This window comes from Aurantivibrio plasticivorans (assembly GCF_055392955.1).
The window spans coordinates 3,856,426-3,912,777 of record NZ_AP036020.1 but is presented as its reverse complement, the minus strand read 5'-3'; the positions used below and the strand labels follow the sequence as shown (position 1 = coordinate 3,912,777).

Here is a 56,352-nt window from a genome sequence, read left to right as displayed (position 1 = left end):
CCCTTTTATCTAAATCTGTGTCTGCTTAGTGAAGCTTTGGCTGATAATTTAAAAACAGAATCAAATTCTCAACCGTCGTGACCTTACCGTAATATGGGCTACGTTTAGGGCGAGAAAGTGATCGACCTGTTGCTTGAGCAGCTTCCTCGATCAAATCAACGTCATCATCAAGGTGCAAGTCTTTATGTAACTTGTCAGACAGTTGTAGCGGTACTTCGTGCTCGCAGGGAATATGTTGTTGGAGTAAGTCATAGACCTTACGGACGATGTCTTCTTCAACGCCTTTTGCCGCAAGCGCTCGTTGGAGATCGTCTACACCTAAATCATGTCGGATATCACGCAAGGCTTTAAGATCACCTTCAACATCTGGCGCACGAAGGCGACGCCAAAAGAAAACGCATGTTCCGGAGACAAGCAGTACGCTGGTTAGTAGCGGTTGAAAAACAACCAACAACAAAATCGCTGCGACGATGCTCCACGTAACTACATCAAAGGAAAATCCAGCTACAAACGCCTCTGGTGCTCTTGTTGCTTTCTTCATAAATCACCCTATTTTATTGCGCCCAGCTAATCAGTTTGAGGACATTTAGCTACGGAGGCACTTCCTTATGCAGGGCTTATTTTTGGATTCACAGTATTAATGATAGTCATAATTCAGGAAAAAGTGTAAGAAAAGCGTGACAAAAGTCTCACTTTTCATTGCTTTACAGAGATTTTAGGGTGGTTTGCGGGGGAGTTAGCACTTTTGTCGGCTCAGTCATCAGACGATACGAAGGGGTAATACCTGAGTAAATTACTTTGGTTATTAAAAGGGCTTTTCTATATCACTAATAGCAATTTAAATTCGATTTGTAGGCGCTGTCCAGTAGCCTTATTCTGGCACGCGATTCGTTATTGGTGAATTAAAAGAGTAATTCTTAGACCTAATGGTATGCGGTCTCGGTGGACTGAATGGTTTACCTAGAAAAGCTGTCTGTCGTTATACGACTTTTCAAGCTAACCGAGAGAGGTGTAGCTTGTTTCAAATCGTAGTGGATCTGCTTTGATTTTCCCATGAATGAAGTGCCGCTCAACCTGGGAGGTACGGTCGATATCATCCTTCAACGTAAAACTACCGGTCAGCAACGGCCTACCACAATCGATCCTGCTTTGGTTAATGAGACACGCTATCTCCTCCTATCTATTCAATAAGATCTTTTGCATTGGCATATTGACGTGGGAATTGCCAGCCTGTCATCAGCCTCTTTTTCGATAAAAATATTTAACGGTTTAGTGATTAAGGCACAGGATTTGATTACCGCTAAACAAGAGAAGATTAAATTGAGTGTGTGAAAATAATTTAACACATTGGTTTTTTGACCTTGAAGGAAAAGTGGTACGAAGATGACTTCCGATGAAATTCTTCCAGGAGTAATTGGTCGCAGTGAGGCAGTGCAATCGCTGGCAAAAAAGCTTGAAAAAATTGCGACCGCAGATAGACCCATATTTTTAAATGGGCCGACGGGTTCAGGTAAAGAGCTTTTCGCGCGCGCGATACATGAGCTTAGTGGTCGAAAAGGGCCTTTTGTGGCCGTTAATTGTGGTGCAATTCCTGAAACGCTTTTCGAGTCATTGCTGTTTGGTCATGAGCGCGGCGCATTTACAGGCGCCGATAAAGCGCAAGATGGTTTTTTAGCTGAGGCCGCCGGTGGAACCTTGTTTTTGGATGAAATTGCCGAACTGCCGCTACTTCAACAAACGAAACTACTGCGCGTGCTAGAAACCGGCTGCTATCAGCGGATTGGTGCACAAAAGGAGCAAAAATACACCGGTAGAACATTGGTCGCAACGCATGCAGACTTGCGGCAAAGAATTGAGGAAAAAGCGTTTCGTGAAGACCTATTTTATAGAATCAATACATTTGAAGTATCAATTCCTCCTCTTGAGGCGAGGCGCGAAGATATACCACTTTTGGCGAGCGCATTCGCTCAATCAGTTCCGGGGATAACGTTGAGCGAATGCGCTTTGCGTTATCTTCAGCGGGCCAGTTGGCCGGGTAACGTGAGACAACTGAAAAGCACGGTCGATCGAATATGTATATTGGCAGATGACTCATATATTACGGCAAGCGCTATAGAAGCGATGCAAGAATGCCAGTTCGACGAAAAGCCATTAGAAAACGTGGCTAAAACAGCAATAGCTTTAGCGACTGGAGATAAGATTCGTGCGATGGTTGATGCGCTTGTGAATGAGGCGTTGGCGACCTCAAAAGGGAATAAAACTAAGGCGGCAGAAATGTTAGGTGTTCATAGAAAAGTTATAGAGCGGCGTTGCCAGCGTCAGTCAGAAGTTAGCCCATCGTTAGAGTTGTCTTAAGGGGGCCACATGTTTAGCCGCTGGAAATCTATCAAAAATACTGAGTCGCAAACGAATCCCGACGATGAGCCAGCGGAGGAAAATCAAGAAAGCCGTGCAGTGGCTGAGCTGCAACGACAGCAGGATGTGCGAATGAAGGCGCTTGTGGATGACCTGATTGATAGACAAAACAAAGTGTTGGATCAGCTTCAGCGACGAGCATCAATGCAACAAACGACTTCGTCAGTGGGGGGAGTTGGATTGAAAGACCAAGCTACAGTTTTTGCTGGGGTAGACGCCCAAAATCTAATACTAGAGCGAATGCAATTGGCTGAGAAAAATATAAGAGCCGTGCAAAATGAATGCACTTCGAGCGGAGATAGCGAAGATGGTTAAGGGGTGCAACGTATTTGAAGCAACTATCGATGAGGAGGGAGAGTATGTATGCTTAGGTGATCCCGTGAAGGTCCAGCAGGATGATATTGATGTACCTCAGCATGCTGAACAACTCCGCGATGATCGAGAGAGTGATAGATTGATGACTAATAGCCTTTTTATGGAAAACTATTTGAGGAATGTGCGTGGAGAACAGCATGAACTACTTCGGCAATCACAAAAGGGCTTGTTAGATCTTCAAAAGGAAATACTAAGAAACATTCGCAGAACCTAGTACGTTTTGTCTAACATATCTGCTCTTTGCCGCACTGCACTGGAAAAATGAACCTCAACGATCTAATTGAAAAAACAACGAAGCAACAAAAGCAAGACCTAGCTATATTTCAAACATACTTCAATTCCTCTGGGCAGCTAAAGCAGGCGGCAAAACCTGGTGGAAATGAAGCTTTCGAGTTTATAAAGCAGGTTTTAGATGCTTTTGAGAGTGGACAGAAAAGTCACCTTTCGCCGCCGGAAAATAAACAACTCAAAGCAATGTGGCAGATTCTTATTAACAATGAAAAATATACAGCCGCGCTTGCGAAGGTGATACTGCCCAAAGAGGGAGATCTAGATCAGAAGATAGCTGCGATTATGCATTTTATTGAAACGGAAGAAAGCAAGAGTTAGAAAGTTATATGTCTGAGCAGACTGCGGTTGAAATAATGCAGGCAAGTATCGCGCAGTCTATGGAGCAGGCTGTTCAGGATGCTGTGGATACATTGCGAAACATTAGTACGGTAGAAACGACTGTCATTGGTGTCGCCTCTGCAAAGTGGGTAGCCGAGCCAGAGAATGTGGCCTACGCTGCGATCATAGAAAATGCGCAGGCGAATATTAGTTTCGCTGTTGCTAACTTAACAGCGGTTGGTACGGCTGCGGCATCGGTGATTACTGCGCTAGAAGTCAAGTAGGTCAATAACGTTAGGAGAAAGTAATGAGCGGTGCAAGTAGTAGTGATGGTGCAAAGTCTAAGAATGATCCGGAAACACAGCGGATGTCAGAAGAAGCTCAAGCATTTGTTGAATTGTCCAATAAGCTTCTTAATGAAGCACTTGCAACGTGTCAATTGGAGCCGTTCAAGCCCGTTCCACTTGAGGTTCCGTCTTTAATTAGCCCTGACAAGGAGCCGCCGCCATCAATATCGCAAGAGGCCCTTTGGCAACAGATAAATCAGCTTTACGCAAGCCAGAACACATTATTTTCCTCGGCTGAACACACCACCGAGCGAGATCAATGCGATGAAAGTGACCAGCTTGATGATGTGACTAAGATGTTAGGTATGTGAAGCAGTTCCGCATACTGCCTACGGCAGAACTCGAATGGCTATTCAGTACATCTTTAGAATACCGTAAAAGCTCCAATATAGATGATCTAAAAAGTCTCTTGCCCGCTGTTTACTGGGAGCTTAAGAAATCCCCTGAAAATACTGCCGGCCCTAGGGCTAGTCGAGAGCCGGTTTGTCGAAATGAAAGTGTCATTATTCATGAAACGTTAAGTTATCAATCAACTGTTTTTTCTGAGTTAGTCGCGAAACAACATAATTCTAAGTTACAGCTAATCTATATTCAGCTTGTCCCATCGAAAGCAGTTCTTCCGAATACCATACACCTGCCTGAAGAAAAATTATTTAGCGTAATCTATCCCGTCATGTTAGAGCTGACGATAATTCGACTTTGCCGTTATGCTGAATGTAACGGAGCGCATACGGTTTTTAGTGTTCTGATCAATAAAGACCTCGTGTCTCTATTTGAGAATATGGGCTTTGAAAAAATGAAGTTGAACAAAGGCGATGACCTAAACAGCGTTATTGAATCGGGGGTAAAGCGGTTTCCAATGGATAAAAAATTGGGATTATAAAAACTGGATGATAATTTCCAAAATCCAGCGCAATATGGCCGAATTGTACCTCGATAAATAGCGCATTTGTGGAAGAGATAAATGAATCACTCAAAATACGCGCTGTGCAAGGTGATATTCAGGTTTTGAAATAATTTTAAATTGGCATGCTTGATGCTCAGTAATATGCAGGTGTTTAATCTAGTCGAAGTGTTTTGCTGCGAATAGTATTCAGCACCCATCTAAATACTGAACCTATCTGCAAAGCAGAATAAATTAAATTTGGAGAAAATTATGTCACAAACTGATACTGATAGCGTAAATGGAAAAGTGGTTGATGCGGTTACTATTACCAATACTAAAGTGTTGGCCGAAGCGCCTGCCATGGCTATGGGTAGCCTGTATCAAACTATTGGAAACTCTGTAGCAATGGCTGCTGCGAATGCAGTTTATGCACAGCAACAGGCCAACGTCTCTTATCAAGCAGCTAGCACCCTGGGTGTCACAAAAATGTTTGAGGATAACAAATAATTAGGTGGCCAGTAGCGCTACTAGTTTTTAATTCGAGGAGTAATTTATGAGTCAAACAGATGATGGTGTTAATGGAAAAGTAGTCGATGCAGTGACGATCGCTAACACGAAAGTGTTGGCTGAAGCTCCGTCAATGGCTATGGGTAGTTTATACCAAACTGTTGGTAACTCAGTGGCTATGGCAGCGGCAAATGCCGTCTATGCTCAGCAGCAAGCCAACGTGACTTATCAGGCGGCTAGTACATTGGGTATTACTAAGATGTTTGAATCTAACAAATAGATAAAGCGTAAGTAGTTGTACCTTTTTCTACGAGGAGTAATTCATGAGTCAAACGGATAGTGGTGTTAATGGGAAAATTGTCGACGCTGTGACGATTGCAAACACGAAAGTGTTAGCAGAAGCCCCAGCGATGGCAATGGGAAGTTTGTATCAAACTATTGGTAATTCCGTAGCAATGGCAGCGGCTAATGCTGTGTATGCTCAACAGCAGGCGAATGTGACATATCAGGCTGCGACGACACTCGGTATTACAAAAATGTTCGAGTCAAACAAGTAGTGAAGTAATACGCCGGCATTTTGTGTCGGCGTACTAAAATTACATTGAGGTAAAATTTATGGCGGATTCCGAAAAAGTCATCACAGATTCTAAATCAATAAATAGCGAAGTAGAAGAGAAAAGCATTAACACGCTTCATACGTTATCGCTTGGCGGGCTGGTAAACGCTCAGTCGCTGACTTTGCTAAATAATACGCAGAACCAATACGCCTCTCAGGCGTTATCAAATGCCGCGATGGTTTCGACGTGCCAAAAAATACTACAAAGCTAATTAATCCATATTGTCAAACATTGAGTGTCATACGGAGATAAATGATGGGAACCCCAAATACCAATTCTAGTAAAAATGCAGGTGTGTCCAGCGCAATTGTTGGAAGTTTTGATCCGATTGAGGGGATGCCGGATGATGCAAAAAACACCTGGGCTTTTGAATACAATAAAACGCAAAATACGATTACTTTCCAGATACAAGTAGGTATTACACCTATGATGATCGATAATTCAAGTCAGAATCTACATTCTGAGATACAAGTGGAAGATATCGATCAGCTAATCAATTGGCTGGCAATTGTGAAGATAAATAGCAGTGCAGCGAAGAGTAATAATGGCAACTAGAGGATTCTATTGTGGTTGATTCAAATAATCAGAAACCTAGCGAGCCTCAAGATGGTGTGACATATTTTAATGCGGCCTCAGCCGGTGTTGCGCAGTCTGTGTCCTTAGGTGCTCAAAACTATATCGATGAGATGCGGCATCAAGGTATCGTAAAAATGACGGCGATGGGATCAACGTATGCGAAGTGGCTAGCGAATCCCGAAATAGGCGAGAATATGTATAAACCACTAATAGATTCGTTGAATGAAAATGACCAAAGCAAAATTGATTCAGTGAATACGTTTCTAAAGGAATGTATTGACCTCACTTTGTCACCGAAGGTTGCTGGTGAAGATAGCAAGTAAGAATCGCTGGCTACATTTTTAGAAACGCTTTTAGGCTCCCATGTATGACATCGGAGCCTTTTTTGCAAAGTTGGTTAATCTAGCGAATTTTGAAAACTCTCTATCCCTATGGCCCTAAGGATGGAATCGGTTGCACGTCATAGGGTATCGGTAATCCTTGGTTTTTTTGGGTTGCTTGGCTGTAGAAATCCATAATGACATTGTAAATAAAGTAAAGACGACTTCGCTGCCTGTCTGCTGTTAATTTCTTCTCCGATTGTAGCCACGTAAACTCCAACAAGCTTTCTGCTGGACCAAGCATATACAGCTGCGCGAACTCATCAATCACTTTTTCAAAGCGGCTAGCTAGGAAGATAAGCAAGTTTAGGTGCTCTTCGCTGCTCTCTGGCGTTAGAGTGAAGACGCTGCTGCCCAATAATACTTCTTGCAATGTGTCGGTGGATATTGTGCTGTCAGTCGGCGCATCGTTTATGAACTCGTTGAGGTACTCGAGTGCAATTCTTTGATTGGTCAGCGAAAACTTTGGGGTATCTAAAGTTGTTACATTTTCTGTCTCAGGGTTACTTTGCATCGCCTAATGTACCTACACTTATTGGGTTCACTTGGTTTTTTAGAACTTATATCGACGGTGCGGTCTAACACGCTGGTGTATCGTTATAGGTCCACGGGATGTCGTTATCGTTAGTAAATAGATCATCGTTAGAACATTGCGCGTTGTTATTGTTGTTCGACTTGAGTGGCGGAGGAAGGGGCAGGAACGTGGGTAAAGATCCCTGGCCGTGAACGTCCTGCCAACATTGTACGATGGACGATATGGGTCGCGCTGTGGGTAGCTTATTGAATGAAAGGTAGAATTGATTGATTGCTTCACTGAGAGAAGCAATGCGATCTCTCTTGCACTTAATACTAAAGTGAATATCCGTTAATGCATCCTGTGTGGGCGCGAGCATCTTGATAAGGCTTGACCTAAGCTCTTCGGTAAACGTTCCACCGGCTAATTGTTGTTCTAGTACAGGTAGCTTAAGAGCCCAGGTGGTGAGGCAGCGATAATTATTTTTTTGTTGTGTATTGAGTTCTTCACTAAAAATGGCTTTGATGTTTTCTAGAACCGAAAAAAAATTCGGTATTTCTATTGTTTCCGACATGCGATTTTCCTCTAAAAGATACCTAGCTAGCCGTTTTCGTTATCCACTCCATGCAACTTAGGTGCCTGGTGTCACTATGAATAAGCGATTGTGAAACTTGGCATTCAACTTGCTCTTTTCTCTAAGTTATAACGCTTGTAAGAATCGCCAAACAACGGATAGCCAAAACACCTTGAGTTAAGGATCGACTCGGACATAGTGATGGATAAAGTATGGAACATTCCAAACAAAAATTTCGCCAAATTCAAATCATCCAATGGCAATTGACGACTCGATTAGTGGGATCGAAAGATGGTCAGCATGAATTATGGCAACAACAAGATGCTCGGCCGTCGCTAATAAAACGCGATAGTGGCTTTCGCGGTTTCGTGGATAGTGATGGCGTTTATGAGGCCGTCATGGCGTTGGCGAAACAGCACCCTGAGTTGTTGCGTTGTGACGCGGTAACACGTATCACGACGCTATATGACGTGTTAAGCGCAGCCGTGATTCATGCGGATAGAAATTCCGATGTGCTAAAGGTCTTTATGGCGCCAGATGGGTATTTTTGCGATTCCGAAACAGGTGCATATACGTTGTCGCAAACTCGCCTAATTAAGCACATGTTGCAAGCGATTATTGGTTGCCAAGAGCGATTCGAGAATTGGCTAATTATTCCTGGGACGATTAAGTGGCTCAAAGATGATACGCCCTTTAGCGGTCTGGAAAAATCACTCATCCCTCTGGCGCCGTTAAACAGCAGTGCGGTAGTGCTGTATAGCGGCCGTTTGCCGTTGGTTCATGTCGATGGACGTGAGTCGAATAGCGCCTGCTTTTTTATTGAACCGGTAAACGATCATCCAGGGTTGATAGTACCTAAATCTCCCTGGGGCGGCCTCGACGTCTATGAGCCGGCCGAAGAGCGTCGCCTTCAGGATTTACATCGCCATATATTTGCTATTGGTGGCTTAAGAATTGGCGTCGAAATTAATCAAGAGCAGGCATCGGCTAACAATGGAAACAATGTATTGACGCGTGCATTGAAGAGTATTGGAAAGGCGAAAGAATCGCTTGGATTGCAATTATTGCTGTCGTCTGGGCAGTTACTCAACCCTGAGCACCTTAACATCGAGCAGGGCGGGTTGGCGGCAAGTGTGAATGGTATTGTCGGCTTGGCAGGTGAGCCTGAGCCCATCGAATATCAGATGATTCGTCGAGAGCGCGATGGCGAGTCGTCACGCTTTAGCCAGCAGTTTTTACGCAGAAATTTTGTGCTGCCCGTTCCGTTACAAAATACTGGTAAGCCTGAATCCAGCTACTGTTACAACATGTTGGGGCGAGAAGAGTCGCTACTGTTCAATTATACGTTGGGCATGCTAAGGGTTTTCAAGCCTGTTAGTTCACCGACTTTATTCGAGCACGCAGACGAAGTCGATGTGTTAGAAGCACGATAACGCTATAAAAATATTTGTAAGAGGACTCAGGCCATGTTGAACCAATCTGTTAAACACCGTAATTTGCTATCACCGAGAAAGCGGTCATCACTCATCCGCCTCGAGCCGCTAGATCAGCAACATGGTGCAAAGTTAATTCAATTTCTTGATGAGGAAGTGTGTGAGACGTTGGGCTGTGGTGTGGTTACCAACCTTCATGAAGCTATACACTACATCTACAACCCAAATACTCGGCAGCCGTTCAAATTTTCTATCACCCATCAGGCATTTGGGCTCGTCGGTGTCGTTAGTTTTGGTTGTCAGTATGTGGATGGCTTGGAAGCGGTGATCGGCTACTGGATCGGGAAGCCTTACCAGGGTATGGGTTATGCGAAGGAGTCTGTGTTGACACTGATTGAGATGCTGCGCGGCATGAGTGTGAAGCGAGTGCTGGCCGAGGTGTATCCCGGCAACACTCGCTCCGAGGCGCTGCTCGAAAGTATTGGTTTCCAATGCCCTGACAAGACGGAGCTTGTGAATCAGCAACAGTCTTTCTATCTAACACTGACTCAATAAGGCGCTACATATTGTTGGGGCGAGTCGTAGGTTGACCCAAAATGGCATCAACAGAGCGGACTGTGGCTGCCTGCATGGTGGCGTAGCTAAATAGTTGTGCCTGGACAGACTGAGCCATGCTTTGGCCCGTATTCCATGCAGTAGTCATATAAAGATGGCCCATCGAAACGGCGGGAGACATGCCCACTACTCCCCAATTCAAACAAAAATTTTCATCTTCCATAGTTCTTCCCTCTTTCGCGGTTTGGTAATTAATTTAAAGCCGGACGAAAACGTCCGCCCTGGGCAAAAGAATAGAGCAGATCGTCCACAAAAGATTGAGGCCGGTGCTAAAGGTGACCGAGTGACAGCTAATTATGACGCTGTGACAAATAGCTCGATTCGCTATTTGATTTTGTTACAGGCGGAAGACATCGAGCTTTCAAATTGCTTTAGTGAAGCGCGGTGACTTTGAGATAGGGATTGAAGGGCTGAATGCTGGCTAGAGAGGGATGTGCTGGCTGATACGTTATGGTTTATTAACGCAGGGTCGTCAACTAACTCGCCTTTAAACCAGTCGTAGACGTGCCACAAAGCAGTTTCATTGACTGGCTTGGAAGGCTTGTTTTTGTAGGAAGTCATGAGGAGGCGTTGGCGAACATGCCACAAAAAGCGTGACTATAAAACATGAGACACAGTGTGGCACGTCCAGAGTTGCATGAACTTACGGCTTGCAGGCGTCGGCTAAATAAACCCAGGGATGAACTTTACCGGTGCCGCCATACTTGGCGTAGTAGCGGTTTCTAACTCCCATATCAATCAGGCCGCGTTCTGTATCGATTATCGCTGCTTCGTCGCCTGTGGCTAACTCGATGAAGGCTTCCATGTACATCCAGGCGCTAGGTGTTCGGCCATCTGTTGAAGAAATTCCTCGTGCGTTGTAATACCACCAACCGTTCATCTTTCCGAGTATTTTTTTAGGTCCGTAGTTGCTGTCGCGCATGCTGGCAAAATGGGCTGAATAGCTATTCATCATGCCTATCCAGAGCGCCACATCGTCTTTGTCAGGTTTGCTGAGTGCAACGCCCCATTCGTTAAGTTTAGAAATAACATAAGCGTCTGTGAGGTTGCCGCTAGAACCGACATTATTATCGATGGGGTCGCTTTCACCATTTCCTTGTGCGCTTCGAGAGCCCGGTACCGTAGCATGGCGTCCCCGTGTGTACAGTAGCTCGTAATTTTTTATGTTCCAAACATCACTGGGGATAAGATCGGTTTTGGGGGACAGTGGGTCCCATATAATAACCTCATCTTCAGTCGATGATTTTACGCGTGGCACGACACCATTAAATCCGGATGAGGTCTCGTCAATCGCGTAGATGCCCACATATTCAAGGCTCTTAGCGCCGGGCAAATGCGTGAGTGCTGGCCACCAATCTCCGGTACCGGGGACTGGGTCCAGGGCGCATATTTTTATTTCGAGACTTGGGAACCATTCAGAAAGGTAGTTTGCTGCAATGATGCAGGAAACCCCGCCTCGACTATGTCCGAGCAAGACAACTCGATCGAAGTTTTGTAAAAATAATTCAATTTTAATATTGTCTTCTTCGCTCCAGCGCAAACAAAAGTGGCCCGCTGTTGAGCTGTCGTTATTGTTCCACATGCCGTTATCGGTTTGCGGATACGCTAGATTGGCGCGAGTAAAATTGTCGGTATTTTGCGGTAACCACTCTTCATCGAGTAGCTTGTTTAAATTGCCAACTTCTACCATATGAAATGTGACGCCCAGCATTTCGGCTAGTCCGGCCACAGTAATATATTCGAGAGATGCGCCCGTCACTGAATCATTAATAAACGCAGGGGCGCGCCTACATTCTGCCCAAGAGTCGCCAGTTTCGGGTTCGGATTCGATCGTCCATGCACGGATAGGCAGTAAGTCTCTATTCGTCCCATAGGGCCCACCACAACCATTCATCGTTACTGATAGGTGCTCACCGGGGTTTTTGTCAGAGATCAGTTTGTGGATCTTGCTTGGAACGTACCCCGAGTACGGATTATAGGAATACATTTCCCTCGGCTCACGAAAGACCAGTGCTTGATCTAAAAAACAATCTGTACCTGAATAACACAGAGTAAATGTTGCCATTATTATCTCCTGAATACTTGTAACACATTAGTTTGAGATCTATTGGTCTGATATAAAAAATCTTCCAATTGAAATCGGCTTGAAATGTGTCAGAGCAAAAGCGATACCAAGAAAAATAAAAAGTTAAAATTGTAGGTAGTTGAATGGAGCAGCGATTTAATTTGCCGTGGCGCAGGTGCTGTAGATGGCTGCCGGTAATTGGCTGATGTTTTAATTGGTTGTGCGATGATTGTATCTGGACGTAATCAACCACTTTCGTTTATAAAAGTTCCGTATTGCTCCATGTTAGCGGTTATGCTGCATTCATAAATTCGATGTTTACCTAAATGTAATTCAATGGCAGCCAAGAGACGAATGATTGTCTTTGCGTCATGAAGATCTGTTTCTGCGTCAATTCTGGACGATATCGTCCGCTGGAAGGCTATAATCTTTTTGTTGAGGTATGTCGGCCAAAAGGCTTGGTTCATGTTGACTCTATAAAAGGTAAGACCATGGAAAATTCGGTGGATGTGTTTAATTCAATTGGTGCGAGCTTTGATTCCTCTGGAAAAGATAAATCGACGAATCCCAATAGGTGGGAATTTCGTTTTGATCAAGGGAAAAATGAAATTAGTCTCGATGTTACTTTAGTCGCTAAAGAGGTAGTGATTGTTGGTGAATGCGGATGCAACCTGAAATCGAGTTTGAAAAAGAGCGATGTATCTCAATTGATTCAATGGTTGTATAGAGTAAAAACGATACTCAATGATTGATAGTATCTATCGGTGCCCGAGGGTCCCATTTCCTGGGAAGGGCACCGAAAGGATTAGGTTCTATACGCGTTCGCTTTTATCTTGCTCGATTTCACTGTCTTTTGTGTCATCAACGGTAATCAACATATTTCTCGCCTTGCTTGGTGATATGCCAAATTCTGATTTATACGCTCGCGAAAAATTTGCAGGATCACTGAAGCCAAATTGATAGGTGACCGACTGAACGCTGGCACCTGAATAGCAAAGTGCATCGCGTGCCATAAATAATCGTTTCTGTTTAAACCAAGAAAAAACTCCACACCCGTGAACCGCTTTGAAAGCAACAGCCAAACTATTTCGGTTTGTACCGACTGCTTTGGCGATAGACGCCAAGCTGTGTGCTTTGCTGACATTTTCTAAAAGGTAATCAGCACACTCTTTACTAAGCTTGATGTGATTTGGGTTTAGTTTTGCGGGTATTTGGATAAACTGATCGGTCTGTGAGAATTCGTTGAATGAATGCCTTGCGAAAATATTTGAAAACCGAAAAGTAAGTTGTTTTTCAATAATGGGAAAGTGTAAATATTCGTCGAAGTTATGCTCGTAAATACTGTGAACCGGGTTTTGTTGATGGTTTATTAGCGCAAAGATCGGAATGGATGCCGCTCCCAGACTTGGGTGTGAACGAAGGACAGTTTTATTGCTGGTATGGTCTACGACTATCAGATGTGAATTCGGCAGTTTGCGAAAACTGAATCGCTAGCTGCGACTTGTTTCACTTCAGCGCCAAACGGGTAGCTATAGTGCGTTAGCGCCTCTAGGTGAAGATGGTTGTTACCGATGTATGCTATCTGATATTTCACGTTGTTCTCCTAGAATAGTTGTTGTTTTTATAGAGCTCTACATGAGCCTTTCTAGAATTTAACACATCACATTGAGCAATGGACGTGGTGTCAGAGGTCGGAAAGAAATATTGTCAGAAAATTCCCAAATATGAAAACTGTGCCAACATTCTTATAAAACGATGTGCTTTATGTTTATTTGTTGTTGGCTATTTTTTAATTTGGGGGCAGCGTTCTCATTGATCGTGTAAAAGCTAGTCTACGCTTGATGGGGTAAAAAGGGTGAAGCGTGCTGGATAGGGCCCAGCACGCTAGTAAGGTATTTTGTGATATCTGCCATTTGTGATATCTGCCAGTGTCCTTGTATCTATGAATGTAGCTTCCCTGGGGGCGAGATAGGTAACTGAGATCTATTTTTTTGATGGCTTAAATGCCAACAAAACATTTCCAGGGGTTTGATTAAATAACGCATAACCTGATTGCACTAACAGCAAGCCGTTGGTAGCAACAATAGTGGCGTTATCAATGCTTCCACCTCGTGCTTTAATGCCATTGATGCTTTCAAATTCACGTGCCGTGTTAAATTCAAAAAGTGTTTCGCCGGTCTTCACATCGAACCCGAATAACCTACCATCAATACTGCCTGTGACCACCGCACCTTCTATTATTGTGGGTGCTCCGCTGAACCCTAGTCGATTTTTACAATTGATAACGTAATTGGCGCGCGGGCCATCACAGTTGGGTTGGGTTTGATAGGTCCATTGACGTTTGCCATCTTTAAGCGTGACAGCATGAATCCCTGGCTTCTCGGGGCCTTTTGTACCGCGTGGATAGGCGCGGTTGATTGGCGCATAGACTTGGTTGCCATCGGTCGCGATACCCCAGTGAATTCCGCCACCGGGTGACCCTTCACCGAATTGAGCTTGCCATTGCACAATACCTTTGCCTTCTTTCAGGGAAGCGTCTGGATCAAGTGCCCACAACGTGCCGGACTTTTGTCCTCCCAGCAAAATATCTTTGCCGTTTGCTTGTTCTGCCAAAATGAGGGAGGCGCCGAAGTCGACGTCTAGATACACAGTATCGTCTTCGCAATTGAGGGTTTTACGGTATGCACAACCGGCGAGGAAAATATCATTTGCGGTGGCTTGAAAACTCCACACAATTTTGCCAGTTTTTAGTTCGATCGCGAGAATTGCGTCAGTATGTTTGTGCGCGGGCGCTGAAGTTGCTTCCCCTGTGCCCACATAAAGTAAACCGCGCTTGTCGTCGATGACAGGAGAATTCCAAATCGGAGCCCCGGAAGGTCCCCACAGCATTTGGCCGTCACCTCGATCACGAACAGGCTTCGCGTCTTCCATTGTATGAGCTTCCCACAGGCGCTCGCCTGATGTTGCATCGAGCGCAACCACCATGCCGTGGGTTGAGCAGCAAACATAGCTTTCAATCGCACCTTGCATGATTTCGTTTTGTGAAACCGGAACATAAACGACACCGTCGTGGATCGCAGGCGTGCCGGTACCTAACGATAATTTGAATTGTCCGAGTTGTTCTTTCCAAAGGCGCTCACCGGTGGTGGCATCGATCACGTGTACGGCAGCGTTATAATCATTAATGGCTATAATTTTACGGCCATTTTTCTGTTCTCCGAACGCGGCACCACTGCGTAAAATAGAGCCGCTTTCGTATACCCAGTGTACGCAGGGTGATTCAGGGTTTTCTAAATCAATGGCATAGACTTTGGCATTTTCGGCAACGGGCAAATACATCATGTTATCGACAATAGCGGGTTGTGAACGCATGCCTGTAACACCAGGAAATGCCATTACCCAGGCCAATTCGATTTGATTTAACTCGGTGCCTTCAAACCCAGCCTGTGCAGCGGTTAAGTTGCGTTGATTGCGTAAATCGAATCCAAAGCCTCGCACACTGACTTCGTCATAATTGATCGCGCGAGCTGGAGATTTATCGCAGCGCATTGATGCTATCCACTCATCACCTTCGGTTTCTGCTGTGAGAAACCCGACCAAGTCACTACGTTGTGTGATGTTCAAAGCGTTTCCTTGAGCGACCATCTTGCCGCTGGTCAGAGCCGCTGTGATGGTACCAGCCGTCATTTGCGTGAGAGTGTCAAATGACGGGGCTCGTGTTTCTTCAGGTCGGTCATGGCAAACAGCGCAATGTTGCTGATAGACCTTTGAGCCAGGGTGTTCAGGCGCCTCCTCTAGAGAGTGGCTGCTGGCAACAAACAGCAGGCTCAAATAAAAGGTGGCGGCAGCATAGAGGGATGATCGGGGCGTTAATGTGCGATAACGGCGGAACGGCATAGTGAAACTCTGGATTGCTAAACGTTATTGTTAGGCCCACTAGTATCAGGATTAAGTGGTGCCTACGGAAACGCTACGGGGTAAAGAATTGAAAATGTATGGATGCCTTAGTGTAGGTTGGCTGAAGACGATGTTGAATCAGTCGAAATATGCATGACCTTGTCACGGCCACTCGACTTTGCTCGGTACAATTGAGCATCGGCTTGATCCACAAGGTTTGTGTATGCATCGAGGCATTTATCTCGGCGTTGACGAGTATCTCTTACGCCAACTCCAGAAGGCTGGAGATATCCCACACCGATACTGATCGTGAGTGTTAGCTCCTTGTCATCGACGGAGAACCTATGCTCTTTGATACTGGTTCGAATAGTCTCGGCAATGTGCAGGACGCCCTCAATGGGGGTGTCAGGAAGGACAATCGCGAATTCTTCGCCGCCGTAGCGAGCCAAAATATCTTGCGGTCTTTGCACGTTGTTCTGAATTACGTTGGCCACATCCGTTAGGCAGCGATCCCCGGTGCTGTGACCGTAGCTGTCATTGATATGTTTGAAGTGATCCACGTCGAGTAGCATAACGGCGAGTGGGGCTTGGTCGCGTTCGCAGCGTCGTACCTCCTTATCGAAGGCCAAATCAAAAGCACGCCGGTTTAACAAACCAGTGAGGCCGTCCGTTTGGCTTAAGACCGTTAATCGTTCGTTCGCTTCCTCCAGCTCTTGTGTTCGTTCTTTAATTCTTTCGTTTAGCTCACCGGTGAGGCGTTGTTGCGCTTCAAGCATCTGCTTCTGAGTGCGGTCGCTTAATTGTTTATCTAGGTTAATTCGGTACGACAAGGTAAACGCTAGCACCATGCTCATGATTGAGATTCCGATATAGGACGAATAAGTGGTGAATGCGTTGCTCGGTAGATGGCCGCTGGATGAAGCGAGAGATATGACGGTTCCTGCATGTGCAATCAGGGCGCCGATTAGCAAGAATTTTGCAGGTGGGTACCCGTCCAACCATCGCATGATATTTGAGTAAACTGTCACTCCAATCGAAATATAAGATGCTGCAAAAACGAGCTTCACGCTCAGAGCGGTTTCCATGAGGGGGCTAATTAACGCGAGGGGAATGCAGGCTATCGCGACAGTCTTCAGTAATTTCCCACAAATCCGTTTGCATTCGTCGCACGCGAGGACGTGATAGGAAAACATCACGCTGGCGAAAATGCTGACATAGTGTGTCACATTTAACAGTCGCTCGAATCGCTCGGGGTTTTCGGGAAATAGATAATTTGCAGTCACTCCTTGCAGTGAAAGATAAATCCCCATCAGCGAGAAGCAAAAAAGTGAGTAATAAAAGTAGGCTATTTCTTTGGTAGAGAAATAGATAATCAAATGGTACGCGGCGATACTAAGAAGCAGCCCAAAGAACGTCCCTAGCCATAAGGCAGACACGTTGTTTGATTCGATGTAGGCGTTCTGTGTCGATAGGGTTATAGGTATGAGCAGTAAGCTTTTAGATCGTGCATACAGATAGGCTTGCACGGTGCTGTTGGCTGGTACATCAAACGAAAATAATAATGCCGAGTGGTCGAGGGGCCGGGATGCCGCCGGTGTTTCAGCGCCTGTATGAAGCGCGCGAAATCCTTCTGCCTTCGGAGACTTTGGTGGCTGGGAGAGGTATAGAGTGGCTTCGGTGATTAGCGGCGACCCGAGCTCAACAATCAGAGGTAGATCTTGTGAGGTGGGGTTTTCAAGCTCAAAACGAACCCAGTAAGCGGACCCGGAAAAGCCAAAACTCAGTACATCCTGGCGCGATATTCCCCAGCTCTGAGAGTGAATTGCGCCATCTAGCGTCAAACTAGCGGTTGGGTCTTCGAGAATCTCCAAGCCTTGCCCAAGTGATAGCCTTGTAAATTCGTTCGAAAGCACCACGTTAGCCATGGTGGGAGCGCTAATTGTTAGGCAGAGCCATAGTAATAGGATGTACCGGTACCGCATGGGACTCCAAAGGGGTTCGATCTCTGGGTATTCTCGTAAGAATTTGCTGATTGATACTAGTGAGTTTAGACGAGCGAGAGGGATTTTTACGGCAGCGGTAGATTAGATAGAAATGAGCGGACAAAAAAGAAGGGGTAAGCCCAACGGCTTACCCCTTCTTGGTGTTACCTTAGCGTCGAACGCTTAAACAGCAACGATGTTTTCAGCTTGTGGGCCTTTTTGACCTTGAGTTACAGTGAACTCAACTTGTTGGCCTTCAGCGAGAGTTTTAAAGCCTGAACCTTGGATGGCGCTGAAGTGAGCGAAAACGTCTGGACCGCCTTCTTGCTCGATGAAGCCAAAACCTTTTGATTCGTTAAACCACTTAACTGTGCCTTTTACTGTATCTGACATAAAAAATTTCCTGAATTAGGGTATTAAAAAATGGTGTTCAATTTAGCCTCTATCGGGGCTTGAACGGTTGTGCCAAAAATAGAGTCTGGATTTTCTTACTATCAGGACGAGGTCTTACAGGTAAAACGACGAAGATGGAGTACTTAAATCGTAGGCTTACTTTCTAGCTACGGGTCACTTTATAGGCGTTTTAGAGGATTGTCGAGGCTTTCTTGTATGGAAACACGGTGATAAGTGACAGAATGTTGCAAGTTATCGATTTTGTGATGATCTATGCAGCAAAATTGTAATATTGGAGAGCGTCGACGGGTTCTTTTTTACTGGTTAAGCACCTTAACTATGTTTGATGGTACTCGCTAAATCTCTTCATGCGCCTTTTCTGTGCGTCATTTCGTTGAGGCGTTGTGCCTCCTTAAAATTTCGCCTAGAGTCTTCGGCGCCTAGATAGAATATTTAGTCATTACCAGTGAGTATTAACTGCGAGGATTTAATGGATACGGATTTAGTGTTTCCCATGTTTGCCATGGTGTTGTTAAGCGGCCTGACGGTGTTTGGTCTTTTTTTTAGTCGCTTGAGCGCGGTGTCGAGCGGCTCAACGCCAATAACCTATTACAAGACATACAACGGCCCCTCTCAAGAGGATCGGCGGAGCCAGCAGTTGTCTCGGAATGTGACTAATCAATTTGAAGCACCGGTGTTATTTTATGCGGCGTGCTTGGCGGCGCTTGTTGTGCAAAAAACGGGAGTGGTTTTCCTTTGCTTGGCGTGGGCGTATGTTGGTTTACGTATTCTGCATACACTTATTCATATCACCAGTAATAAGATTCCGTTGCGATTGGGAAGTTATATGGCTAGCTGGTTTGTACTTCTGGCCATGTGGATTTCGTTAGCGTGGATTTGTTTTAGCGCATAACCACATAGCAAAAAGTAACGTATCTGTTGTAGGAGGCTATTAAGTGAGCCAGACAGTAAAGGGGCCCGACGGAAAGCCACGGTGTGGTTGGTGTGGATCAGTTGATGAATTTTTTCCTTACCATGATAACGAGTGGGGCTTTCCTGTTGATGATGATGTACGACTGTTCGAAAAGCTATGCCTGGAAGGGTTTCAGTCGGGATTAAGTTGGCGAACGATACTGGCTAAAAGAGAGAACTTTCGCAAAGCCTTTAAAGGTTTTGATTTCAATAAGGTGTCTCGCTTTTCTGAAAAGGACGTCGAGCGGCTTTTGCAGGATGCGGGCATCGTCAGGCATCGCGGAAAGATTGAGGCTGTTATTAACAATGCCCAGCGGGCGAAGGAAATGATCAAAAATCATGGCTCATTAGCGGCGTACTTTTGGTCCTTTGAGCCAGACCCAAAAACCTTGGGTAAGCCTCAATCTGTATCCACCTCTGATGTATCAGTCACGATATCTAAACAGCTAAAAAAGTTGGGCTGGAAGTTTGTTGGGCCGACAACGGTTTACTCTTTCATGCAGGCCATGGGAATGATTAATGATCACGTGAAAGACTGCGTGGTACGCCAGCGAGTTGAAACCGCAAAACGTAAGTTTAAGCGTCCTTCCTAATTCCCGTTGTGGTCATTCTACTTCGCGATCATGGCAATGAGTCGTGAGTCGTCTAGTGCGGCGGTTCTGTGAATAGCGACAGCCTTATAGGCTTCACTATTGACCATTTTCAGAAACACGCCAATGGATGGGTACTGAACGAGAAACACTTCGTCCCATTGCTCGTCACTGGGGCTGATGATGCCTGCCTTCACATTACCAATCCAAAGGCGCTTCGCGCCGACCTTTGCCACTAGCTTTGATGCACCTTCTCTGTATTTGTCGTAGGCCTGGCGACCAGTCATGTTTACCTTTGTATCATCGTAATGCGCTGATTCACTGAATTTCAGCATATTTAGCATTACCACAGGCACGTCTTGCGGTATGTGCGCGAACGGAGATGCTTGCGTGGTGTTGCTCGGTGTTGACGTTTCGGCGGACGCTATGTGACTAAAGCACGTCAGCGCTAGCAGTGTGAAAACAACGTTATGTAGTAACTTAATCATGGAAAACCTCATTCGTGATTTTTTTTCCGTGAGCAGTATAGAGTGACGTGTGTCTCGATGACAATGTTTCTCGGTGACAGTGGACCCGTGTTGTAATGGCGGGTAAAGAACCGCTTTAATTGCTAACCAGTTACACTTAAAAAGCGTCGCGATTTTCGATGTCCAAAGGTGTGGAGTATCCAAGGTGTGGAGTATCCAAGGTGTGGAGTATCCAAGGTGTGGAGTATCCAAGGTGTGGGTAGGCGGGGGGATAAAAGCTCTAAGCAAAACAGGCGCTCCTTAGAGCGCCTGTTTATCGATTAAGATTAAAACGAAGGGTTTAATCTTGAGGGTGTTTTGCTTGTTGGAACGCTTTCACTTCGGCGCGCGCGATGACATTGTGGTGTACTTCATCCGGGCCATCCGCGAAACGTAACGTACGTTGTTGCATGTACATTTCCGACAAGTCAGACCACTGGCTCAAGCCGGTAGCACCGTGAATTTGAATCGCTTGATCAATAATGTTGCACACTTTCTCGGGCACCATTGCTTTTGCCATTGATACCCAAATGCGCGCTTCTTTGTTACCCATCAAGTCCATTGCTTTCGCCGCTTTCAACACCATCAAGCGCATCGCTTCGATTTCGATGCGTGCACGCGAAATGGTTTCCATGTTTTTACCGAGATCAAGAATCTTGCGGTTGAATGCAGTACGAGTGAGGCCACGCTCAATAGCAAGGTTCAATGCTTTTTCGGCATTACCGATGGCGCGCATGCAGTGATGGATACGGCCTGGGCCAAGGCGAATTTGCGAAATTTCGAAACCGCGACCTTCACCCCAAATAACATTCTCCGCAGGTACGCGAACGTTTTCGAGTTTCAAATGCATGTGGCCGTGTGGCGCGTGGTCGTGGCCGAATACTTTCATGGGACCAACAACCGTCAGCCCGGGTGCATCCATGGGTACAAGAATTTGAGATTGTTGACGGAACGTCTCAGCTTCTGGGCTAGTTTTCACCATCAAGATCATGACTTTACAGCGTGGGTCGCCAGCACCTGAGATGTAATACTTCTCCCCATTGATCACCCACTCGCCGTCAACCAATTCTGCACGCGTTTCGATGTTGCGAGCATCAGATGAGGCAACGTGGGGTTCGGTCATGCCAAAACATGAGCGGATTTCACCATTTAACAAAGGCTTCAACCACTGTTCTTTTTGCTCTGGAGTACCTAAACGCTCAAGTACTTCCATGTTGCCGGTATCAGGTGCAGAACAGTTGAGTGTTTGTGGGCCTAGAGGGTATTTACCCAGCTCAATCGCAATGTAGGCGTAATCGAGGTTGCTGAGGCCTTCGCCCGTTTCTGCATCCGGTAGGAAGAAGTTCCAAAGGCCTGCGTCTTTTGCTTTTTTCTTCGCGCCTTCAAGTAATTCTAATTGGCGCGGGTGGTAGGTAAAGCGGTCTTCTTGTTCTTCGCCGAGGCGATAAAACTCTTCTTGAATCGGCGCGACGTTTTCCTCAAGGTGCTTTTTAACGGCATCCAAAAGCGGGCGAGCTTTTTCCGACATCGCCAATTTATTCATGTCGTCATGGGGGGTTAAGTGATTCAAAATGGCTCTCCTCGATGTAGCAATAATAAATAAAAATGATTATTAAAGTGCCGCTCAATTGATACTTGATCTTGTTGACCCGTCCGAGCGCCACCCCTCGAATTTGGGCGAATATTATGGGTGATTTGATGTGCTAAGTCTTCAATCTAAATCAAATAAATACAAAATATTTATACAAAGATTGGTAAATCCATAAGCCACAGTGATTATTTGTTAGCGACTTGATTTATCCTGGGCCAGAATCAAGGTCAAAGCGACGAAAAACGAAAATGCGTACCGCAGAGCAGAATCTGGTTGTTTTCTAAACTTAGGCCGCAGTTTGCCGCTCTTTCATTGAGCGTATTGAGGTCTGATACGGCGATATCGATGGTTGTTAGGCCCGCCAGTTGGCTTTGTTTGCTGGGGGTGCCTTGATCGGGGATGGCGGTAAAGCGAATCGCCATATTGGCGAGGGTTAGCATGAACCCATTGTTGTTCTTATGGTACTTGGACCCAGTAATGGCGGACCATTTTTCGGCCAGTGCAAGCGGGTCGAGCGCTTGGAGTTCTATTGCTTGAATGCTGTACTGAGGTTGATTTTCGGCGATATCTCGCCAGGTAGCCCCGCCAGCGGGTTGCCAGTTGCCTTGAGGGTCAGCTTGTTCGTCCCAGTCAACTTCGAGAAACGCGGCGCCCATGTCACGCGGATGTAGCTGCATGATATTCCAGCTACCACGGTCGGACTCATAAGCCACGCGAACATTGTGTTGTGCTGCACGCTCGCGAACCAGGACCTGATCATTTTTATCCGTGGCCTGGCAAATAACCATGTAGCCGCCGTCACCATTACCCTGGTGACGGCGTTTTGCGATAAAGCGCCCAGCGGCTGTATTGGGTTGAATAGGAGAGACGATTTCTAAAAATTGCGAGCCTAGGGCAAATAGACTGTTTTCTAATCCGAACTTAGCTACTTCAGGGTCTTGGTGGCAGGGCTTTATCCCCAACACATGACCGATGGCGTTTACGGTGGCGGCGTGATGCTCAGCAACGAGGCAGATTTGTCGGCAAAAAATAGGCACGTTGGGTAGGCGCGGTTAATTACATATACTTTTCAAGGTAGTTTGCACGAATGACTTTGCGCTCAATTTTATCGGTTGCGCCGCGAGGTAGTGGCTCGTTCATAAACCAATATCGTTCCGGAATCTTAAAGCTGGCTAAATGATCTTTCAAAAACGTGGCGAGCTCATCGGCCTCTAATGGCTTGCCTTGTTTTGGCTGAATTGCTGCGCCAATAATTTCTCCGAGGCGTTCATCCGGGATTGAAAATACGCACGCTTCGGCGACGTGTGGATGTTGATGGATTGCTCCCTCGACTTCTAGACAGGAAACGTTTTCTCCGCCGCGAATGATAATGCTCTTTTTACGATCCACAATGTAATAGAGGCCTTCCTCGTCTTGACGCGCTAGATCGCCGGTGTAGAGCCAGCCATCTTTCAAACTTTCAGCCGTTGCTTCAGGTTTGTTGAGGTAGCAGCGCATGGTATTTGCTCCTTTGATGAGCAACTCACCGATGTCACCTTGCTTCACATCGATCCCGTTGTCGTCAACTATGCGAGCTTCTTGCAGCGGGGGAATGACGCGTCCCGCAGATTCCGGGTTGTCGAGATAGACTTGGCCGATAATGGACAGGCCTAAAGCGTTGGTTTCTGTCATGCCCCAACCGGCACTAATTTGCGCGTTAGGGAATACCGCAGCTTGTTGTCCGACCTGTGCGGCAGGACGCTTCGCACCACCGCTGACGAGACCTTCTAGGCTTGGCAATGTTTCACCACGCGCCACGGCGGCTTCCATCAGTTCGGCTGATTGAGTGGGAACACCGGACACACGGGTAACTTGCTCTCGGTTTACGATGTCGACAGCATCGTTCGCATCCCATTTGAACATGAGTGAAATTTTTGCGCCGAGTGCCAGGCCCTGCAAAAAATTAGCTTGTAATGCGGTGACATGAAACAGTGGGGTGATGATTAACCACGAGGGTGCTAAGGGCGCTTTATCTTTTGGTGGCTCCATTAATGGTCCCGCGACCCGCGCAAAAATCCATGAATATACGGCGGCGATGGCGCTGCGGTGGGTTAAGGCGACACCCTTGGGATGACCTGTCGAACCAGAGGAATATATGATCGCGAAGTCTTGGTCGGTATCAATCTCTACGTCTGACCATTCACTGGCGTCGGCGCGGCTTAGAAGCTCACGATATTTAATTTCACCTTCGCCATCACCTTCGTAATCACGCACTGCGATTAACGTTAGGTCTAGGGCCTTTTTGATGGGGTCGATATTTAAATAACGCGGTTTGTCGGCAAAAACAACTTTTGCTTCACTGTCCCCGATAGCGTATTCGAGTTCCTCGGTCGTCCACCATGCATTCAGCGGGACTGCGATAGCGCCAATCGATGTGATGGCGAGAAGCAGCATTGGAAGCTCTGGGTAATTACGCATAGCAATGGCAACGCGGTCGCCAGCTTTTACATTGAGTTGGTGGGTTAAAGCATGTGCGATTGATTTGATTTCGTGACAAAAGTCATCGTAACTCCAGCGCTCTTGCTGATAAACGAGCACCTCTTTTTCAGCGCCATCCGTGATGTAATTGTCTTTGGTTCGCTGTATGAGTTCCCGAAGATGCACTGGTGTGTTTTTGAAAACTCTATGGGGGACGCCTCGGATGTTTTCTTCCGTGACTGCGAAACGTGGATCGTTTTCAATTAAATACGAGACTGCTTCATCGCGAGTCATAAGGGGAGGTGTGTTATTGCTAGGAGTAGATACTTCGTTACTCATGGAGGTCTGGTCCCGCTGATTGACGAGTAGTCGTTATTGTTTTCGTGTCGCCAAGCTTAGGGAATGCCTATGCGTTGTCAAGCAGGCATTCCGCGTATCGGTAAATTCTAAGAAATATCGGTTGGAAGTGCTTAGTAAAATAAAGAAAGGTTATTGTTAATCATTAGAGCACCAAGCAATTCAGAGGATTGGAAAAAGCTGGCAGGTGAGAAAACAACTACAATAGATAGGTGCGAATAAGTAAAAATGGACGAGTGTTTCAACGTAAAACGAGTTGTTCGCTAGATATAATGGCGCTGTAACGAGAAGTGCGCCAATCGCTATACCCTAAACATGTTATCTACAAAAAAGAGTTATCTATGTAACCTTTGTTATACCGCTATTATATATTGAGTCGAGAGTAATCCTTATGTGTCCAAAATTGGTGATACAGCTTGTAACCTTTTTTCTTGCACTCAACATCACCATCGCTGAGACATTTGCCGACGCTCATCCTTCCCTAAACTTAAGCCAGCAAGAGCGAATGTGGCTACAAGAGCACCCGCGCATCACGGTGGCATACGATGGAAACTTTCCTCCTTATAGCTTTAAAAATGATAGTGGCGATATTGAAGGTATAGCCATAGAAACGTTTAAGTTGCTTGAGGAGCGACTAGGTATAAAGTTTGTCGAGTATCATGAAACCCAATGGCAGTCGCTATATAACGACGCCAAGCAAAAGCGGGTTGATGTTGTTGCGACCATGGTTAATCGAACAGAGAGAGCGGAGTGGTTTAAGTTTACAGGGCCTTACATACAGAAATCGTTAGTTATTGTAACCCGTGGTGAGAGCACTGATATTAACAGGCGCGGTGATCTTCGCGGGAAGCGAATTGCGCTTGTTAAGTCATATCAATACAGCGCCCACATTATAAAAGAGTTTCCCACCGCAGAAGTGGTCTTTGTTGACACCATGTTAGATGGGTTGCGCGCGGTATCGACAGGTAAAGCGGACGCGGCCATTACGTTTCTCGCGGCAGGTCATTACCTGCGAACAAAATACTTACTGAGCAACCTCAAATATGCAGCATTGTATGATCGTGATAGTGCAGCTGAGTCGATAGCCGTTCGAAGCGATTGGCCAGAGCTTCAGTCAATTCTCAATAAAGCATTAAGTACGATTTCAGACTATACGCACTTACAATTACGTGAGCCGTGGTTGCCGCAAAATTATCAAGATCTATTTGTCGACATTTCGTTAACCAGCCAAGAGCTTCAGTGGATAGAGGCGCACCCAAAGATTCGTGTTGGTGTTGATCCAGAATTTGCACCGTTCGAATTTATGGAGAATGGTCGTTACGCTGGAATGGCATCAGAGTACCTTGACCTACTTAACCAACGATTAAACCTTGATATGCAGGTGGTTGAAGGTAAAGGCTGGGATGACATCATGGTCGCGGCGCAACGAGGTGACATTGATGTGCTGCCAGCAGTGGGAAAAACTAAAGCGCGAGAGCAATACCTAAACTACACAGAGCCGTACTTACAATTCTACCGAGTAATCATTACACGTGACTCTGAGGAGTTTGTTTTTGGCTTGTCCGATCTTCGTGATAAGTCCGTGGGTGTGCAGGTCAATAGCTCGCATCATGGTTATTTGTTGGAGCACTCCGATATACAACCCGTTACCTATGAGACACTCGAATCTTCATTGTTAGCGCTGTCTGGTGGTGAAGTCGATGCGTTGGTGGGTAATGTTGCATCCTCTACCTATTGGATTCGTCAATTGAATCTCGCCAATATCAAAGTGGCAGCGCCAGTGTCCTCCGAGATCGACTACCTACACTTTGCGACTCGTAAGGATTGGCCAGAGCTTGCTTCAATCCTTCAAAAAGGCTTAGACAGCATTAATCAAAGGCAACGACAAGAAATATCAGAACGTTGGCTGCAAATCGATTACGAGCCGGTCATAGGCGATGAGCTATTACGAAACATCGTTGTTGTGCTGGTTGTTATCACGGTAATGATTCTTTTATGGAATGTGTTGTTAAAGAAAAAGGTAAAAGAACAGGCCGAGAAAGTTTTGCGCTATGCCTATTACGATCCTCTTACTGGGCTGCCGAATCGATTTTTGGTTCATGAGAGGCTGGGTCAATTTGTGCGTCAATCTAGCCATGGTAATCAAAAGTTGGCAACGCTATCGATTGATATTGATGACTTTAAAAAAGTGAATAATACGTTAGGTCACGAAGCGGGTGATGAAGCCTTAAAGCAAATTGCAGAGTGTATTGCTGCCGTGTCACCGGCGGATAGCTTGCTAGGGCGGGTGGGTGGTGATCAATTTCTATTGATTATCCCCGCATTGATTGACGTGGCTGATGCAGCACTAGTGGCGAAAAGTGTTCTCAAAAATTTAGAGAACGGCGTGTCGGTAGGAAATCGCAACGTTGTGTTCACAGCCGGGATTGGCATCGCGTTATATCCCAGTGATGGAGAGACGGCGGAGGTGCTAATGCAATGCGCAGAAGCCGCTACGCATCATGTTAAACAAGAAAGCGATGATCAGTTTACTTTCTATACGCCAAGCTTGCATGATGCGGTATCTCGAAAGTTAGCGGTCGAAGAGCAATTGCGCAACGCGTTAAAACGAAATGAGTTGTATGTGGTGTATCAACCCAAAGTGGATGCTGCAACAAAAGCCACGGTAGGGTTTGAGACGCTAATTCGATGGGCGAGCAAAGAGCTAGGAAATGTCGCACCAGAAGAATTTATACCTATCGCCGAACAAAACGGACAAATTGAAAGCATCGGTTTGTTTGTATTGAGGTCAGCGCTTGCCGCACTTAAAGACATTAACGCACTTGCCGGCAGGCCGCTCACCATGGCGGTCAATCTGTCACCACGCCAGTTTATTTCAAACCGTTTGATTCAACAGGTCAAAGACGAAATAGAGCGCTCTGGTGTCGATAGTCATTTGCTAGAGTTAGAGATAACTGAAGGTGTGTTGATGAGTGGTCATCAATACATCGATGATACGCTGCACGCGATAAAAGAAATGGGAGTGACCTTGGCTATGGATGATTTTGGTACCGGTTACTCATCGCTTAGCTATTTAAGACGATACACATTTAACGCCCTTAAAATTGATCGTGAGTTTATAGCAGATCTTGAGGAAAAGCAGGCTAGCGTGCAGTTGGTGACGGCAACCATTGCAATGGCGCACGGGCTAGGCATGGTAGTCGTGGCGGAGGGTGTTGAGACCGCTGCACAGTATGAACTACTGCGGCAGCTGCGGTGCGACCTGATTCAGGGGTGGTACTTTAGTGAGCCGTTCCAGGCGCAAGAACTACTCGACTGGATACAGGAAACAGCGGTTGGAGTAGACGTTGTTAAGGGCACTCGCTAACCAAACGACTTTAGCGGAATGCCCTGCTATACCCTGATGCGTTATTGAATATAAAATGAAAACGATTGCACAAGGCGCTCAGGGAACTGACAATCCTTATCAGACGTGTCGAGTTTCTCTAAATAAAATTTGTCTGATTTATCCATAACTGTTCGCGCAAAAATCCCGGTTGGGACTGCAGACAATACTTTGGCGGACGTTGATTTTCCTTTTTCGTCAAATTTTATCAGCGTTACCACTGAACCAACTGAACCCCGGAAGGCTGCGTTGGGTGGGTAACGTAGAGTGGGAGTTTTTAAATCGACATCGCAAGGTTTGGAAACGACTCTCGACGGCTCATCATCGAAAATAGAAACACGCGGCATAGCAAAGCTACGTATCTTCTCATTTTGGTCGATATATGTGCCTGTGCGTGGGTGGTAGGTTTTGTAGGCCATGAACATGGCGTTTGCCCACGCTTGAGCCGTAAACTTTAATTCTGCTAATCCCTTACGTTTCATTCCCGGCTGACTGTTATTGATCGCGTCGACGATTGTATCGTGCAATTCACCCATAACGTTGTATTGATTGACCTTGCCTTTTGTTAGGAACTTGGCAGCGCTGGTGATCAAATCGGCTTTATATTGGCGAATCAGTAGCTGGTCTCCTCCGCGCATATAAAGAGATTTCGATAAGCTCGCGGCTTCTTCAATCTCCAGCCACTTTCCTTTTTCCCAATAACTTTGGTATAGCAAGTCCGCACCAATCAGCGAAATATTGTCTAACCCGTCTACCGTGAGTCGATCGGTTAGTGCTGTGGATAGGTCGGGCAAGTCTTTAATATCACCATCCTTTTTGTAGTTAATCGCTGCAGCAAGAATAGCGGTGACCTTGGGTTGATTATCGACAAGTTCACTGGCGTTAAGTTGGTTAACGAACTCCATTGCGGTATCGTAATTCCCAGCCATATAGTTCACGAAACCAAATTCTCGGGCGAGGGTTGGAGCCGACTCTTTGCCTTTGTCGTAGTCGCTCCAAATTGATTGAGTCTCTGCGGCAGCTGTTGCAAAGTCTCCTTTTCGCATAGCGTCATTGAACTCCACAATACCCGCTAATGTGCCGTGAGAAATGATGGATAGAATAATGGCTATAAACCATGAAGTTGTGTTTGTGCTTGCTTCAAGTCCGCTCTTCATAACGTTCCCTATCAATTATTGTTGTCGTCCTTGCAATCGTACCGCTTTTAAATGGACGGCGCCATATAGGCACCATGCAGGCAGCAGCTTGCCCTAAACTCGCTTCATGCTAATGGATTTGAATAGTTTGAGACGTCGTAGCTAATTGCTCAATAGAAACGTTGATTTTATCTTTGCCTAATAAATGGTCTGCGAAGGCTTGGGAAAAAGGCCAATAGTAGAGTGTAGCGTTGACTGTTAAGAGGCCATTGAGATTATCTGGAACAGGAACGCGATAGGTTTCTGTCGCATAACCATTCGGTAGTATCCGGTTATCAGAAAGAATACGGTCGACTGTCCATACTTCGATATCCACTTCTTCGCCATGAGTGTTACCTAGATGAACTTTAAAATTTTTTGTACCGGGTTCGGTTTTGCCGTTTGATACCTGACCCAGTCGATACATCTCCTCGTTGTTCTGGTTTAACACTTGGAAATCGATCCACACTTCGCGCCCCTCAGGAAAACCCGTGGGTAGCTTGTGTCCCGCACCAACGTTCGTGACTTTGACTTGTATGTTGTGAACACCGCCAGCTGACAATTGTCGGGGTAGATCAACAAATTCTATGGTGGCGCTAGTTTGTAAAAACTTACGTGCGGTTTCTACGCTTTGATGATCGCCAAATCGTTCAATGATGGTTGTGTTTGCTGAAGAGAAATGATGCGAGGCTCGATCTTCCCTCATGGGCCCCATAATCGCAGCTCGGCCTTTTACTCGCGGCATATGGCAGTCTTGGCATTCAATGCCCTGCGTTCGGTAGGCACTTTCGTACCACTCGTCATAGGTGCGTTCTATTGGAATATCATTAAACGGATGGCTTACGTTATGGCAGGCACCGCACATTTCAGATTGCTTGTGAAGGGTTGAGTATTCGGTTTGATGGTAAGGCGATTCAGCATCACGGCGGGGACCGCGCTTGACGTTTACATCGGCATTGGCATCAAGAATATAAGCGCCGTTGGTTAGCCCCGATATCCCAGTCATTCGATGGCAAGCATCGCAATCTACGCCCGGTAGATGAATAGAGTCTTCTTCTGGTAAGGTGCGATTAACCTGAGAATTTATTTTCCCTGTTAATAAACCGGCAGGAGAATGGCACCCAGTACAAAAGTAGTCAATTGCGCCATCGGTTTCTTCGCTGGCTTTTTTAAGCAGTGCGCGATAGATAGGATCCTCCCAACTGTTTGCCATCATCGATGAACGCCATTCGTTATAAATTTCTTGATGACATCCACGACATATTTCTGCACTTTCAAAGCTATTCGTGCTTGCCAAATTGTTATGAGTCGTAGAGGCGCGATGAGGAAAGAACAGGCTATCTGCTGTGGGTTGTGTCTTGCTTTGAGTGAGCTGCGATCTATTCTCAATGGCGGATTCGGAAAAACTTCCACTAGAAACGACTAATAAAACGAATACGAATCCTTTCTTGATGATTTTCATGCCCTTTGTCTCTGCTAATTACCAACGAATATTTTTGAGGGGCGCTAATGTATAGAAACACCGAATCACACTCAAAGGCAGTGATGACCGTAAACTTCGCTTTTTGGTTTTCGGTGTATTCTTTGCGGTTTTAGTGGCGCGTTGAACTTCAAATGTCGTAGCGTCTATTACTGCGTTTCAGCTTGCGCATTAATCTGATCGAGAAAAAATCTCTTATGGGCGATTCCTTGAAATATTTTTATAGCGGACTTTCCTTAATTGGGTGACCTGAGTGTGCCAATGTAGTGGTGCAACAGCTGTATGCGGCTGGCTCGCATTATCAGCTGGTTACATTATTAGATTTGTTTTGATGTGATGGCGAATTGATAAAAAGCCTGTGCAGTACAATCTGTAAGCGCCTACATGCGCTCAAAGCTGGGAAAAATGCGCACCGAGGTGAGCGGAATTAAAATGGAGCGGTGATAGAGTTAGGTTCCTGTTGTGATTTCCTAACGAGGTCTATTTCTGAAATTGTTGGTTTTACTTGTTAACGCCGATCGCTGGGCTAATCGGCACAACAGTGTGAATGGTCTGTGGCTATCAGAGTTGAGTCAAGCGCTATCGGATGCTGGTAAGCCCGCCGTCAACAACCATAACTTGACCGGTGATGTACGCCGCTTCGTCGCTTAATAAAAACAGAGTCATGTAAGCGACTTCCCAGCCTGTGCCTTGGCGGTTGAGAGGAATGGGTGTTTTTGCGCGTGATGGTCTTTTTTGTGAGGCTATTCGTCCTAGGGCGGTATCCATTAAGCCGGGTGCCACGACATTTGCGCGAATGTTTCGTTTTGCTCCTTCGAAAGCTGTGTGCCTCATCAACCCTGCAAGCGCGGCTTTGGATGCATCATAAGCCGGTATTTGGCTGCCGGGTTTAATGGATGCAGTGGAAGATGTTATCGAAATCGCTCCACCATCGCCCATTAATGGAAGCGCAGCTTTTATTGTTAAGGCGGCACCTCGCAAATTCACTTCCATAACTTTATCCCAGCTTTCAGCTGTCATGTTGTCAAAAAACATCTCATTCCCAAAGCCAACGTTATAAACAAGTCCGTCTAACCCGCCCATTGTGTTGTGCGCGCTTTTGATTTCTCGCTCAATCATCTCTGGATTTCGAACATCTAATGCCAACGGGAATGCGGTGTTTCCTTCGCCAGTGATAATTTCACAAGTGCGCTCGGCAGACGCCAAATTTTTATCAGCAACCGAAACATGCGCACCTTCGCGCGCAAACAATATAGCCATGGCCCGCCCGTTGCCTATAGGGGCATCCTCAACGCCGCGTTCGTCCTGGCCGCCACCGACAATTAAAATATTTCTCCCTTTTAAGCGCTGGTAGCTGGGAGCTGTGCCTTGTGACTCTTTGGGAAGATAAATAGTTGAATCTGTCATAATCGAATTGTCCGTTTAGATGGTATCGGCTGTCTAAGTACTGGTGTGGCTATCGTGTTGTGTTGCTTATCCAGCGAAAAATGCGCGTTCTAAGCACCGGTAGCGGTAGTGAACCCCCGCCTAAAACGGTATCGTGAAAACCGCGAATATCAAATTCTTCGCCTAGCAATTGTTTCGCTTCTTTGCGCAATTGCAAAATCTCCAACATACCGATTTTGTAAGCGGTCGCTTGCCCTGGGTTAGATAAGTAGCGTTGCACCTCTGAGCGCACAGTCGTCTCTGGTTGTGGTGAATTAGCGAGAAAGTACTGCACGGCATCTTCCTCTGACCATTGTTTAGCGTGCAACCCGGTATCAACGACTAATCTTATAGCTCGCCACATCTCGGTTGTTAGTCGGCCAAAATCTGAAATAGGATCCTGATAAAAACCCATTTCTTTTGCAAGAAACTCTGAATACAGTGCCCAGCCCTCGACATATGCGGTATGAAAACTTTGGGTTCGGAAGCGAGGAATATCCGTAAGTTCTTGCGCAATGGAAATTTGCATATGGTGCCCTGGGTTGCCTTCGTGATAGGCAATAACCTCGAGTTGATAAACTGGCATGGCATTCATATCCGATAAGTGCGCGTAAAAAATACCGGGTCTTGAGCCATCGGGTGCGCCGGCATAATAGTGTTGGGCTGCGCCATCTTGCTCGCGAAATGGCTCAACTCGTTTTACGATGAGGTCGGCTTTTGGGAGTATGCCAAAATAGTTTGGTAATTCTTGTTTAATCTTATCGAGATACTGTGTGGCGAGATCAATATACTGCTGCCGACCTTCATCAGTGTTTGGCAAGGTCAGTCGGTTGTCCGGATCTTCACGGATATAGATGAAGAATTCGTCCAACGTCCCGTCGAAATTAATAGTTTCAAGCAGTGTCTGCATTTCACTGCGTAAACGCTCAACTTCTGTGAGACCAATTTGATGAATTTCATCCGCAGTGAGTTGCGTAGTGGTATTGAGTGATAATCGATAGTCATAATAGTCGTCGCCCTCTGGTAACGACCAGACGCCTTGACCTGGTGGGGCGTTTTTCCTATCGGTGTCTAGCCAATTTGCTACATTGTCATACGCTGGTCCGACTTGCGTTAATAGAATATCTCGAGCAGAAGCGAGTATTTCTGATGCCGCATTGTCGTCGATTAAACCGTCTTCAGCGAGCTTAGTCACCTTGCTGCTGATGTCTTTCCAAAGTGGTGAGATTCCCGTTGAGTCAAAGGGTTCACCGCTGACGACCCGCTGGATTTCATCAATAGCAAATTGATAATTAAATTGTGCTGCTCGTATCCCTTTATCTGCTGAACGTTTAGTGAGTGATAAGTAGGTGTTGAGTACGTCATCAAGTTTATCAAGCCGCGCTATGTAATCTTGCGCATCGGAAGCCGATTCAATCTTATGAAAATTAATGAGGAAGTTAGGTAAATAAGCATGAGCGCCACCACGAACAAAGGGCAGACGGTATGTGCGCCATTTATATTGCATTTCTGCACGTTCTAACCCAAACCGCCACAAGTCATAGGAGTCTTTTCCTTCAGCACTTAATTTTAGATAATCAAAACGGGACTCCATTTCCGCAACACTACGTCTGTGCCACTGGAGCCTCTGCTCTTGTGCAGTAATCGATGGATCATCTAATTTGTCGTAATCAGATTTATCGCCAAGCTGTGTTTTCCATTGAGGCGAAAAATTGAGTTGCGTAGCGAACTCTTCGTCTAGCCAAGCAGCTAATACGTTCGTTTCAGTTGGGTCAAAAGGCTTTGCGTTGGCTATATTCGGAGCTTCCTGCTGTCCGCAGGCCGAGACCAAAACCAAAAGAAAGCTAGCGACTACTAGACATAAGCGCATTGGAACATCCTGGGTTATTGTTATGGAATATTAGTGTTCGGTAGAACGATAGATGTTTGCAAGCTTGAAGTGTATATAGAATGCCAGACGCGGTAAACCGTGCGCTTAGCTGGCGGTTTTAGCGTATAAACCAGCCATGGCTGCATTTATGTATTTAAAAAATGCCAGCGAACGCAAATACACTCAGTAAAAGCGCCCAACTGGCAAAGGGGGACTGACGGGGTGTTAAAAATATATCTTCAGTTGATAGTGTTGCTGGCTGTACACGCAGCGGGGTAGTTTAACGAACCTGCGAACCTGCGAACCTATGCACCGGGGCCGCAGTCTAGACAGCGGGCAACCATTTCCGGGCCTAGATGTAACTTCGAGGCGACATCGCGCAAGGCTGTACGTAAGCCTTCTTCTATCACGGGGTGATAAAAAGGCATATCAAGCAATTGATTGATAGTAAGTCGTTGTTGTAACGCCCAAGCCATCAAATGGCCGATGTGCTCGGCACTTGGACCAAACATTTCTGCACCTAACAATATGCCGGTACCTTGAGCGGCGTAAACCCGCAAAAGACCTTTGTTTTTACCTATGACTCGGCTTCGACCTTGATTCTCGAAGCTGACTTCACCGATGGCAAAACAGGACGCGTACTGGTCATTTACTTGCTGAAAATTCAAACCTACGGTGGCCACCTGGGGGTCAGTAAATACAACGCTAAGTGGCGAACGACGCAAGCCAGAACGAATATCAGGGAAGCTGCTCGCATTACTACCTGCAATGCGACCTTCATCCGCTGCTTCATGCAGTAAGGTTTGATCGTCTGTTGCATCGCCTGCCATAAAAATATGTGGGACGCTGGTTTGCATTGTGTAGCGGTCAACAATAGGCACACCACGGGAATCGAGCGCTAGTGTGGTATTGTCAAGACTAATGTTGTCGACATTCGGTCTGCGGCCGGTTGCCGCCAAAATATAATCGAAGGTTTCATCAATCTCCAAACCATCTTTGTTGATATAGCGAATCAAGACGGAGTCGTCCTGTTTTACGGTGCTTTTGACATTCGCGCGTGTGTCCAGATAAAACTCTTGGTTAAATGTGGTGTTTGCGTATTCTCGAATAACCGGATCGCTAATAGCGGCAACGCTGCCGCTTCGGCCAAACACTTTCACTTTGACGCCTAGGCGGCTCAATGCTTGACCGAGTTCTAGTCCAATGACCCCTGGCCCAAATACCGCGACGGATTTGGGTAAGTCGCTTAGCTCAAATATTGAATCATTGGTTAGCAATCTGTCGCCTGCTTCAGCTAATAAAGCGGGGTAGGCGGGGCGAGAACCTGTGGCTATAACAATTCGTCGCGCAGTAATTTCGATGTCGTCATTTACGATCAATGTGTTGTCATCTTTAAACTGTGCGCGGCCAAGCAATTTATGGGCTGGATCAAACTCTTCTACTGCTTCATTAACAAAACCTACAAATCGGTCTCTTTCACTTTGGACACGTTTGAGCACTTGTTTACCATCGACGGTAATACCCGCAGTATGAATACCGAACTGCGCGGTGGACTCGGCATTGTGTGCCGCTTCGGCGGCAGCTATTAATAGTTTACTTGGCATACACCCGACTCGCGCACACGTAGTGCCAAAGTGTGCTGCCTCGATAAACACAATGTTTTGAGTTTGTTTCAGGGCCTCGCGGTAAGCGGACATACCCGCTGTGCCGAATCCAATGATGGCCACATCCACGGTTCGGTAATCGATACTATTTTTCATGGTAATACCCCGTTGTACTGTTTAGTTATGCTGTTTTCTTGTGTTGTATTTCTTGAGCGTAAAGTGTTAAGAACTCATTGATATCACCTGATTCATACATCCATTGAGTCGGTTCAAATTCGCGCTCGATCCGAAGTGCAGGGACTTGTGACTTTCCTCCGTTCTCAACTAAATCGGCCCAATGGGATTGATTTTTTTGAATATCGCGGTGTTCAATGGACAGTCCGGTTTTTTTAATCACGCTACGGGTTGATGCGCAAAACGGGCATGATTGAAAATGATAAAGTGATAATTTTTTGATGCCGTCAAAAGGTTTCATGTTGAATACTCCTGTGGGTTGTTGAATATTGTCAGTGTGTAGCATTGCTAAATGATTATTCGTTAGTGAATCGGTGTGTTATGTAAGTGGCCTGTTTTTAGCCAAATCAACGTCGTTTCTTCGACATAGGGTTTATGCAGGCTTAGGTGGGGATTTCTGATCCAGGTGCCTTTGGGGTAGCGGCCACTTTCATCGATAAATTCGCCACTAATCACCAATATTTCTTCACCGCCAGCGTGCAGCCGAAAATCGAATTTTTCTCCTGCGGGCCAACGCACCAAAGCCACCGACTCGCTGTTAAACTGATGTAAGGGCATGACATCTAGATGCCCTTCGCCAGGAACCCAACTAGCTTCATTGGTATTAATGCGAAGACTCGTGGTATCCCCAGTTTGAAATTGATGAAGTTTTACAAATAGGGTGCAGCCCTCGCGGCTAAAAGGCGCATGTTTAAAACCCTTGGGGTTACGAATGTAAGTGCCTGCTGGGTAATCGCCGGTTTCGTCAGAGAAGACGCCATCTAACACAAAAATTTCTTCGCCGAGCGGATGGCCGTGCTTGTGGAAGTGCGCGCCTGCTTCATATCTGACGATACTCGTTGCATGTCCACGTTCAGCTTCTTCTCGCGCAAGTGGCTTTCTCAAAACGCCAGGTTTTGGGCTTACTTGCCATTCTTTGTTGCGCGTTTCAATGACTACACGCTCATTAAAATTCATATTCAACATAGGAGTTGCCTCAATCTCTTTGTTGGTTAAACCACGCAGTTATTCGATTAACTCAATGACTAACTGAGTGTCATTGCTGCTGTCGGTAGCCGATGGCTTTGCGACACACAGTAAAATTTCATCGTCCTTCAAATCAGAACTGATTGGGCTCGAATGAAGTACATTGCCTTCTAGCCGTTTGGCTCGACAGCTGCCGCACCGACCACTGCGACAACCAAAGTTAGGTTCAACGCCGTGTGTTTCCAGAAAATTGAGTAGCGTCCCATCTGACCGTTGCCAGTGTTGTTCTAGAAGATGGTTTCCTTTTCGATCAAGGACTGAAACCAGCGCCTCGTCTGCATAATCAACGGATGCGTGAGAGGCTAATTCTCGTTGCAGCGAAGAGGGGCCAAACGCTTCGGCATGGATTTGGTTGTCCGGAATATCCAGCCTGCGTAGCCAGGTGTAGGCGGATTGCATAAATGGAGTTGGCCCACAAATATAGACATCACTCTCCTTACCTTGAGGAAGATGTGCTTGCAGTACCTGCTCGGTCAGGCGACCGTGATGGTCATAGTCTTGCCCCTGCACCAAATGGCTTTCTGGCTGTGTAAGGCACCAAATAATGTTGGCTTGTACGAGACGGCTAGCCAACTCACCGAGTTCTTTAAAAAATGCCCGTTCTTCGGCTGATCGCGCTACTGCGATGAGGGTAACGGGGAGGGCCTGTCTTTTTTTCAATTGGGTGAACAATAAATCACGCAATATAGACACCATGGGTGTGATGCCGACACCTGCAGCAATGAGAACGATTGGGCGCTTGTGAGGTGTGACGACGAAAAAATCCCCGGTTGGTGACTTTGCATTGATGCTGAAACCGGGCGTCAAGTGGCCGTGTAAATACTGTGAGAAAACACCATCCTTCTTAACGCTGATTCTATATTCTTCGTCATTGGGCGCACTTGATACGGTGTAGGTTCTGATGGTTTCCTTTCCGTCAATGGCCCCTTTTAGCGTTAAAAACTGTCCGGCTTTAAAGTGAGCTTTTGCCGAGTTTTCGGAATGCATTATGTTGCGACGAGTGTCGCCAGCGGTTGTGCTCGGCTTTAAGTAGAATGATGTGATATCACTACTTTCTTTCTCAACACGAGTTACCATATGTTGTCGCCATTCATGTCGAAATTTATCGGCTTCGCGTTTTAATTCAGCTTCGCGCCAGGTGCCGGTTAGTTCTGAATTGATTGAAAATAATGGTGCTGACCACGTGTGTGGTAGTGCATTTTCGAGAAGTACACCATGATCAAGTGAGAAGGCCCAAACCCGCTCGGCGCCTTCAAAAAATTCTAGATTGGGGTAGTCCCAAAGGATTTCCGCTCGACCCGTTAGCATCAGCAAGTGGCCTTTGTTGAAATCGATAAACAACAGCCCGGCCTTGGGGTTCTCTAGCAAATTGCCTAAGGTATTGAAATGAAAATTACCGGCGTAGTCTGGGATTTTTAATACCTTATCGTCTTCTACTTTTACAAATCCGGGTTTTCCTCCTCGATGAGAGACGTCGACACCTTCAGCCGCGCCAAAGTCGCTACCTGAAATTGCATTGCTGACATAGCTGGTGACAAACAGCGTATCGCTCTGTTCAATCAACGTTTTCGCGTAGCTATTCAGCGTTGTAAACGTGGATTGCTTTGTCGAAAGCGTTTGATCGCTATCCTTGTTTGGTGTGCGCGCTTGAATGTATTGCGGGCAGTTTCCAAACGATTGATCTATCTTCAAGCTGAATTCATTGTCTGTGGTGGCAATAACGGTTCCTGAAAGTCTATTTCGACGACGTGTTGCCAGTTCTATGCCTAGCATGCCCACCTTTTTTCCGTGCTTTAGGCTTTGCTGGAGTGGATCGCCGGGTATGGTTGCGGCGTCGACAGATAAAAATTTTGGATCTGGGCAGGATATAAATCCTGGGTCGCCGATTAATATCGACGCCCAGGGCCACCCTTTTTCATCAACAGAGCCAGCAAAGACATAGGACAGCTGTTGATAAAATGTCATGTGCTGGTCGGGCAGGTAGTTACGGATAACTTTTTGCCCAAAACGCTCCATTTGATCATTAACGCCTAAACGCTTTTGAATGAATTGTTCACCGCGATGAAAGGGAGATGTGGTCATCATATTATGCCGCCAACCCTACTGCGGTTGATTGCATTGGCACAAAGCCAGTGAGAGATTCCACGCGTTGAAGCCAGGCTTTCACGTGTGGGAAATCGGACAAGTCAACATTGCCTTCAGGTGCATGTGCTATGTACGCATAGTTTGCAACATCGGCGATGGTTGGGTGGCCTGCTGCTAACCATTTAGTTTTCGCTAAGTGATTATTCAATGCGGTAAGAATGTTTTTGGCTGTCGCGATGGCGAACTGTGCATCTAATGGTGCGCCAAACACAGTGATTAAGCGTGCAGCCGCTGGGCCAAACGCAACAGGACCGGCAGCAACTGACAAGTATTGCGCTACTAGAGCGGCACCGACAGGATCGCTAGGGAGCCATTTTTTGTCTTGGTCATATTGGGTAGCGAGGTAGATTAGAATTGCATTGGAGTCGTAAATGGTTACGTCTCCGTCTTCTAAAACCGGCACTTGTCCTAATGGGTTTTTCTCCAGAAATTCCGGTGTTTTATGTTCTGCGTTTAATAAGTCTACATCGATAATCTCAGCCTCTATATTCAGCAGAGAAAGTAATAGCTCGACTCTGTGCGAATGGCCGGATAAAGGATGACGATACAATTTGATAGTTGACATAATGTTCTCCAAAAATGTTGATCACTAATAGAATGTTTTGTTAAGTATTAAACCGCCCCAAATTAAGTCACGATCACCTCCTCCTTCTTTCACTTCCGATGTATGTCCACGTACCATGTAAGTCAGTTGGTATCCCTTGAAGAGTGATTTGGTGTATCCCACCCAGGCTTCCACTAAAAAGTGTTTAATTTCATCGTTGTTAAAAGTGACCTTGCTGCTGCGGAATTGGCCTTGCAAAAAAGCGTTGTATGCCCTGGCTTTTATAGCGGCACCAAAGAAAACAAAGTTGTCGGAGTGGCGGTTTTCTACGGCGCTTTTTTCTCCATAGCTGGTTAATTCTGGATTGAATGCCCACCAGCGCGAATTGAAGTTACCAACTCGCATGTTGAGACTTAGATTAGCTTCGGTGATATACCCAAGCGAAATTTGGCGCGTTAGCTTGGCTTCTATGCGGCTGGCTTCAGGTGTCAGTGCAACTTGTTTTGCCAATTGATAGCGTGCGGTTAACTCGCCGCCATCCGAGATTTGGTTATGCCAACCAAGCGCCTCTTCGCTATCGGTAACGTCATGCACTTCACTTTGCAATTGTTCAAAAATTTTTAGGCCTAAAACACCCAGTGTTAATGTGCTCTGCCATGCAACACGACCGTGAAAATTCACGCGCTCCTGAGCATGCGAGTAATACACAATGCTGGCAAAGGGGCGGTCGTTTTTAGTGGCTTGGGTTTGGCTGATTTCTTCCGGCGTAAAACCGTATAGCCCGGCTTCAATCGCATAACTGCTTTGTGTTCCATCATCGACGGACAAGAACCCATCCACGGCGTCAAGTGCTGGTCGTAAACTGATTATGGATTCGAAGCGATTTTTCTGTTTGTAGGCGACACTGATGCCTGCGGTATAGTCTTGATCGCGTTTTCCCGGCACGAGCACATCGTTGTCAAAGGTAAAACTGAATTGACTCGGCGAATTCGTGCGAATCGATGCATCAGAATATTCAGCAGAAAACCCGGTGATAAGAATGCAGACCAAAAACAATAGCAGTGAGTAGGGCTGATCGGCTTTTTCGACATTAGTGTTCATGGCTACCTCCGCCAACAAAAGGCCGCACCGATAGCGTTAGTGTTTGATGTGATGGCGTCGGTTGGCTACCAACAATCTTTAACTCGGAGATAAGTCCGTTGCTGTTCAGTTGAACTAATGCGCTGCCATTGCCTCGTTTGCCGTGCAGGTTTTTGGAGTCTTGGCGATAGGCTTGGTAGTCAATAGAGAGTCGAGTGAACGAGTGAGACCGGAGCTTAAGCGCCACTTGGCAGTGGGAGCGGCTTTTGAACTGGTCTTGGAGGGATTGAAACAACGCTTGCTGCCCAAGCAGTGTTTGATTACAGCTATACCAATCGCAGTGGGGGGCAAAAAGCTGAACCAACTGCTCTGCATCGCCTTGATTCCAAAGTGTCTGTGCCCTGGATACAAATGCCGTTGCCAAATTACCCGTTAACGGTGGCTGTGAATGGGAGTTTCTTAAAACCAGCATCGCCTTATCTCGATCTAAACCATAAATTTTTGGGATGTGCTCCAACTACTGTTTGAACACGGCGTCAAATTACGATTTGAGAGATATCAAGTAGCGTGCCAATTAAAATTTCTTTATAAAACAATTGGTTAGGTTATATCTGGTGTCTCAGAAATTTGTGAATATCAAAATACTGATACTGGTGTATCAAAAAACTGAGAGTTTACCTCTCGGTTTACTTTGGTATGAAGGCGCGTTTGGGTGTATGGAGGGCGAAAAAGAGTGGGTGTGACTGGGAGGCGGGCACGAGTGGAGTTGGGCTGTGCTCGTTCCTAGAGCGTCAAGACGGGTTAGCAGGTATGCTCATTTGAGAGCTTAATGAGCTGCTGGTGTGTTCGGGTGAAGTCATTACCTGGTCGGGTTGTTAGCTATTGAACGGCCTCGTTGCAATAAGTTGATGGAGTTGCCTGCTGCTCCTTATTCGTGAGGTTGGGTTCGTTTGCTCCGTTGCGGCTAAGCCTTTACCGCATCGCGCTGAGATGATGGCGTCCTGAAGTATCACAAGGAAGGTAAGCTAGGGCACTTGAACATCATCTCTGATCCATGCCGTTCTCTCACTTTTTCGTATGCGTCGCACGTATCATTGATTGCGTGAATCTGTTCTTCGGTTTGCACTAATGCTAACAATTTCGTGCGAGCCTCTTCCAATGTTCGGTATATGCCGATGCCTTCCTGCATAAACCTGCGCTCTTCGTCAGTAAAATCGCCAAGAAAAATGCCGGAGGTAACAATAAGGGAGCAATATGGTGTTCGCACTGAATCCACATCGTCGTGTAGAGTGCGTTGACTCAATGATGAAAGTAGGCCGATGGTCGGTCGTGCTCGGTGTGGCTCTTTTAACTGGATATGCATGTCGTCAGCTAGATGAATTGGGTGATCCGATTCAGCTTTTATCTTGCGTTGCACCTCACCACCTTCGCCCCATCTAGGCTCAATGATCTGCTTGCCTGCTTGAAACATCTCTTCTTCCAGGTCTACCGTGTATGGCGCTTGCCCAAGATGCATTGACCACCCCAGTTGTCCATTAGTCGGAATCAAATGGCCGCGATATTGGTAGCGCATAGATGGCTTGTCTGAATGGCGATTGGGTAGGTTTACTTTTACGCGTATACAACAACCAGAACCGTATGGATTTGTCATGACATGCGAGATGCGCATAGTGAGTAATCTAATCCCTGTGGAGCTTCCATAAGCTGTTGGTGTAATAATTAGATAGGCCCCGGCGGCTCTATCGAGTGTCATCGTTGCGAGTTCTTCTGATAGGAAATAACTGCAATTCTCTTTGGGCCGCATGTTCCGTTCTTTTTCTATCGCTATATAACTTTCTTCGCGGCTAAGTCCCAATTTCTTCGCGACATTCCAGACTGAAGCCTCCCCGACGCAATTGCGACCATCTTTGCCTAAATCCACTTCGACAGAAAAGTCTTCCGCAGTGACTTCTTCATGTTGAAATAAGCGATGATCGGTGCCGAGCTTCTGCTTCATCTCCTCTCTGAATTTCCGCAAGCTAGCTACTATCGTCTCTCCATAATCTGTATTGGGGGCGCCGTTGGGGAATCCGCCAAGTGCAATGCTTCGGACGGTATCTTTTTTAAGGCCAACAACAGCTTTAAATGTGTTGCCAACCCATCGTTCTTTCTCGCTACCGTCTTTGTTTGTCGGGTTTCCTTGGGCGTTATGGTATGCAATGGAATAAATATTGTCTGGGCTAAGCAGCAATGCACATTTATGGGCTAGTGTAATGCTGTTGTATACGTACTTTCCGGGCATTTTTCTGGCTCCTTCCAGCTTTTCTGCGGAAAAATAAAAGTGATTCGGTGCTTACTCAAGAAAATTTTCCGGCCGAAACGCGAATTTCGCAAAATATTCTTTTTGGCCGCTCCGTGCTTTTAGGCAGGGTTACGATAGCCCCAAATAACACATAACAGTGAGGGGGTAACAAAATGTTCTCAATAAAGCGGGTAAAAAGGTTTCTATCGAAACTAATATTGAGTTGTGTTGCGCTGACGATCATTAGATTAACGCCTGTTGGTGATGTGGACAACACTCCGGTGCAGGGATCATGTGACGTATCGGTGATGCACGTGAGAATCACAGTCGTATACACCGCCGAGACCGCAAGCCAGGAAGGTAAAGAAAAGACAATATTGGGAGCGAGCGAAACGGTTGGGCCTGAGCGTGAATGAAGGTAGCGGTATGGGGTCCACGCGCGAGGTGCGGGTCAGCAGCTAGTCGCATTCCAAATTGGGTTTTTTGCGACGGCCTGCGAGAGTCGGTGTGATGTTATAAAGTCACTACCTCCCTTAATGGAAGCGGCGCGGCAATAGCGTTGAAACAATGTCCCAGCACATAATAGATGTGTGCTGCGAATCGACATACCCAAAGATCAATTCACTACCGATCAGGTTTTGTTGTCATTTTATGAAAGCTGGCAAGTTCAGGTTAAGCCTTATTTTGTCGCCAAATCCAACATTTCGAAGATTGCTAAGAAAAGAGTATTAATGGATCTCCTGGCAGTACTGGATCAGAACCCGAAGCCACCACCTGGCCCTACGCATTTGGGAAAAAACATAAAATTACCTATACAGTATTGGAGTACCATTTCCCCAAAGAGTATGCTGAGCTTAAGCGACGTTATCGAAAGTGGGAAACGCAGACAAGGCGAGATGCATCGCTTAAGCGTGTCGAGAATATAGTTCTTGGCGCGCTGGACTGTGGCCGAAGCAGAGTTTACCCTAGCCATCGAAAGCTTGTGGAATTGGGGTATGTGCTTAAGAGTGATTTGAGAAAACCTGAGATCACGGATTTGCTGGACGCTTTCCAGCGATGTTTTGATGACTTGGGAATTGTTCAGGAAAACTAATCCTATTTCGATGCCCGGACGTCCTTCTGCTCCCTCGCCGCTAAAAGCCAAACTCTCGCCTAGATGGACGTAATGTGCGCTTTCGACCCAAAGCGGACGTTTTTCTTCTGTTAAGTTGTTATCTGATCATTGTCCATCAATAACGTGAATGGTCTAGCTTTGAAAAAGCGCCTGGAAACAAGAGTTGAATAAATAAATATTTGATAGCTGCCTCGCGCTCAGTAGACGCTAAATAATAGAGCGCCAACCAATTAACTTACAAGGGCAATATGGACAATAAATACGATAAAGGATCAGAGTGGCGAAAGTGGGACTTGCATATTCATACCCCGTATTCGATAGAGAACCAGTTTGGACAAGGGAGTGATGATGCAGTTTGGGATCGTTACATTAAGGATCTAGAAAGCCTTCCCCCTGACTTTAAAGTTTTGGGTATCAATGACTATATGTTCATTGATGGGTACGAGAGACTGCTTAGAGAAAAGACGGATAACGGGCGGTTAAATAATATAGATTTATTGCTACCAGTCGTGGAATTCAGAATCTCCATGTTTGCTGGCGTTGATTTCGGCTCATATAAGCGAATCAATCTCCACGTGGTATTTTCAGATCTGCTCGATCCTGGGGTAATAAAAAGCCAATTTTTAAATACGTTACATCAAAGCTACAGGCTTGCGCCAGGGAGGGAAGGAGCCTCTTGGTCAGGAACGGTTACTCGAAGCACTGGGTGCTAGTATTAAAGCCACAGTACCGCCTGATCAATTAGCTAGATATGGTTCTGACCTTATGGAGGGGTTTAGAAACCTAAACCTTGATGAAGGAGAGCTAATTGACCGACTGGAGAGTAACAGCTTCCTAAAGGGGAGGTATTTATTAGCTGTTGGTAAAACGGAATGGGATAGTTTGCGATGGTCTGACAGCTCTATCTCTTCAAAGAAGGATATTATAAACAAGGCAGACATAGTCTTTGTTTCAGCTGAATCAGTTGACAAATTTCACGCTGCAAAGCAGAAGCTATCATCGCAGTCTGTTAATGATCTACTTCTTGATTGCAGTGATGCTCATCACTATTCAGATTCAGGAAATAAAGATCGTATCGGCAACAGTAACACCTGGATTAAGTCAGACCCTACTTTTGAAGGGTTGAAACAAATTGTTTATGAACCGTCTAGAGTATCTGTTCAGGAAAATCAGCCTGACGATAAGGCTGGATATCAAGTAATAGACAGAATAAAAATACAAAATCCACTGATCTTAAATGAAACCATTCAGCTTAATGGGAATATGAACTCCATTATTGGCGGAAGGTCTACGGGCAAATCTGTTCTTCTTACAGCTATTGCACAAAAACTAAAAACAGAAGAACCAATATCATTTGTAAATAAACCCGAATACGGGACTTTCGTGCAAAATGTTTCATCTTCTATATCGGTAATTTGGAAGGATGGCGAAGTTAACGACAACCGAGAAATTGAATTCTTTCAGCAGGGATATATGTTTCAGCTTGCAACTAATAACGCTAAATTAAGCAAGCTAATTCAGGATATTTTAAGCATTAATGGAAAAGGGTCTGTTTTGGAGTCGCATTCTACAAGGCGATCCGAGCTTAAAAAGCTTATTTCATCTGAAATCAATGATCTCTTTCAAGGTGCTGAGGAAATTAGACGTCGTCAAGGCATACTTTTAGATAAAGGTGATAAGAAGGGTGTCGAGGATGAAATCTTGAGGCTCCAAAATAAATTAGTAGAGCTTGATACCCTTTCTTTATCTGAAGAAGAAAGAGCTATTTACGATAAGCAAAAGCTTCTTATCGAGGAATCATTGAATATCAGAGACAGACTGTTCAAAGATCAGCAGCAGATTGAGCGACTCAAAAGCATTTCGTTAGTGAGGAAGGACATAGCGATAGAATTTGCAACGATTTCAGACTCCCAACGAAATAAAATTAATGAGCTATATGATGTTCTTAGTCAGGAAATTGAAACGAAATGGATTGGAGGTCTGGACTCTCAGCTTGATGAAATTACTCGATCTATAGAAGAGAGTAATAGGTTGATGGAGCAAGCGAAATCAGACGAGACGTATAAAAAAGCTTCACAAGCCTACCAAAACTCAGCCCAGTTGAAAGAAATACAGGATCTTATTAAAGAACAAAAAATAAAGCTCAGCGAGATTAACTCAACATTGAGTGAAATAGGGGAGCTTCAAAAGAAGTGGAATCAAATCAAGGAGAGTATAATTTCGAATCACAACGCCTATTTCACTGAGATTGACGAGCTTTTGCCGCAACTCAATACTAGCCAAGACGGACTAGATATTAACGCTGTATCAAACTTCAGTGAAAAAAGATATCGAGAAATTCTCGAAGGGGCATTAAATCTTCAAAGTTCTTCCAGTCGCAGCATAGCTGAATTCACCTATCAGGATAACGACCAATATATGCAGCATTTGGTTAGTTTATTAAACTCCTTACTTTCTGGAGCTGTAACACTCAAAGGCGGATACACAGCACAATCCTTAGTTTCGAGTCTTTTATCTGAATGTTTTTATGATGTCGCTTATGACTTGATTTATGAAGATGATAACTTCAAACATATGTCGGATGGAAAAAAAGCCTTCGTTATTTTGAAATTATTACTCGATTTTAGCGATAAAAAAATGCCCGATTCTCATTGATCAGCCTGAAGATGATTTGGATAACAGGGCAATTTACTTGGATCTCGTAAAATATTTAGAGAAAAAGAAGATAAAACGGCAAATTATTTTGGCCACGCACAACCCCAATATAGTGGTGGGGGCTGATAGTGAGTTAGTTATTGTGGCTAATCAACATGGAACTAGAAGCGAAAACCGTGATGACAAGAAATTCGCATATAAAACTGGCAGTTTAGAAAACTCCAAACCACGTGATTCTTCAATACCATATATTCTTGATTCCCAGGGTATTCGCGAGCACGTATGCGACATATTGGAAGGCGGAGATATTGCTTTCAAGCTAAGAGAAAAGAAATATTCAATTACGATTTAAGCATAAGCATTCCCACTCATCCGTTGAAGGATGAGATATGAGTGTTGAGATATTATGTGCAATGCCTGAATTTGTCCTCCCAGCTGTACCCGTACCTGGGGAGGACGCGGTCACCTAGGTCGCAGATAAGGGGGCAGTGTTCGGGGGCCGAGTAAAAATCCTGTATGTCCGCTAAAGGCCGGAAACAGGCTTTGGAAATAACCCATTCGTATAGGTGGGCGATTTTTTTGTTGTTGGGAAATAGCTTTCTCTCAGAAAACAATTTTTTAATAGTAGAAATGACAACTAATCTGGTTTGTCCAGTTTTGAAAAAGGAAATGCTATGAATAACGCAAGAAACAAGGATTTGTCACAGCTTAATTTTGTAGAGGTGCGAAACTATTATTCGGAGCTGAGACACGTTCTTTACGGTCAGATTAACGAAACATACCCTTGGTTTAAGTGTGGGCCTATAGGTGTGCAGGATGTAATGCAAGCTGACGCGTGGCGGATTCAGGATGACTCGCCCAGTCGTAGCGAATGGAGGTGGAGTGATGCATATTCTGTTTATAATCGTAAAAGTTGTTTTAAGCGATTTGACCTATGTGTGAAGAGCGGCAGTAATGTGGCTGGTCTTTCCTATGGGCTACCTACCGTTAGTAAGTCAGCATTAAAGATTGATATTATCGAAGCAACGCCCTATACAGAGCATAAGAAGAATACTCAGATATTCGAGATAATATCAACGGCAGCTCAATTCTATGCAATTCTCTTAGGTGCCGATGAGGTGAGAATTATGAACCCACTAAGCGAACAGTTATCTGACTATTACTGCTCCTTTGGTTATGAATACGTTGAGCCACGCAAGAAACGATTTGGTGTTTATTGTTCGATGAAGGTTGAGGTGTAATATGGTCGATCACAATGATTTATCAATTGAAGAGGCCAAAAAACGTCTCGAAAAAGCAGCTCAAAAAATTAAAGAAAGGAATGGCAAGTCCGATCATGAAGAGCCAAAACATCTTAGAAGCGGAGAGCTTGACGAGCTTGAATTAGAGCGCAGGAAAAAAGGAAAGGATCATGAGTGAGAACGTTGAAAATAAGAAAATAGTTAAAACCCTGGAAGAAGCTAAAGAACGTTTAAAGAAGGCGAATAAAACGATAATTGCTACAAATACACAAAAAGCTAAAAATCGCAGAGGGTATTAAACGACGCTGCTGATCATTACTGAGATGCATCAGCAATTGTTCAGCATTCACGTGGTGATATGCTGCAACACCATTACCTTTCCCTCCCCCAGACAATCGGTTAACACCATACCAGCACAACTGCGAGGGTGGCTTTTTATAGACCTTCGGAGACAGGACGTCGACGGAGAGTCCCATGGATGGGTTCACAGCGTGTCTATTAAAAGCCACCCTCGTAGTTGTGCGTGCTACGAAGTAATTAAAGAAACTTACAAATTGAAGGAGTGGTGAGAAGGAGAGGAGTTAATAAAACAGCTTGAGGCTGTTTTACCCCGTTGGGGCTGCGGCAATTGGAAAAGCATTGCCTTGTTGCTAAACGCTCCTTTGGTCGCGTTTAGTGAACCTCGAGGATCAAGTCCGGGTTAGATTTCTACACCTTGTAGCCGGAAATTACAGCCGATTTATTTGCGAAGTATATATGGTGCCCAGGAGAGGACTTGAACTATTAGAGGTTAAAGATAAAACCTTTTAATATCAAATGGATACATTTATTTTTCGGATTTGCGTTCCACGTTCGTTCCATGGAGCAAAATGACCAAAAATCCGGATCAAAGATTGAACGCCGGTTCCATCAGATTTTGCTCGCTCCTGCCCAGCCCAACGGCGCTTGCTTGAGCCCGCCATTTGCCAACACTGGCGAGCACTTCATCTTTGATTTTCAAAGCCTGCCCGCGGTCTAGCTGAAAGAATTCGATGACGTCCATGGCCAATTCGTAGTCCAACCGATTATCGCTGTCGGTGATATTGAGATGCAATCCATGGGCAGGTGTCACCGGATTGATGTCGTAGGCCGGCGATAACAACCAGCCTCCCTGATGGTAGATGAAGCCGTGGTTGCGGAGGTGGTCATCGGTGTTGGAAATGGCGATGTAGAACACGATGCGGCGCCACAATTGCGCGAGATCTTCTTTGGTGTTGGCTCCGTGCTCGGTCAGGAATTGGGCGAGCTCCAGGTAACTGGCTTCATAGTCGCCGTCGTAATAGCCGAGTTGCGTCATCGCCGAGGTGAAGTGAAGGCGACTCTCCGCCGTGCGATCAAAGCGTTTGGTCAGGAAGGTGTGGTGGTGACTGCCGAACTGCTCGATCCGGCTCTCCGGCATGGCGACCCCTGCATCCAGCGCCAACTGGTATGCAACGTATTCCCAGGCGGCAATATCGTAATCATCCTGACGGCTTGGAAACTTGGCGATCCACAGGTGACCCTCCTCGTCGGTCACACTGGCCTTCGGTCTGGCGCCACCCAGGGAAGAACCCGGCGACATCAGCATGGCTAACCACTTCACATAGTCGGGATCATCGCTATCGCCTTTTTCTTCCACCTGCCCGGCGGCGTACTCAAGCTCCCGCAATGATGAGAGCGGCGGGGCCGCGAGGCGTTCATCGTTGTCGAGAAAAGGGCCATCCATTTCGCGTTTGAAGCGCAGCGCGCCGGCACGGTGTAGGTCATGCACGCCCAGAAGGTAATCGATTTCGGACAGCACGCGTGGACGACGTTGTTCCTGGCGGGCATGGATTGCCTCGCGTCGCTTCATCAGCAGGCGACCCCAGCGGTCGGGGCAGGAATCCAGAAACACGCGGAAATTTTTATCGTCTTCACCGTGCTGTTCGCCGGAATAGAGATTGAGCTCAGGGTCGATTTGCTGCGCATAAGGAGACTGCAGCCAATCAGTGTCATAACTGAAGCTGAAATGCTCTTTTTGACGTGCGGGAGAGGAGCGAAGCGTGCCTACCAAGGTCGGCTCCTGGAACTCCTCCCAGTCTGCAAAGACGAAGACTTCGGTGCTCAAGGCTACTTATCCGCGCTCATGGCTGTGTTCCGGATTTCTTGCTCATCAGCTTGATGTCCTGGAGCTTACGCCCCAGCTCATCGTCTGCAGCGACTCTGGCGAAATCTTCCGCCAACCCGAGCACGCTCAGCACGGCCAGGTAATGGCCGATGGACACACTGGGGTCGCCCTTTTCGATCTTGCGAATCGTGAGGCGGCTGAGTCCGGTGCGCTCGGAAATCAACACCTGGGTGTAACCCCTGCGTTTACACGCCAGTTTGATGTTCTCGCCAAACTGTTCCAAAAGGCGTCGATTCTTGGGAAAGACCACCGCGGATCGACCTTTCACTGATTTATCGCTGGTCACAATGAATACCATAATCTCTAAAAGTGGTAATTATAGTGTTCATTTCAAGCTTTTCAAGTGGAGTGAGCACAATACTTACCATAGAGCATGATAATGGTAACTATAGGTGTCAAAACGGTAGATCCGTTGGTGGGTCGACGTTGAGTGTGTAAATCAGCCAGGGGGCTGATCTTTAGACGGCTTATGCTGCAGAGGCGCAGCTATCATTGTGCGTATATGCTGGACGTGCCTCCTTGACGCCCTGGCCGAAATCGGAGACGAACACGTGTCGCTGCCGTTGATCACCCTGCTCAACCCAGCGCCCGTAATGGCGCATGATCATCTCGGTGGTCTTGTGTCCCATCTGTTGCGCGACGAACAAGGGATTTTCACCGCCCGAAAGTAACTGACTCGCGTAGGTGTGGCGGGTTTGGTACGGATTGCGATAACGGACCTTGGCCGTTTTCAGTACATGCTTCCAGGGTCGTTCCAAATGTTCATAATCAATGAACGGACCTTTGTCGTCCGGTCGGACAAAAATGTAATCGCTGCCGACAAAGCTGAATTGTTTCTGGTGCTTCAGCGCCTCATAAGCGGAAGGGAGCAGAAGAACCTTCCGGTTGCTGGCTCGTGTTTTGGTTTCCTTTAATTTGCGCTCGACCACCGCCCGTTGGATATGCACTTCACGTTGGTCCCAGTCGACATCGCCCCATTGCAGACCGAACAGTTCTGATGTTCTCAATCCAGTGAAGAACGCAAACTTGAGCAGATTCCGAATGCGCGGATCGTAGATGAGGGCGCTCTGCAGCACCTTGTCGATTTCTCGGGTCGTAAAGGGATCGACTTCGTAATCGGTCTTGGCCTGGTTGCGATCTACCAGTTTGCTGACCTTGATCTTGTCCAGCGGATTGCGATCTATGATGTCATCGTTCAACGCCCGATCCAGAACCGCACGAAGCGGGGTCAAATCATTGCGGATGCTTTTCAGTGTCCCGCTGCGCTCTCGAATCCAGGCGCGAATATGTTGCGGCGTTAGATCGCGCGCACGGATATCGCCAAATTTCGGAAACAGGTGGGCATTGCAGCTCTTCCGGTAACACCGGTAGGTACTGTGTGGATGCGTGCGCTCGATGTCCTGAAGCCACTCTTCAATCAGCTCTCGGATCGTGATTTGGACGTTCGCGTGCCCGAACAGTCGAGCGCGTTTGGACTCAGGAAAGAATACTTCGTATTGAAAGGTCTGCCGCTCTATGGCGCCTTCCACTTCGGCCTTCAGGTTGATGGCGTAGCGCTGATCGCCTTTCTTGGATGGATCCAGCGAGGACAGGGTTTCCTTGCATTGCACACCGCGATACTGAAATTGTATCTCGATAGTCTGCGTGCCACTGGCGTAGGTGCGTACCCTTACGCCTTGCGCGAGCTTAACAGACCGTTCTCTACCCATTTCTCAACTGCCTCGACATTGATCCACAACGTGTGATTCCGCACCTGGCAATGAACACCATCCAACCAAAGCCCTTTTTTGCGGCGGGCATGAACCGCGTTGGCGGTGTCACCGCTCAATTCGCAATACTTGGGTAGCTTTACCCATTTCATGATTCGGGTCCCTATGGTCGTTTACGACCCGGGGCCATCTTCCCGTTGTGCTAATGGTGAAGCTTTGGCCAGCCTGGTCTGGATGATCAAAACATTAGCACTGAGCTAATTATAACTTCAAGGGCGAAGGCTGGCTATCTTTTTATCAGGGAGCTAAATGGTTGCTGGCCGCACAGGTAACCCGTCTGAAACTGGGGGGGTTATCGCATCGGTATGCCAGGTTTACACGCCTGGGCAGACGAATGCTTGCGTGCCTCGATCCATTGCTCGACTTCAGCCAGATCCCAGGCAACATTGCGACTCGTCAGAACGATACGGCGCGGAAAGTCGCCGCGTTTTTCCATGTCGTAGATGGTTCGATCCGCAAGCGGAATCATCGCCAGTAACGTCTTGCGGTTGATCAGGGTAGTTGCTTGCCGGGTATCGTTGATCATGGGCACTCTCACTTAAGGATGAATCGAATTCACACCACTTCGCCCTTGAACACAATGACGCCGCAAATCGTCGCTTCTTCATCCACCTCGATGATCCGGTTCGGCCAGTCAGGATTGAGCGCCTTCAGGTACTGCTTGCCTTCCTCGATGATGAGTTGCTTAAACGTCGCTTCGTTGGATTGTTCCAAGCGAACGACCACAAATTTACCGTGATCCGGTATGACACTGGGGTCGACAAAAATCAGGTCGCCTTCGTGGAATTTGGGTTCCATGCTGCTCCCGCGAACCCTGAGCACAAAGGATTCCGGGCTGCATCTCACAGGGCAGGGAAGGAGTTCTGCGCCATAGGCGGGCACGAAGCTTTCAGAGATCTCGTACCAATTCCCGGCCTGCACCCAGGAGATCAGCGGGTGGAGACTGCGTAAATCCGGACCGGCGTGGGCATTGTGTTCCTCAGCCTGCCCCGTTGTCTCGGTATGTGGTGTATCCATCCATCCCTGGGGCTTCTTCATGGCCTTTTCCAGTTTTTCAGCCAGTTCGCCTCCAATCGAACGGGGGGTGCCCTTCTTGGTGGGAAGTTGATTTCGCACCTGGCTCAAGTAGGAGCTATTGGTCCCGGCTGAGCGCGCCAGCTTGGCCGCTGACCCAGCTTCGCTAATCAGAATCTCAAGGTTGCGGAGCCGGACCTGGTTAAGTTTTAGCGTCATGCGAAACACTTTAGCAGATTATTTAGCAGAATGATAAACAAAAAGCGGACTTCGCTCGTTGATGGCCTGTTTGCACGGTGCTAATGTTTCTAAGCATGGAGCTAAAGGAATTTCTAAAAATTGCAAGCAAACGGGAACGGGCTGATGTCGCTGCAGCGTGCAACGATTCGGTGTCTTACCTGTATCAGATCGCCGGCCAACATCGTTACGCCAGTCCGCTGATGGCGACCCAGATCGAGCGCTATACCCGCATCGTGGCAGGGTTGTCCGACGGTCGACTGGAAACGGTACCGCGGGCCACGATGGTTCGTCACCCGGAAATTTTTTACGACGTATCGCCAGCGGATGATGCGCAAGATGCAGGTGGCGACGATGTCTGCGCTTGAGCAAACACCCACCACCGACAAGGTGGCACGCGTGGAGGTGAGTCGCATTCATCACTACGCCCGTAATCCGCGTCGCCAGCCAAACCCCGAGTACGCGCGGATCAAAGCATCCATTCAGGCGGAAGGTCTGGATCAGCCGCTGGTGTTGTCGCAGAAGCCCGGAGAATCGGAGTACGTCCTTCACAGTGGCGGCAATACGCGACTGAAAATCCTCAAAGAGCTGTGGGAGGAAACCGGGGATGAGCGGTTCCGTTGGGTGGACTGTGTCGTCAGAACTTGGTCGCAGGAATCCAATGTGTTGTTTGCACACCTTCGCGAAAACGAGCTCCGCGGCGGATTGCCATTCATTGACAAAGCGCTGGCCGTATTCGAAGCGAAGGCGTTGTTGGAGCAGGAACTGGTCGTCGACAGCTTGTCCCAGCGACAGTTGGAAGAGCTATTCAAAGAGCGTGGCTTCGGTCTCAGCCACAGCATGATTTCCAAAATGGGTTATGCCGTTGACGTCCTGTGGCCATTGATGCCGAAAGCGTTGGCCGCTGGATTGGGCCGACCCCAAGTGGAGAGAATTCGTGCCCTGCAGCGCGCGGCCAAGACAATCTGGAAGCGACGAGAATTGGGTGACGACGCCGACTTCGAAGGTGTCTTTGGCGAGTTGTGTCGCCGCCACGATGGTGCCGAGTGGGATATCCAGCCGCTGCACGATGCACTGGTCAACGAAATTGCGGTGGAATCTGAACAGAACCGGCAAGTGATTCACCTGGAGTTGGATGCCTACCTGGCTGGTCGGCCCTTCGACTTTCCTGATAACACCCTCGACGACCAGGACGATGGGCGAATGGAGAAAGCTGAGTCAGTGGCTTTCACTGATAGTGAGCAAAACGTGGGTGAAAATATGCCAGCGCAGGCTCCCGCTGAGGCGGAATCAACGCCCAAGACTAACAGTACCGGTAAGTTCAAGGATATTGGCGCCTTGCGGGATCAGCTATGTCAGAGGGCTGCGGCATTGGCCGCTGCCCACGGGTTGAGTGCAGTGCTCAAACCGCTTCCGGATCAGGGGTTGGGATTCTTACTGATCGATGTCCCACCACAGGAATTGCGTGATGTGCTCGATCCGGATGCCCTGGGCCTGGTGTCGGCACTCTGGTGGCAGCTGGCCGCCAGTTCGGAGCTGACCTCGGCGCCGGTCGATTGTGTGCTGGCGCATCTCGATCAAGATTCGACGCTCTACCATGCGTTGGCATCCCATGACGCCGAGCTTCTCTTTGGTAGCGTCTGGACACCGGATCCGGGCCACCTCAGTAGCCAGTTATGGCAGCAGCTCAATCCGCCGGACTGGCAGAGTCTGCTGCAAATGATGGAAGCCTACCGTTCCCTCAAACGACTCGCCTTCGATACCGGCATCGAGCTATGGGAATACGCAGAGACTGAATGCGATGTCGTCGAATAAGGAAGCAGACCTCACGACAGCCGTGCTGCTCTACGCCATGCGCTGCCTGGCAGAAGGCGATCAGCAGGCATTGCGCGCCATGAACTTTGGTCCCAAAGAGTTGGACGCCCTCAAGGAGATGAACCTCGCCGATCTGTATCGAGCTGATACGCTCCGAGTGCATTGCCTGAAGATTGCGCTTGATCGAACGGTTTTCTGGCCGATGCTCGATAATTTGCGCTATCAGCGGGAATCCGATGATCTGCAGCGTGAACTGTTGGTCGCCGATGCTCCCCTGGAGATGATGCAGCAACTGTTCGGTTGGAGCTCGCGGGAATACACGCGTTGGCGACGACTGCTGACGTTGGCACCGTCTGTGGGTAGACCACCTGAGCTGAATGAAACTGATACCCATGCACTCTGGTATGCGTGGCAGGAGCGGATCGAGGCACGAGAACAAAACGCCTTGTGTGCTACTGACTATCTCGACCTGCAGCAACAGACCGGCATCGGATTACGTTCGATCTGGGCGTTGGTGCAGCGTTGGGAAACCTACGGCGAAGGCCTCGGTGCCACACCGCCCGACCGGGTTGCCGAGCATGGCACATGAAGAAGATGCGCTACGACCGGAGACGCTGGCGCTAGACGCACTGATCAAAGCGACCGTCGCCAAGGTCCGTGACCAGGGTGATCCATCGCTGCCGGATGCCATGTTGTTCATGGGGAATTGGCACCAGGCAGTGCCCGCCCTGGTCATTCAGGACCCGGTGCTGGAACCTGTCGATAAACTGGTGTGGATGGTCATCATGCTCCACGCCAGAGAGACCGGCGGGCGAACGGCGTTTCCCGATTACGACACCATCGCTACGAAAACCAATGTGGCATCCACCTCCACGGTTTCCCGGGCCATTGCGATTCTGCGGCTGACGCGTTGGTTGACCTTGTGCGCGAGAGTCCGACAGAAAAGCGGCCGCTTTACTGGCAACGTCTACAGCCTTCACGATGAACCCTTGCCGCTGGCCGATGCTCTTTTCCTGGACGAGGGTTACATGGCTTTCGTCACCCAGGCTCAGGACCACCACCACGCTCGCGTGCAGCGAGTGGCGCAGGCCGTACTCGCAAGTTTGGACAAAGACATACAGTCGGGAGATCTGAACCGACAGGAATCGATCATCGAGCGCCGCTTACAGGCGGCGCAACACCTGTCAGGATCCAGCAGAAATCAGAACAGTAGAAATCAAAACAAGGGCGGTCGCTATTTTACATTTCACGCCGCAAGCCTCGACCAACTGAAAAAGCCGGCTGACAGCAAGGTGGCTGAACCGCCGAGCCAGCACCAAATTTCAAAGGCGGAAGCAGAAGGACACTACAGTAGTGGTTGTAGTAGTGATTATAAAAAAACAACTACAACAACCCCTACAACAAATACCTACATT

General features: G+C 46.9%; 62 protein-coding genes (1 of these 62 only partly in view). 30 read left to right on the top strand and 32 right to left on the bottom strand.

Translation table 11 applies throughout. The features are described from left to right. Nucleotides 1-25: 25 nt before the first annotated feature. A complete protein-coding gene (locus ACZ5NB_RS17580; protein ID WP_460233510.1) occupies nt 26-541 on the bottom strand; it encodes a hypothetical protein in 516 nt (171 codons plus the stop codon). An 842-nt stretch (nt 542-1,383) separates the two neighbouring features. On the opposite strand from ACZ5NB_RS17580, the gene ACZ5NB_RS17575 reads away from it, so the two are divergent. From ACZ5NB_RS17575 to ACZ5NB_RS17515, 13 genes are all read left to right on the top strand, one after another. Then, the gene (locus ACZ5NB_RS17575; protein WP_460233509.1) at nt 1,384-2,355 is read left to right on the top strand and encodes a sigma 54-interacting transcriptional regulator; all 972 of its coding nucleotides are present in this window, start codon (nt 1,384-1,386) and stop codon (nt 2,353-2,355) included. Between the two features lie 9 nt (nt 2,356-2,364). Then, nucleotides 2,365-2,730 (top strand): hypothetical protein, encoded by a 366-nt coding sequence (locus tag ACZ5NB_RS17570; protein ID WP_460233508.1) that lies wholly within the window; start codon nt 2,365-2,367, stop codon nt 2,728-2,730. After that, entirely contained in the window at nt 2,723-3,004 is a 282-nt protein-coding gene (locus ACZ5NB_RS17565) for a hypothetical protein (protein ID WP_460233507.1), read from the top strand. Before ACZ5NB_RS17570 ends, ACZ5NB_RS17565 begins: the two co-directional genes overlap by 8 nt. Nucleotides 3,005-3,051: 47 nt before the next feature. After that, nucleotides 3,052-3,399 (top strand): hypothetical protein, encoded by a 348-nt coding sequence (locus ACZ5NB_RS17560; RefSeq protein WP_460233506.1) that lies wholly within the window; start codon nt 3,052-3,054, stop codon nt 3,397-3,399. Nucleotides 3,400-3,407: 8 nt separating this feature from the next. Beyond that, nucleotides 3,408-3,683, top strand: coding sequence for a hypothetical protein (locus ACZ5NB_RS17555; protein WP_460233505.1), 276 nt, complete (start codon nt 3,408-3,410; stop codon nt 3,681-3,683). Nucleotides 3,684-3,706: 23 nt separating this feature from the next. Beyond that, entirely contained in the window at nt 3,707-4,057 is a 351-nt protein-coding gene (locus ACZ5NB_RS17550; protein WP_460233504.1) for a hypothetical protein, read from the top strand. Continuing rightward, nucleotides 4,054-4,629, top strand: coding sequence for a hypothetical protein (locus tag ACZ5NB_RS17545; RefSeq protein ID WP_460233503.1), 576 nt, complete (start codon nt 4,054-4,056; stop codon nt 4,627-4,629). Before ACZ5NB_RS17550 ends, ACZ5NB_RS17545 begins: the two co-directional genes overlap by 4 nt. Nucleotides 4,630-4,902: 273 nt before the next feature. Beyond that, nucleotides 4,903-5,139: a RebB family R body protein gene (locus tag ACZ5NB_RS17540; RefSeq protein WP_460233502.1), complete on the top strand. Its 237-nt coding sequence runs from the start codon at nt 4,903-4,905 to the stop codon at nt 5,137-5,139. Between the two features lie 46 nt (nt 5,140-5,185). Continuing rightward, the gene (locus ACZ5NB_RS17535; RefSeq protein ID WP_460233501.1) at nt 5,186-5,419 is read left to right on the top strand and encodes a RebB family R body protein; all 234 of its coding nucleotides are present in this window, start codon (nt 5,186-5,188) and stop codon (nt 5,417-5,419) included. A 43-nt stretch (nt 5,420-5,462) separates the two neighbouring features. Beyond that, on the top strand, nt 5,463-5,696 hold the full coding sequence (locus tag ACZ5NB_RS17530) for a RebB family R body protein (RefSeq protein WP_460233500.1): 234 nt from the start codon (nt 5,463-5,465) through the stop codon (nt 5,694-5,696). A 58-nt stretch (nt 5,697-5,754) separates the two neighbouring features. After that, nucleotides 5,755-5,967 (top strand): hypothetical protein, encoded by a 213-nt coding sequence (locus tag ACZ5NB_RS17525; protein ID WP_460233499.1) that lies wholly within the window; start codon nt 5,755-5,757, stop codon nt 5,965-5,967. 41 nt (nt 5,968-6,008) lie between these two features. Then, complete coding sequence (locus ACZ5NB_RS17520) at nt 6,009-6,311, top strand: hypothetical protein (protein ID WP_460233498.1); 303 nt, start codon at nt 6,009-6,011, stop codon at nt 6,309-6,311. Between the two features lie 11 nt (nt 6,312-6,322). Continuing rightward, entirely contained in the window at nt 6,323-6,655 is a 333-nt protein-coding gene (locus ACZ5NB_RS17515; RefSeq protein ID WP_460233497.1) for a hypothetical protein, read from the top strand. 106 nt (nt 6,656-6,761) lie between these two features. Here the strand turns inward: ACZ5NB_RS17515 and ACZ5NB_RS17510 are convergent, their stop codons facing one another. Next, nucleotides 6,762-7,226 (bottom strand): hypothetical protein, encoded by a 465-nt coding sequence (locus ACZ5NB_RS17510; RefSeq protein ID WP_460233496.1) that lies wholly within the window; start codon nt 7,224-7,226, stop codon nt 6,762-6,764. 64 nt (nt 7,227-7,290) lie between these two features. Then, a complete protein-coding gene (locus ACZ5NB_RS17505) occupies nt 7,291-7,800 on the bottom strand; it encodes a hypothetical protein (protein ID WP_460233495.1) in 510 nt (169 codons plus the stop codon). A gap of 212 nt (nt 7,801-8,012) precedes the next feature. Between ACZ5NB_RS17505 and ACZ5NB_RS17500 the strand changes: the two genes are divergently transcribed. Together ACZ5NB_RS17500 and ACZ5NB_RS17495 are read left to right on the top strand one after the other, a co-directional pair. Next, nucleotides 8,013-9,233: a hypothetical protein gene (locus ACZ5NB_RS17500; RefSeq protein WP_460233494.1), complete on the top strand. Its 1,221-nt coding sequence runs from the start codon at nt 8,013-8,015 to the stop codon at nt 9,231-9,233. A gap of 33 nt (nt 9,234-9,266) precedes the next feature. Beyond that, nucleotides 9,267-9,788, top strand: a complete 522-nt coding sequence (locus ACZ5NB_RS17495; RefSeq protein WP_460233493.1) for a GNAT family N-acetyltransferase — start codon at nt 9,267-9,269, stop codon at nt 9,786-9,788. A gap of 4 nt (nt 9,789-9,792) precedes the next feature. On the opposite strand, the gene ACZ5NB_RS17490 is transcribed toward ACZ5NB_RS17495, so the two are convergent. Together ACZ5NB_RS17490 and ACZ5NB_RS17485 are read right to left on the bottom strand one after the other, a co-directional pair. Further along, the gene (locus tag ACZ5NB_RS17490; RefSeq protein ID WP_460233492.1) at nt 9,793-10,011 is read right to left on the bottom strand and encodes a RebB family R body protein; all 219 of its coding nucleotides are present in this window, start codon (nt 10,009-10,011) and stop codon (nt 9,793-9,795) included. Nucleotides 10,012-10,491: 480 nt separating this feature from the next. Continuing rightward, entirely contained in the window at nt 10,492-11,913 is a 1,422-nt protein-coding gene (locus ACZ5NB_RS17485) for a hypothetical protein (RefSeq protein WP_460233491.1), read from the bottom strand. A 491-nt stretch (nt 11,914-12,404) separates the two neighbouring features. Here ACZ5NB_RS17485 and ACZ5NB_RS17480 point away from each other — a divergent pair, with 491 nt between their 5' ends. Next, nucleotides 12,405-12,665: a hypothetical protein gene (locus tag ACZ5NB_RS17480; protein WP_460233490.1), complete on the top strand. Its 261-nt coding sequence runs from the start codon at nt 12,405-12,407 to the stop codon at nt 12,663-12,665. Between the two features lie 60 nt (nt 12,666-12,725). Here the strand turns inward: ACZ5NB_RS17480 and ACZ5NB_RS17475 are convergent, their stop codons facing one another. The 5 genes from ACZ5NB_RS17475 to ACZ5NB_RS17455 all read right to left on the bottom strand — a co-directional run bounded on the left by ACZ5NB_RS17475 (nt 12,726) and on the right by ACZ5NB_RS17455 (nt 18,185). After that, complete coding sequence (locus ACZ5NB_RS17475) at nt 12,726-13,037, bottom strand: helix-turn-helix domain-containing protein (RefSeq protein ID WP_460233489.1); 312 nt, start codon at nt 13,035-13,037, stop codon at nt 12,726-12,728. Between the two features lie 329 nt (nt 13,038-13,366). After that, the gene (locus tag ACZ5NB_RS17470; protein WP_460233488.1) at nt 13,367-13,507 is read right to left on the bottom strand and encodes a hypothetical protein; all 141 of its coding nucleotides are present in this window, start codon (nt 13,505-13,507) and stop codon (nt 13,367-13,369) included. A 389-nt stretch (nt 13,508-13,896) separates the two neighbouring features. Continuing rightward, nucleotides 13,897-15,810 carry an outer membrane protein assembly factor BamB family protein gene (locus ACZ5NB_RS17465; RefSeq protein WP_460233487.1) on the bottom strand — a complete coding sequence of 638 codons (1,914 nt, stop codon included), beginning with the start codon at nt 15,808-15,810 and terminating at the stop codon, nt 13,897-13,899. Between the two features lie 107 nt (nt 15,811-15,917). Then, nucleotides 15,918-17,735, bottom strand: a complete 1,818-nt coding sequence (locus ACZ5NB_RS17460; RefSeq protein WP_460233486.1) for a sensor domain-containing diguanylate cyclase — start codon at nt 17,733-17,735, stop codon at nt 15,918-15,920. 240 nt (nt 17,736-17,975) lie between these two features. After that, the gene (locus tag ACZ5NB_RS17455; protein ID WP_460233485.1) at nt 17,976-18,185 is read right to left on the bottom strand and encodes a cold-shock protein; all 210 of its coding nucleotides are present in this window, start codon (nt 18,183-18,185) and stop codon (nt 17,976-17,978) included. 490 nt (nt 18,186-18,675) lie between these two features. Here ACZ5NB_RS17455 and ACZ5NB_RS17450 point away from each other — a divergent pair, with 490 nt between their 5' ends. Next, nucleotides 18,676-19,098, top strand: a complete 423-nt coding sequence (locus ACZ5NB_RS17450) for an MAPEG family protein (protein ID WP_464107700.1) — start codon at nt 18,676-18,678, stop codon at nt 19,096-19,098. Between the two features lie 43 nt (nt 19,099-19,141). Next, nucleotides 19,142-19,750, top strand: coding sequence for a DNA-3-methyladenine glycosylase I (locus ACZ5NB_RS17445; protein ID WP_460233483.1), 609 nt, complete (start codon nt 19,142-19,144; stop codon nt 19,748-19,750). Between the two features lie 17 nt (nt 19,751-19,767). Here the strand turns inward: ACZ5NB_RS17445 and ACZ5NB_RS17440 are convergent, their stop codons facing one another. From ACZ5NB_RS17440 to ACZ5NB_RS17425, 4 genes are all read right to left on the bottom strand, one after another. Then, entirely contained in the window at nt 19,768-20,235 is a 468-nt protein-coding gene (locus tag ACZ5NB_RS17440; RefSeq protein WP_460233482.1) for a DUF1330 domain-containing protein, read from the bottom strand. A 319-nt stretch (nt 20,236-20,554) separates the two neighbouring features. Then, entirely contained in the window at nt 20,555-21,796 is a 1,242-nt protein-coding gene (locus tag ACZ5NB_RS17435; RefSeq protein ID WP_460233526.1) for an acyl-CoA dehydrogenase family protein, read from the bottom strand. 275 nt (nt 21,797-22,071) lie between these two features. Next, nucleotides 22,072-22,881, bottom strand: a complete 810-nt coding sequence (locus ACZ5NB_RS17430) for a VOC family protein (RefSeq protein ID WP_460233481.1) — start codon at nt 22,879-22,881, stop codon at nt 22,072-22,074. A 19-nt stretch (nt 22,882-22,900) separates the two neighbouring features. Beyond that, complete coding sequence (locus ACZ5NB_RS17425) at nt 22,901-24,640, bottom strand: class I adenylate-forming enzyme family protein (protein ID WP_460233480.1); 1,740 nt, start codon at nt 24,638-24,640, stop codon at nt 22,901-22,903. A 409-nt stretch (nt 24,641-25,049) separates the two neighbouring features. On the opposite strand from ACZ5NB_RS17425, the gene ACZ5NB_RS17420 reads away from it, so the two are divergent. Beyond that, nucleotides 25,050-28,025, top strand: a complete 2,976-nt coding sequence (locus ACZ5NB_RS17420) for an EAL domain-containing protein (RefSeq protein WP_460233479.1) — start codon at nt 25,050-25,052, stop codon at nt 28,023-28,025. A 41-nt stretch (nt 28,026-28,066) separates the two neighbouring features. Here the strand turns inward: ACZ5NB_RS17420 and ACZ5NB_RS17415 are convergent, their stop codons facing one another. The 12 genes from ACZ5NB_RS17415 to ACZ5NB_RS17360 all read right to left on the bottom strand — a co-directional run bounded on the left by ACZ5NB_RS17415 (nt 28,067) and on the right by ACZ5NB_RS17360 (nt 42,907). Continuing rightward, nucleotides 28,067-29,200, bottom strand: a complete 1,134-nt coding sequence (locus ACZ5NB_RS17415; protein WP_460233478.1) for an energy transducer TonB — start codon at nt 29,198-29,200, stop codon at nt 28,067-28,069. Nucleotides 29,201-29,309: 109 nt separating this feature from the next. Then, entirely contained in the window at nt 29,310-30,680 is a 1,371-nt protein-coding gene (locus ACZ5NB_RS17410) for a multiheme c-type cytochrome (protein ID WP_460233477.1), read from the bottom strand. Between the two features lie 597 nt (nt 30,681-31,277). Beyond that, nucleotides 31,278-32,105, bottom strand: coding sequence for an SDR family NAD(P)-dependent oxidoreductase (locus ACZ5NB_RS17405; RefSeq protein ID WP_460233476.1), 828 nt, complete (start codon nt 32,103-32,105; stop codon nt 31,278-31,280). 49 nt (nt 32,106-32,154) lie between these two features. After that, nucleotides 32,155-33,993 carry a DUF885 domain-containing protein gene (locus tag ACZ5NB_RS17400; RefSeq protein ID WP_460233475.1) on the bottom strand — a complete coding sequence of 613 codons (1,839 nt, stop codon included), beginning with the start codon at nt 33,991-33,993 and terminating at the stop codon, nt 32,155-32,157. 305 nt (nt 33,994-34,298) lie between these two features. After that, a complete protein-coding gene (locus tag ACZ5NB_RS17395) occupies nt 34,299-35,753 on the bottom strand; it encodes a dihydrolipoyl dehydrogenase (protein ID WP_460233474.1) in 1,455 nt (484 codons plus the stop codon). A 25-nt stretch (nt 35,754-35,778) separates the two neighbouring features. Beyond that, nucleotides 35,779-36,072, bottom strand: coding sequence for a glutaredoxin family protein (locus ACZ5NB_RS17390; protein ID WP_460233473.1), 294 nt, complete (start codon nt 36,070-36,072; stop codon nt 35,779-35,781). A 62-nt stretch (nt 36,073-36,134) separates the two neighbouring features. Continuing rightward, complete coding sequence (locus ACZ5NB_RS17385) at nt 36,135-36,797, bottom strand: cupin domain-containing protein (RefSeq protein ID WP_460233472.1); 663 nt, start codon at nt 36,795-36,797, stop codon at nt 36,135-36,137. A gap of 39 nt (nt 36,798-36,836) precedes the next feature. Next, complete coding sequence (locus ACZ5NB_RS17380) at nt 36,837-38,942, bottom strand: FAD-binding oxidoreductase (protein WP_460233471.1); 2,106 nt, start codon at nt 38,940-38,942, stop codon at nt 36,837-36,839. A 1-nt stretch (nt 38,943) separates the two neighbouring features. Beyond that, on the bottom strand, nt 38,944-39,567 hold the full coding sequence (locus ACZ5NB_RS17375; protein WP_460233470.1) for a glutathione S-transferase family protein: 624 nt from the start codon (nt 39,565-39,567) through the stop codon (nt 38,944-38,946). A 24-nt stretch (nt 39,568-39,591) separates the two neighbouring features. Then, on the bottom strand, nt 39,592-40,647 hold the full coding sequence (locus ACZ5NB_RS17370) for a lipid A-modifier LpxR family protein (protein WP_460233469.1): 1,056 nt from the start codon (nt 40,645-40,647) through the stop codon (nt 39,592-39,594). Beyond that, nucleotides 40,637-41,098: a DUF1348 family protein gene (locus ACZ5NB_RS17365; protein WP_460233468.1), complete on the bottom strand. Its 462-nt coding sequence runs from the start codon at nt 41,096-41,098 to the stop codon at nt 40,637-40,639. The genes ACZ5NB_RS17370 and ACZ5NB_RS17365 overlap by 11 nt, the downstream gene beginning before the upstream one ends. A gap of 537 nt (nt 41,099-41,635) precedes the next feature. Beyond that, entirely contained in the window at nt 41,636-42,907 is a 1,272-nt protein-coding gene (locus ACZ5NB_RS17360; RefSeq protein ID WP_460233467.1) for a hypothetical protein, read from the bottom strand. A gap of 173 nt (nt 42,908-43,080) precedes the next feature. On the opposite strand from ACZ5NB_RS17360, the gene ACZ5NB_RS17355 reads away from it, so the two are divergent. The 7 genes from ACZ5NB_RS17355 to ACZ5NB_RS17325 all read left to right on the top strand — a co-directional run bounded on the left by ACZ5NB_RS17355 (nt 43,081) and on the right by ACZ5NB_RS17325 (nt 48,216). Continuing rightward, complete coding sequence (locus ACZ5NB_RS17355; RefSeq protein ID WP_460233466.1) at nt 43,081-43,323, top strand: hypothetical protein; 243 nt, start codon at nt 43,081-43,083, stop codon at nt 43,321-43,323. Nucleotides 43,324-44,269: 946 nt separating this feature from the next. After that, the gene (locus ACZ5NB_RS17350; RefSeq protein ID WP_460233465.1) at nt 44,270-44,734 is read left to right on the top strand and encodes a hypothetical protein; all 465 of its coding nucleotides are present in this window, start codon (nt 44,270-44,272) and stop codon (nt 44,732-44,734) included. Continuing rightward, a complete protein-coding gene (locus ACZ5NB_RS17345) occupies nt 44,673-46,676 on the top strand; it encodes a hypothetical protein (protein WP_464107699.1) in 2,004 nt (667 codons plus the stop codon). The genes ACZ5NB_RS17350 and ACZ5NB_RS17345 overlap by 62 nt, the downstream gene beginning before the upstream one ends. Before the next feature lie 37 nt (nt 46,677-46,713). Beyond that, nucleotides 46,714-47,028 (top strand): hypothetical protein, encoded by a 315-nt coding sequence (locus ACZ5NB_RS17340; protein WP_460233463.1) that lies wholly within the window; start codon nt 46,714-46,716, stop codon nt 47,026-47,028. 322 nt (nt 47,029-47,350) lie between these two features. Further along, complete coding sequence (locus tag ACZ5NB_RS17335) at nt 47,351-47,917, top strand: hypothetical protein (protein ID WP_460233462.1); 567 nt, start codon at nt 47,351-47,353, stop codon at nt 47,915-47,917. Nucleotide 47,918: 1 nt separating this feature from the next. Beyond that, entirely contained in the window at nt 47,919-48,095 is a 177-nt protein-coding gene (locus ACZ5NB_RS17330) for a hypothetical protein (protein WP_460233461.1), read from the top strand. Continuing rightward, nucleotides 48,088-48,216 carry a hypothetical protein gene (locus tag ACZ5NB_RS17325; protein WP_460233460.1) on the top strand — a complete coding sequence of 43 codons (129 nt, stop codon included), beginning with the start codon at nt 48,088-48,090 and terminating at the stop codon, nt 48,214-48,216. The genes ACZ5NB_RS17330 and ACZ5NB_RS17325 overlap by 8 nt, the downstream gene beginning before the upstream one ends. 587 nt (nt 48,217-48,803) lie before the next feature. On the opposite strand, the gene ACZ5NB_RS17320 is transcribed toward ACZ5NB_RS17325, so the two are convergent. The 6 genes from ACZ5NB_RS17320 to ACZ5NB_RS17295 form a co-directional block, all read right to left on the bottom strand. After that, nucleotides 48,804-50,042 carry a type II toxin-antitoxin system HipA family toxin gene (locus ACZ5NB_RS17320; protein WP_464107698.1) on the bottom strand — a complete coding sequence of 413 codons (1,239 nt, stop codon included), beginning with the start codon at nt 50,040-50,042 and terminating at the stop codon, nt 48,804-48,806. Nucleotides 50,043-50,058: 16 nt separating this feature from the next. Beyond that, nucleotides 50,059-50,388 (bottom strand): helix-turn-helix domain-containing protein, encoded by a 330-nt coding sequence (locus ACZ5NB_RS17315; protein WP_464107697.1) that lies wholly within the window; start codon nt 50,386-50,388, stop codon nt 50,059-50,061. A 181-nt stretch (nt 50,389-50,569) separates the two neighbouring features. Beyond that, nucleotides 50,570-51,811: a tyrosine-type recombinase/integrase gene (locus ACZ5NB_RS17310; protein WP_464107696.1), complete on the bottom strand. Its 1,242-nt coding sequence runs from the start codon at nt 51,809-51,811 to the stop codon at nt 50,570-50,572. After that, nucleotides 51,772-51,963, bottom strand: a complete 192-nt coding sequence (locus tag ACZ5NB_RS17305) for a hypothetical protein (protein WP_464107695.1) — start codon at nt 51,961-51,963, stop codon at nt 51,772-51,774. The genes ACZ5NB_RS17310 and ACZ5NB_RS17305 overlap by 40 nt, the downstream gene beginning before the upstream one ends. Nucleotides 51,964-52,163: 200 nt before the next feature. Continuing rightward, nucleotides 52,164-52,397, bottom strand: coding sequence for a helix-turn-helix transcriptional regulator (locus ACZ5NB_RS17300; RefSeq protein ID WP_464107694.1), 234 nt, complete (start codon nt 52,395-52,397; stop codon nt 52,164-52,166). Nucleotides 52,398-52,426: 29 nt separating this feature from the next. Continuing rightward, on the bottom strand, nt 52,427-53,104 hold the full coding sequence (locus ACZ5NB_RS17295) for a LexA family protein (RefSeq protein ID WP_464107693.1): 678 nt from the start codon (nt 53,102-53,104) through the stop codon (nt 52,427-52,429). Between the two features lie 95 nt (nt 53,105-53,199). Between ACZ5NB_RS17295 and ACZ5NB_RS17290 the strand changes: the two genes are divergently transcribed. The 4 genes in view from ACZ5NB_RS17290 to ACZ5NB_RS17275 are tightly spaced (each overlapping or abutting the next) and all read left to right on the top strand, a layout consistent with a single transcriptional unit that may run on beyond the window. Next, a complete protein-coding gene (locus ACZ5NB_RS17290; protein WP_464107692.1) occupies nt 53,200-53,490 on the top strand; it encodes a hypothetical protein in 291 nt (96 codons plus the stop codon). Further along, nucleotides 53,477-54,937, top strand: coding sequence for a ParB family protein (locus ACZ5NB_RS17285; RefSeq protein ID WP_464107691.1), 1,461 nt, complete (start codon nt 53,477-53,479; stop codon nt 54,935-54,937). Before ACZ5NB_RS17290 ends, ACZ5NB_RS17285 begins: the two co-directional genes overlap by 14 nt. Next, entirely contained in the window at nt 54,924-55,526 is a 603-nt protein-coding gene (locus tag ACZ5NB_RS17280; RefSeq protein ID WP_464107690.1) for a DUF2857 domain-containing protein, read from the top strand. Before ACZ5NB_RS17285 ends, ACZ5NB_RS17280 begins: the two co-directional genes overlap by 14 nt. Beyond that, a protein-coding gene (locus ACZ5NB_RS17275; protein WP_464107689.1) for an STY4528 family pathogenicity island replication protein crosses the window boundary here: on the top strand, nt 55,516-56,352 show its 5' portion. It continues 432 nt past the right edge of the window; only the first 837 of its 1,269 coding nucleotides appear in the window; the start codon lies at nt 55,516-55,518; its stop codon lies off the right edge, out of view. Before ACZ5NB_RS17280 ends, ACZ5NB_RS17275 begins: the two co-directional genes overlap by 11 nt.

Coding starts and splice junctions, on each gene's coding strand:
- ACZ5NB_RS17335 (WP_460233462.1), top strand. CDS start 47,351: ATGAATAACGCAAGAAACAAGGATTTGTCACAGCTTAATTTTGTAGAG.
- ACZ5NB_RS17290 (WP_464107692.1), top strand. CDS start 53,200: ATGGAGCTAAAGGAATTTCTAAAAATTGCAAGCAAACGGGAACGGGCT.
- ACZ5NB_RS17375 (WP_460233470.1), bottom strand. CDS start 39,567: ATGTCAACTATCAAATTGTATCGTCATCCTTTATCCGGCCATTCGCAC.
- ACZ5NB_RS17410 (WP_460233477.1), bottom strand. CDS start 30,680: ATGAAAATCATCAAGAAAGGATTCGTATTCGTTTTATTAGTCGTTTCT.
- ACZ5NB_RS17420 (WP_460233479.1), top strand. CDS start 25,050: ATGTGTCCAAAATTGGTGATACAGCTTGTAACCTTTTTTCTTGCACTC.
- ACZ5NB_RS17450 (WP_464107700.1), top strand. CDS start 18,676: ATGGATACGGATTTAGTGTTTCCCATGTTTGCCATGGTGTTGTTAAGC.
- ACZ5NB_RS17390 (WP_460233473.1), bottom strand. CDS start 36,072: ATGAAACCTTTTGACGGCATCAAAAAATTATCACTTTATCATTTTCAA.
- ACZ5NB_RS17565 (WP_460233507.1), top strand. CDS start 2,723: ATGGTTAAGGGGTGCAACGTATTTGAAGCAACTATCGATGAGGAGGGA.
- ACZ5NB_RS17435 (WP_460233526.1), bottom strand. CDS start 21,796: ATGAATAAATTGGCGATGTCGGAAAAAGCTCGCCCGCTTTTGGATGCC.
- ACZ5NB_RS17575 (WP_460233509.1), top strand. CDS start 1,384: ATGACTTCCGATGAAATTCTTCCAGGAGTAATTGGTCGCAGTGAGGCA.
- ACZ5NB_RS17355 (WP_460233466.1), top strand. CDS start 43,081: ATGTTCTCAATAAAGCGGGTAAAAAGGTTTCTATCGAAACTAATATTG.
- ACZ5NB_RS17415 (WP_460233478.1), bottom strand. CDS start 29,200: ATGAAGAGCGGACTTGAAGCAAGCACAAACACAACTTCATGGTTTATA.
- ACZ5NB_RS17295 (WP_464107693.1), bottom strand. CDS start 53,104: ATGACGCTAAAACTTAACCAGGTCCGGCTCCGCAACCTTGAGATTCTG.
- ACZ5NB_RS17325 (WP_460233460.1), top strand. CDS start 48,088: ATGAGTGAGAACGTTGAAAATAAGAAAATAGTTAAAACCCTGGAAGAA.
- ACZ5NB_RS17460 (WP_460233486.1), bottom strand. CDS start 17,735: ATGGCTAACGTGGTGCTTTCGAACGAATTTACAAGGCTATCACTTGGG.
- ACZ5NB_RS17385 (WP_460233472.1), bottom strand. CDS start 36,797: ATGTTGAATATGAATTTTAATGAGCGTGTAGTCATTGAAACGCGCAAC.
- ACZ5NB_RS17555 (WP_460233505.1), top strand. CDS start 3,408: ATGTCTGAGCAGACTGCGGTTGAAATAATGCAGGCAAGTATCGCGCAG.
- ACZ5NB_RS17540 (WP_460233502.1), top strand. CDS start 4,903: ATGTCACAAACTGATACTGATAGCGTAAATGGAAAAGTGGTTGATGCG.
- ACZ5NB_RS17300 (WP_464107694.1), bottom strand. CDS start 52,397: ATGATCAACGATACCCGGCAAGCAACTACCCTGATCAACCGCAAGACG.
- ACZ5NB_RS17310 (WP_464107696.1), bottom strand. CDS start 51,811: ATGGGTAGAGAACGGTCTGTTAAGCTCGCGCAAGGCGTAAGGGTACGC.
- ACZ5NB_RS17535 (WP_460233501.1), top strand. CDS start 5,186: ATGAGTCAAACAGATGATGGTGTTAATGGAAAAGTAGTCGATGCAGTG.
- ACZ5NB_RS17495 (WP_460233493.1), top strand. CDS start 9,267: ATGTTGAACCAATCTGTTAAACACCGTAATTTGCTATCACCGAGAAAG.
- ACZ5NB_RS17350 (WP_460233465.1), top strand. CDS start 44,270: ATGGACAATAAATACGATAAAGGATCAGAGTGGCGAAAGTGGGACTTG.
- ACZ5NB_RS17550 (WP_460233504.1), top strand. CDS start 3,707: ATGAGCGGTGCAAGTAGTAGTGATGGTGCAAAGTCTAAGAATGATCCG.
- ACZ5NB_RS17425 (WP_460233480.1), bottom strand. CDS start 24,640: ATGAGTAACGAAGTATCTACTCCTAGCAATAACACACCTCCCCTTATG.
- ACZ5NB_RS17455 (WP_460233485.1), bottom strand. CDS start 18,185: ATGTCAGATACAGTAAAAGGCACAGTTAAGTGGTTTAACGAATCAAAA.
- ACZ5NB_RS17485 (WP_460233491.1), bottom strand. CDS start 11,913: ATGGCAACATTTACTCTGTGTTATTCAGGTACAGATTGTTTTTTAGAT.
- ACZ5NB_RS17500 (WP_460233494.1), top strand. CDS start 8,013: ATGGAACATTCCAAACAAAAATTTCGCCAAATTCAAATCATCCAATGG.
- ACZ5NB_RS17405 (WP_460233476.1), bottom strand. CDS start 32,105: ATGACAGATTCAACTATTTATCTTCCCAAAGAGTCACAAGGCACAGCT.
- ACZ5NB_RS17370 (WP_460233469.1), bottom strand. CDS start 40,647: ATGAACACTAATGTCGAAAAAGCCGATCAGCCCTACTCACTGCTATTG.
- ACZ5NB_RS17400 (WP_460233475.1), bottom strand. CDS start 33,993: ATGCGCTTATGTCTAGTAGTCGCTAGCTTTCTTTTGGTTTTGGTCTCG.
- ACZ5NB_RS17570 (WP_460233508.1), top strand. CDS start 2,365: ATGTTTAGCCGCTGGAAATCTATCAAAAATACTGAGTCGCAAACGAAT.
- ACZ5NB_RS17530 (WP_460233500.1), top strand. CDS start 5,463: ATGAGTCAAACGGATAGTGGTGTTAATGGGAAAATTGTCGACGCTGTG.
- ACZ5NB_RS17480 (WP_460233490.1), top strand. CDS start 12,405: ATGGAAAATTCGGTGGATGTGTTTAATTCAATTGGTGCGAGCTTTGAT.
- ACZ5NB_RS17305 (WP_464107695.1), bottom strand. CDS start 51,963: ATGAAATGGGTAAAGCTACCCAAGTATTGCGAATTGAGCGGTGACACC.
- ACZ5NB_RS17365 (WP_460233468.1), bottom strand. CDS start 41,098: ATGCTGGTTTTAAGAAACTCCCATTCACAGCCACCGTTAACGGGTAAT.
- ACZ5NB_RS17465 (WP_460233487.1), bottom strand. CDS start 15,810: ATGCCGTTCCGCCGTTATCGCACATTAACGCCCCGATCATCCCTCTAT.
- ACZ5NB_RS17280 (WP_464107690.1), top strand. CDS start 54,924: ATGTCGTCGAATAAGGAAGCAGACCTCACGACAGCCGTGCTGCTCTAC.
- ACZ5NB_RS17380 (WP_460233471.1), bottom strand. CDS start 38,942: ATGATGACCACATCTCCCTTTCATCGCGGTGAACAATTCATTCAAAAG.
- ACZ5NB_RS17360 (WP_460233467.1), bottom strand. CDS start 42,907: ATGCCCGGAAAGTACGTATACAACAGCATTACACTAGCCCATAAATGT.
- ACZ5NB_RS17505 (WP_460233495.1), bottom strand. CDS start 7,800: ATGTCGGAAACAATAGAAATACCGAATTTTTTTTCGGTTCTAGAAAAC.
- ACZ5NB_RS17525 (WP_460233499.1), top strand. CDS start 5,755: ATGGCGGATTCCGAAAAAGTCATCACAGATTCTAAATCAATAAATAGC.
- ACZ5NB_RS17395 (WP_460233474.1), bottom strand. CDS start 35,753: ATGAAAAATAGTATCGATTACCGAACCGTGGATGTGGCCATCATTGGA.
- ACZ5NB_RS17440 (WP_460233482.1), bottom strand. CDS start 20,235: ATGATTAAGTTACTACATAACGTTGTTTTCACACTGCTAGCGCTGACG.
- ACZ5NB_RS17520 (WP_460233498.1), top strand. CDS start 6,009: ATGATGGGAACCCCAAATACCAATTCTAGTAAAAATGCAGGTGTGTCC.
- ACZ5NB_RS17330 (WP_460233461.1), top strand. CDS start 47,919: ATGGTCGATCACAATGATTTATCAATTGAAGAGGCCAAAAAACGTCTC.
- ACZ5NB_RS17510 (WP_460233496.1), bottom strand. CDS start 7,226: ATGCAAAGTAACCCTGAGACAGAAAATGTAACAACTTTAGATACCCCA.
- ACZ5NB_RS17580 (WP_460233510.1), bottom strand. CDS start 541: ATGAAGAAAGCAACAAGAGCACCAGAGGCGTTTGTAGCTGGATTTTCC.
- ACZ5NB_RS17285 (WP_464107691.1), top strand. CDS start 53,477: ATGTCTGCGCTTGAGCAAACACCCACCACCGACAAGGTGGCACGCGTG.
- ACZ5NB_RS17560 (WP_460233506.1), top strand. CDS start 3,052: ATGAACCTCAACGATCTAATTGAAAAAACAACGAAGCAACAAAAGCAA.
- ACZ5NB_RS17490 (WP_460233492.1), bottom strand. CDS start 10,011: ATGGAAGATGAAAATTTTTGTTTGAATTGGGGAGTAGTGGGCATGTCT.